The organism is Paraglaciecola mesophila KMM 241, assembly GCF_000315015.1.
In the GTDB taxonomy this organism is placed as follows: domain Bacteria; phylum Pseudomonadota; class Gammaproteobacteria; order Enterobacterales; family Alteromonadaceae; genus Paraglaciecola; species Paraglaciecola mesophila.
This window is the reverse complement of sequence record NZ_BAEP01000074.1, coordinates 1-57,671: the sequence shown is the minus strand read 5'-3', so window position 1 is coordinate 57,671 and position 57,671 is coordinate 1. Positions and strand designations below refer to the sequence as shown.

Here is a 57,671-nt window from a genome sequence, read left to right as displayed (position 1 = left end):
TAACCGCGGTCAATTTAGCATATTGTCAGACTAAAAAGCCAAGGATGCGCTGCTTTTTGTATAGGAGATTTGCAACATTTTACCCTGCCGCACACTCCTATTCTTTACTGGGTGAGCAGGCAATTTGGGTTAGCAGGAAAATTTGTGCATTTAAGCAACAACATTCAGCCAATAAAAAAGCGTGCTACCTAAACAAGAAAGTAACACGCCCACTCAGAAACTCGATGTGTGTTAGCTCAATACTCAGCCTTGCAGTAAACTTTGAATTGAACTTTACATTCGGCTTTAAACAGCCAAGTTTACCTTTGGTAAACTTGGGTAATGCAAGCCTGCCATATCTTGAACAACGCGTAGAACTTGGCAGCTGTAACCAAATTCATTGTCATACCACACGTATAGGGTGGCTCTATTACCGGCAACAATCGTTGCTTGAGAGTCAACCACAGACGCGGCACGAGAGCCGACCAAATCAGTCGACACTATCTCTTTCGAGCTGGTGTAGTCCACTTGGTTTTGTAGCGGTGAAAATAACGAAACATCGCGCAAAAATTCATTTATTTGCGCTTTGTCGGTTTCCTTCGATAAGTGCAAATTTAAAATCGCTAAGGATACATTTGGAGTCGGTACGCGTATCGAGCTCCCTGTGAGCTTACCTTCAAGCTGCGGATATGCTTTAGCAACGGCACTTGCAGCGCCCGTTTCGGTGATCACCATATTCAGCGCAGCACTGCGTCCACGGCGATCTGCTTTGTGAAAATTATCAATCAGGTTTTGATCATTAGTGAATGAATGCACTGTTTCAACATGACCACCGTTGATACCATATTCTTCATCTAACGCTTTTAAAACAGGCGTGATGGCGTTGGTAGTGCAGCTAGCGGCTGACAAAATGGTATCTTGAGATTGAATATCGTTTTGATTTACGCCGTAAACGATATTCTTAATGGTGCCTTTACCGGGTGCCGTTAACAGCACTTTTTTCACACCTTTTGAAGTTAAATGTTGGCCAAGACCTGCTTCATCACGCCACATACCTGTGTTGTCCACCACTATGGCGTTTTCAATACCGTACTGGCTGTAATCGACTTCACTTGGCGAGTTGGTATAGATCACTTGGATGTATGAGCCATTGGCTTTAATCGCATTACGCTCGGTATCCACGGTTATGCTGCCATTAAATGGTCCATGCACGGAATCTCTGCGCAATAAGCTTGCGCGCTTCTCCAAGTCGCCTTCTTTACCGCCACGCACCACAATTGCTCTTAAGCGTAGTTTATTGGTTTTGCCCTGGCGCTCTATGAGCAAACGGGCTAACAAACGACCTATACGGCCAAAGCCATACAACACCACATCTTGTGCAGCGTGACTGTCGTCCACATCTAGGATATCGGCCAGTTCTTCGCGCAAATATTGTTCAATGCTTTTCCCCTTGTGCTCATCTTTAAAATGAAACGCGTAGGCGAGTTTTCCAAGATCAATTTGTGCTGGGGCAAGAGGTAATTTGCTTAATTCCTCAAGTAAGGGCCAGCTTTCTCGTAGGCGTAACTTAGTGCCTTCTTTTAGGCGAACCGTGCGATGAGCCTTAATAATATCAATGGTAGAAGCGCCTAACATAGGGCGACCATAAATTGATATTTCAATGGCTTTGTTGCGATACAAATTTCCCAATAACGGCAACATACGCTCTGCGTACTCTTGACGTTCTTGCCAACTGCTCATTAATGCTTGTTCAGATTGTTGATTCATGATCTTTAAAAACTCTCAAAAAACGTAAGTTGGCCCATAAAAAGCGACGAGATTGCTTGGATAAAGCAAAATGGGCGGTTATTCTAATCAAAGGTTCTGTTTGCGCCAAATTGTTGAAAATTTACTAAATTCAGTAATTTGCTGTATAAAATGGCAATATATTGGTAATTTAACTACAAGGGAATTTATGCGGATCACTGGCATCCTACTGTCTATTTTTGCTCTTTCGGGATGCGATATGCTGTTTCCTATGACAGCCACAAAAATATGCGAAGAGCACTCTGAATTTTGTGACGACCTTAATCCTGACGGTTGGTGTTTGGCTGAGAAGAGTCGAATCATTAAGCATAGGTATGCGTACCAGCAGTCCCCTAGCGAACTACTTGACTATTATCTGCTTGAGGATTTTGAAAAGTACAAAGTGTGCATAAATAAAGCGGCACAAATTGAACATATAGTGCAAGTAGAAAAGCAAACTAAGCGCAGACAAGCAGCCGTCAGTGCAGAGCGTGAGTTAAATCGATTAATCCGCAAAACGCGAAATTCAAAAGAGCCACATTTATTACTTTATCACTGGTCTCGCTTTGGTAAGCAAGACGCATTAACCCACTTTTTAGCACTCGAAAAACAAGGTAAATTGAATACCGCGAGTCTGCAACTAGGCTTAGCCTCTTATTATGTGAAATTTGATTTGGAAAAGGCCAAAGGCGCATTATATAAGGCATTATCGCTTTATACCGAAGATCAAGATATTGATACCAATATCTTCGTGAGCCTGAGTACCATTAACCTGAAACAAGAAAATTATCCTGAGGCTTATATATGGGCGTACTTAGCCCATGAGTTTAAAGTGGAGAATATCAGCTTAACTGACATCAGAAATGCCCTACCTGCCTCAAGCGACATAACGTCACTCGAAGACAAAGCAGAGCAATATAAAGAAGAAATTGACGACCGTGTATTTTCACTTTGATCGTATCAAAGCCCTAAACTGTACAAAAAACAACCAACATCTGAAAAAAACTTTCACTAAAAAAATTACTTTTTTTTAGTTTTATCAATTTAGAGGGTGTTTTATTCAACATAACGAGCAAAAGTCGCTAGTTTTACGTTTTATTGAAGGCCAAAGACACAGAGTTTACACAAAACCGTTGCCCAGTTGGGGCGGGTCCATCGTTAAAGACATGCCCTAAATGCGCATCACAGTTTTTACACACGATCTCGATGCGCTGCATGCCATGGCTGTTGTCTTGTTGAAACTCGACATTTTCATCTGCACTTTGCGCCGAAAACGAAGGCCAACCGCAGCCCGCATCAAATTTGTCTTGGGCGTCAAATAACTTCTCACCGCAGCAACGACATACGTAATCACCGAGCGCAGTGTTATCTAACAGCTCACCAGTAAAAGGGCGTTCAGTGCCTTTTTGGCGCGTCACCCTGAACTCTTCATCACTGAGTTTTTCACGCCATTCTTGCTCAGATAATTTCATCGTTTTACCTCAATTCTCTGTTTATACGCTAGACACCAAAATGGGGATGACATTGTGGTTTTCCAATACTTACCTATTAAACCCTTTCTCTTTCAATGCCGAACGCTAAACCTTGTGCCATCTGTGATGCTAAATGGCGTTGAACAAACAAATGCTATTACTGGCTTGTTTATAGCAATTTTGCACCACGACTTCAGGTTGTTCACTCAACTGTGCATAACGCGTATCAAGTACCAACTTCCAACGTTGATTCACCTCGTAAGTGGGGCAGTTGAACTTAACGTCGTGATCACTGGCGTTAAATACGATTAACCAATGTTCTGTCGTTTCACCGGTAGCATATTCTTCCCCACGCAGCTCAACAGCAAAACATTGATTATCAGGGTCATGCCAATCATCTTCTAATTTTCGAGCCCCGTCTGGGCGATACCAGTAAATTTTTGCCACGTTGTGTGATAAGTCAAAATTGTCATCTTGGAGCTGCAAATGATGCAACAGCACACTTTGCTTGCGAATATCAATTACATGTTGGCAGAAAGATAAAAACTTTTGCTGGGTAGCGTCTAAGTCCCAATCAAGCCAGCTGATAGGGTTATCTTGGCAATAGGCGTTATTGTTGCCTTGTTGGGTGCGACTTAGTTCATCACCACCCAATATATGAGGTATACCTTGCGATAACAACAAGGTGGTGAACAAATTGCGTTTCTGCCTTTCGCGGATAGCAATGATTTCTAGATCAGTGGTTGAGCCTTCTACACCGTAATTAGCGGACAAATTATGCCCGTGTCCATCACGGTTTTGCTCGCCATTTGCTTCATTGTGGCGCTCTTGATAACTGACCAAGTCATGCAAGGTAAAACCATCATGGTAGCTCACGTTGTTTACTGAGGTTAAAATAGAACGACTTTCTTTGGGAAATACATCCCTTGAGCCAAGCAAGCGGGTGGCAAAATCACTGGTGGTACCTTTATCACCGCGCCAAAATGCACGCACGGTATCTCGGTATTTGTCATTGCATTCAAGCCAGTTAGACGGGAACTGCCCCAAACGATAACCACCATGCCCAATATCCCAAGGCTCAGCAATTAACTTGCAGCCAATTAACACAGGATCTTGACGTATCGTTCTAAAGAAACCTGACAAGGCTGAAAACTCGTAAGGATCGCGACCTAAGCTTGCAGCCAAATCAAAGCGGAAGCCATCCACTCCCATTTCCTGTACCCAGTAGCGTAATGCATCCATGACCATCTTAAGGACATATGGAAAAGCCGTGTTGACACTGTTGCCACAGCCAGAATTATTTACGAACTTGGTGTAATCAATAGCCCCGTATTCATTGCGCTCAAATAAATAGAAAGACGAGTTATCAAACCCTTTAAAAGACAAGACGAGTTATCAAACCCTTTAAAAGACAAGACGGGACCGTCTAAACCTCCTTCAGCTGTATGGTTAAACACCACGTCTAATATTATTTCGATGCCCGCTTCGTGGTAACTATCCACCATGGTTTTAAATTCACCGATAGCGTCATCTACTGCATATCTTGGTTCAGGACTGAAATAGTTTATCGGGTTGTAGCCCCAATAATTGGTTAGGCCTTTATTAGTGATGTAAGGCTCAGGCATAAAGGCCGCCACTGGCATTAATTGAACGGCACTGATCCCTAAGTCTTTTAAATGCTTAATGACGCTAGGCTGGCACATGCCTAAATACGTCCCTTTTAGCTCAGGCGGAATGTTCGGGTGCTGTGCTGTCATACCTTTTACATGGGCCTCATAAATCACAGTGTGATCTAGAGGAGTATTGGGTTTTGCTGGGCGGTCTTGCCATGCTGAATTTGCAACGACTACGCTTTTGGCAACCATTTTCTGACTGTCGCCAGAATATAGCTTTGCATCCCAAAACATCGGACGGCTCAACTTTTTGGCGTACGGATCGATTAACAGTTTTTCCGGCATAAAGCGAAAACCAGTAGCCTCTTTGTTGCCACCAGATGTTCTGTAGCCATACAACTGCCCCGCTTGGATCCCTTCAATATAGCAGTGCCACACTTTGCCCGTTTTAGCGGGAACGTCAATAACCGCAATTTCTACCTCATCTTCGCTGCTAAACAAACACAGTTGAACCAGATCAGCGTTGGGGCAATGCACGGCAAAATTACAACCATTTTCATCGAGTACGGCGCCTAAATAAGTAGCGCTCCCTGGCTGCACGTTTAAATCTGACACTGTCATTACTTACTGTCCCTTATACAAAATAAACACGGTTGCTAAAGGAGGTAACGAAACACTAATAGAATAGGCTTGGTTGTTCCAAGGCGTTTTATCCGCTTTGATGGTTTTATTTTGGCTATGCCCACTGCCCCAATATTGTTTATCATCTGTGTTGAGCAAAATGCTGTATTCACCTGGGGCCTTAACGCCTAGGCGAAAATTGGTGCGTGGCACGGGTGTAAAATTACTCACAGCATAAACTTGCTGCTTACCCTCTTTTGATTGTCGCAACATGGCTAAGGTGCTTTGCTCAGCGTTTTCATGGTCAATCCACTCAAAGCCCGCGGGATCATGATCTAATTCATGTAATGCAGGGTAATCAGCGTAAAGTTTATTCAAATCTCGATACAACGCTTGTATGCCACTGTGTTTATCAAACTCAAGAAGATGCCAGTTAATAGAACTGTCGTGGTTCCATTCTGCCGATTGCCCTATTTCATTCCCCATAAAATTAAGTTTCTTGCCTGGGTGGGCATACATGAAGGCGGCGTAACAACGTAGATTCGCCGCTTGCTGCCATTCATCACCTGGCATTTTACGCAATAGCGAGCCTTTACCATGCACTACCTCGTCGTGAGAAATAGGCAATACAAAGCTCTCGTCATACGCGTACACCATCGAAAAAGTCATTTCCCCGTGATGGTATCTACGATAAGAGGGATCTCTAGAAATATAGTGCAGCGAATCATGCATCCAGCCCATATTCCACTTAAAGCCAAATCCTAACCCGCCCTCAAATACCGGCCGCGACACCTTAGCGAATGAAGTAGACTCCTCCGCAATAGTCATCGCATTAGGGTAATGGGAATACACTTCTTTATTCATCCATTGCAATAGGCTAATGGCTTCGTAATTGTGGTTACCGCCGTCCACGTTAGGCACCCACTCGTCTGCTTCTCTGGAATAATCTAAATAAAGCATAGACGCCACCGCATCAACACGAAGTCCATCAATATGATATTTATCTAACCAGAATAATGCGTTAGCCACTAAAAATTGACGTACCGTGTCTTTGCCAAAATCATAGATACAGGAGTTCCAATCAGGGTGCCAGCCCTTACGTGGGTCTTCATATTCGTACACATGCGTGCCATCAAAGCGTGCCAAACCATGGCCGTCTTCAGGGAAGTGCGCAGGTACCCAATCGATGATGACGCCAATACCATTTTGGTGACATTGATCAACAAAATACTTAAAGTCATCTGGCCCACCAAAGCGACTGGTAGGTGCAAACAAGCCTACAGGCTGATACCCCCAGGAACCATCAAATGGAAACTCCGAAATAGGCAACAGTTCCAAATGGGTGTATCCCATGTCTTTAACATAAGGGATAAGCTCATCGACCAATTCATGGTAACTGAGATAAGTTTTGCCAGATTGGCTATCTGGGCGTTTCCATGAGCCTAAGTGCACCTCATAGATACTCATGGCCTGTGTGTATTTATCCCCTTTGACTTGTTGTTGCCATTTCGTGTCTTGCCACTGGTATTGCTCGTGATCAAATACCACCGAGGCATGGGACGGGTATTGTTCAGCATAAAAGCCAACTGGGTCAGCCTTGTGCGGCAGCTCATTACCGTGGGCATCTTTGATTTGATACTTGTATTTATCACCGGCTTTAACGCCTGGCACAACTAACACCCAATAACCGAAATCGGTTTTTTGCATAGGCAAACATGAGCCGTCCCAATAATTGAAATCTCCAATAACAGATACTGCACTGGCATTGGGCGCAAACACGGCAAATCGGGTGGCGGCGATAGGTGTTTTCAAACCGACCTCTAAATCGATTAATTGCGCTCCTAATTGCTGATATACGTTTTTTGGCAAATGATCAACGAAATGGACTGCATGAAAGGCTTGATCTTGAAATTGATAAGGGTCGATGATGCGATAACTGCCTTGAGCGTTTTCAACTTCAAATGCATACACTGCAGGGGGATTGCCCTTAGTAAACTCAGCCGTAAACAGATCACTCTGAGCTTGTCTCTTAAGGCTGCCTATCGCTTTGTCCGTCACTAAATCAATCACCTTAATACTAGTGGCGTTTGGAATCCAGGCTGTGATCGTAAAAGCGTTATTGGTTTTGAGAAGACCTAGATAAGAAAAAGGAAAGGTACATTGAGCGTGTTGTAGCTGTTTTTCTAATTGCATTGTGCCGCCTTGCAGTGTTGGCGGCCTGACATACAGGCCGCCTGAGTTATTTATTGCTTTGCTTGACGTCTTACCTCAGTCAAGCGATGAGCTAACGCTTGTAGCTCAGGGTTGCTAAAAATCTGTTGTAAACTTTGAGTCAGTTTACGTTGCCAATTCGGGTATTCATTAAATGTACCCGGAATATTAACGGGTTTATCCATTTCTAACCAATCTTCTAGCTGCAAACTGAGCAGAGAGCTCGAACCGCCAGCCATGTGCGTTTGCATACCAAAATTGAGTCCCTTGGTCATACCCACTTGATTCACATCCCGACTGATTTTATCAGAAATAGAATGATGACCATGCAAGGTATCTAAAATCGACTGTTTGTTATCATGTCTGCTCTCGTACAAGCTTGCAAGGATCTCTTGTGTTGGATACAAGCCTAGTTCCTTGCCTAACGCCAAATCGTCGCAATGCCAGAAGCCATTTAAGGTTGGCATATCATGCGTGGTTAACGTCGACATTGATTGCACCGGATAGTGACTAGGCGAATAAAACCCGCCATCTTTGGCTTGTTCGAAAAAGAACACGCGATAAGAATAAACGCCATTATCCGCCAGCTTTTCACGGATTTCCTCCGGCACTGTGCCCAAATCTTCTCCTATAACCATAGATTGATTGCGATGGCTCTCTAGTGCCAAGATCGCAAGTAAGTCATCCACAGGATAATAAACATAGCCTCCTTCCTTAGCGCTATCCCCTTTTGGTACCCACCACAAGCGCAACAGAGCCATCACGTGATCAATTCGCAAAGCGCCGGTGGCATGCATATTTGCACTGAATAAATCAATAATAGGTTGATACGCTTGCTCGTATAATTTGTGTGGGTCCATAGGTGGCAATCCCCATGTCTGCCCAAGCGGCCCTAAAATATCTGGTGGCGCTCCCACACTTGCCTCAGTGCAGTACAACGCTTTGTTTCCCCAAATCTCTGCGCTGCCTTCACTTACACCTACAGCCAAATCACGATATAGACCAATTTGCATTTTGTGGTCTTGAGCGACTTTATTGGCTTTTTCAAATTGCTGGGCAGCCTGCCATTGTAACCACAAGAAAAATTGCACACGTTTGGCGTTTGCTTTGGCAAATTTAGCCACTGCTGGCGCGTTGAAATCGGCGTACTCTGGGGGGAAGACCGGCCATCCCCATGAAGCTTTGCCTTTTAAGGCTAAATCCTCTTGCAATGCATCATATACTGCGATGGTCTGTAGGCTTTCACCGCCTTGCTCGACAAACGCTTTGAATGCACGGTTTTGGGTCGTGTTCTTGCTGAAATATTGCTGGCATTGCCAGTCAAACACAGCGCTTAATGCTTCAAGCTTTAATTTCGTAACCGCTGGATAATTTACTAACTCACTGCCACGTGCTAGCTGTATAGCCGCTTGGAACTCAGCAGCATTCACAATAGCCTTGGTGCTGTCTTGGTCATACCCCTCAACAGCAGCGACATCAATGTAAATGAAATTTAACCAACGTCTAGATGAAGGCCCGTAAGGGCTGCAAGCGTTAGGATTGGCAGGGTACAGAGAATGTATAGGATTTAAGCCGATAAAATCCGCGCCGGTTTTCGCAGCTTCAGCTGTCAAATAAGCTAGGTCGCTAAAATCCCCTACTCCCCAGTTATTATCGCTGCGCAGACAATACAGTTGCACACTCAAGCCCCACACTTTATTACCGTCTAATAGCGTTTGAGGTTGATAGCACGAATGAGGCGCGATAATGACGCGCATTTCACTTAGCGATTCGCCGTCTGCAACTAGTGATAAGTTGTGGTAACCCAAAGGCAAGTTGCATTCAATTGTGATGTAGTATTCGTGAAACTCTATCTCATCGATATGATTCACGTTAACCAGTTCGCCGTCGATTGGCTCGAAAGAATGGGCAATCACTTCGCCGCTTTCCAGTGTTAGCTGTGCGCTATATTCATCGGTCACCAACTCGATGGGTAAACGGACACAAAAGGAAAGCGCATCATTGCTGCGTTGCACATGAACGGGATTGAGTGGCGTTAACCAATCTTTGATCATTTCTTGCTTCACTTGCTCTTCTAGAGCAGATTGATCATCAACGTTATATCCCATAACGCCTAACAGCTTCTTTTTCACTGTTGATTCGATGGTGGCAGGTTTACCCCACGCATCGGTGTAATTTGACTCAATACCGCGATGCTCTACGAGCTGATCAATCAATGAAGCTGTCATTAATGTGTAATTCCTATAAATGGGGACTATGTTCAGCTTACTATTATCAATCAAAGCCAACGTCAGGCGAAGTTGAATACGTTTGCATTAAATAAAACTGTAACAAAATAACATTTTCGAGGGATTATTTTGCCTTATTTATCCATTTAGTCCATAATTTCGTAATTATATTTCACAATTTTGAATTTACGACTCGTCAGAGTTCGAACTTACGACCCGCTTAGAGGATGTATATATGACTATTAAAATTGGTATCAACGGTTTTGGCCGTATAGGTAGATTTGTTTTTCGCGCAGCATGTGAGCGCAGCGATATCGAAGTGGTCGGTATCAACGATTTGTTAGACGCAGATTACATGGCGTATATGTTGAAGTACGACTCAACACACGGCCAGTTTAAAGGCACTGTTGAAGTACAAGACGGACAACTGGTTGTTAACGGTAAAACTATTCGCGTAACGGCTGAACGCGACCCTGCTGCATTAGCATGGGGCGACGTTGACGCACAAGTCGTGGTTGAAGCGACAGGCTTATTCTTAACCGACGAAACCGCGCGTAAACATATCACTGCTGGCGCCAAAAAAGTGGTTCTTTCTGCTCCTTCTAAAGATGATACACCTATGTTCGTTATGGGCGTTAACCATGACACATACACTGGTCAAGAAGTAGTTTCAAACGCATCATGTACTACTAACTGTTTAGCACCGCTGGCTAAAGTATTAAACGATAACTTCGGTATTGTTGACGGCTTGATGACAACGGTACACGCTACGACAGCGACGCAAAAGACGGTTGATGGCCCTTCTCACAAAGATTGGCGCGGTGGACGCGGCGCGTCTCAAAACATTATCCCTTCATCTACTGGCGCAGCAAAAGCGGTAGGTAAAGTTATTCCTGAGCTTAACGGTAAGTTAACGGGTATGGCGTTCCGTGTGCCAACGGCTGACGTTTCAGTGGTAGATTTGACCGTTAACCTAGCTAAACCGGCAAGTTACGCGCAAATTTGCGAAGTAATGAAAGCGGCATCTGAAGGTGATCTGAAGGGCATTATGGGTTACACAGAAGACGCTGTTGTATCTCAAGATTTCATTGGTGATACACGTACGTCAATCTTTGATGCCACCGCAGGTATCGCACTAACTGACACCTTCGTTAAACTCGTATCTTGGTACGACAACGAAATCGGTTACTCGAATAAAGTATTGGACTTGGTTGCTCACATCAGCAAATAAGCTAACTTATCTTTATTGTGAAAAGGCAGTCATCTACACTAGGTGACTGCCTTTTTTTGATCTCAAGGACTCTTCTATGCACCTTTGCAACACCGCTTCTTTGCTTCCCCAAGACGACATCGAAATGCTCATTATTGATAATGAGCATGCTCATGCGACCATTTCATTGTTTGGTGCGCATATTCTCAGTTTCACTCCCAAGCACGATAAGGTGCAACGCCTATGGTTGAGTAAAAATGCATTGCTCGATGGTAAGCATCCTATACGTGGCGGGATCCCTATTTGTTGGCCTTGGTTTGGCGCTCATGCCACCAACGCTGAGTTAAGCTCCCATGGTTACGTGCGTAATCAGAACTGGCACATCGTTGACTGCCAAGACTCTGAACAATGCACCAAGATCAGCCTTAGACCTAGTATAACGACTGGCCTAGGCTTTGACGGCCAAGCACAATTAACTATGATCATTACCGTGGGCGCTGAACTTCGTATTCAGTTGGTCACCGAAAATACGGGTGATAGCGCATTTAATTATACCGGCGCGTTGCACACTTATTTTCATGTCGATGATATCAATGACTGTGAATTGACTGGGCTGACAGGTGAATACTTAGACAAACTACAAGACTTCAAGCGCTTTGATACCCCTAACCCTTATCGATTTAATCAGGAAACTGACAGAGTGCATTTAGCCACGCCGAAGGAATTAGCCATAACCTCAGGCAATCACCTGACGCATATCGAGTCTGCCGGTCACGATAGCATAGTGGTGTGGAACCCATGGTCTGAAAAGTCAGTGGGTATGCAAGACATGGAAGACGATGGCTTTCAAAAAATGCTCTGCGTTGAAACCGCCGTGACCCAGGGCCATCAAGTATTGCCAGGCCAGTCTCACACGTTAGAACAAGTCATTCGCTAACCGCTGGATAATCATCGGTGATCGAAGTTCATAGCACCAATTCAAAACATATCAGTAGACAATAAAAAAGGGAGCCGACGGCTCCCTTCTAAAATCTCGTTAGCGCAGTAGCTAGCTTACAGATACCTACCGCACTAAATTGCTAAACGATTACTCGTTGCCTTCAGCAGGTGCTGCTGGCTTTTCTAGCAATTCTTTGATGCTCAAACGAACACGGTTTTGACGGTCAATTTCCATCACTTTAACGTTGATGATTTGACCTTCGCTAAGATGGTCAGCCACTTTATTCACGCGCTCATGAGCGATTTGTGAAATGTGTACTAGACCTTCTTTACCCGGTAAGATTTCAACGAACGCACCGAAATCAACGATACGCGTCACTTTACCTTCGTAGGTTTTGCCTGCTTCAACATCAGCCGTCACTTGCTCAATTTTGCTGATAGCGATATCAGCTTTAGCACGCTCGGTAGCGAAGATTTTGATTGTGCCATCATCTTCGATTTCGATGTTAGTGTCAGATGCTTCAGTAATAGAACGGATCATTGCGCCGCCTTTACCGATAACGTCACGGATTTTATCTTGGTCGATTTTCAATGTGTAAATACGCGGAGCGAATTCAGACATTTCATCACGGTGACCAGAAATCGCTTGGTCCATCACACCTAAAATATGCAAACGCGCTTCTTTTGCTTGTTTCAAAGCAACTTGCATGATTTCTTGAGTGATACCTTCGATTTTGATATCCATCTGAAGCGCAGTAATACCTTCAGTGGTACCCGCTACTTTAAAGTCCATGTCACCAAGGTGATCTTCGTCACCCAAGATGTCAGAAAGAACAACGAAGTTTTCATCGTTTTTCACAAGACCCATAGCAATACCAGCTACTGATGCCTTAATTGGAACACCCGCATCCATCAATGCCAAAGACGTACCACAAACTGATGCCATTGAAGACGAACCGTTTGATTCAGTGATTTCAGACACTACACGTACTACGTACGGGAATTCTTTTTCAGACGGCATAACCGCTTGAATACCACGTTTTGCTAGACGACCGTGGCCGATTTCGCGACGCTTAGGTGAACCAACAAAACCTGTCTCGCCTACACAGTAAGGAGGGAAGTTGTAATGCAACATGAAGCGGCTATCCACTTTACCGTTTAGGCCGTCAATCATCTGTGCGTCACGCTCGGTCCCAAGGGTAGCGGCAACGATGGCTTGTGTTTCACCTCGAGTGAACAAAGCTGAACCGTGAGTACGTGGCAAAATACCTGTTGCTACGTCAAGTGCACGGATCATCGCTGGGTCGCGACCATCAATACGCGGTTGACCAGCAAGAATACGTGAACGTACTACGTCACTTTCAAGCTCATGTAGTAGCTCAGATACTTCTTTAGCGTCTTGCTCTGCATCCGCTTCAACAATCGCAGCAACGGTCTTATCCGTTAAGGCAACGATAGCGTCTTTACGCGCCATCTTGTCAGAGATTTGATACGCCTCTGTCATTTCAGCTTCAGCGAGTGCTTTAATTTTGTCTTTAAGTGTGACGTTAGCAGGCTCAGCAACCCAATCCCACTTAGGCGTGTTAACTTCAGCAGCAAATTCAGTCACTGCATTAACCACGGTTTGCATTTGCTCGTGACCGAACATAACGGCACCTAGCATCACGTCTTCAGACAATACTTCAGCTTCTGACTCAACCATCAATACTGCGCCTTTAGTACCGGCAACCACTAAGTCTAGTTGGCTAGTTTCAAGCTCAGAAGTACGTGTATTAAGTACATATTGGCCATCAGTGTAACCAACACGCGCAGCACCAACAGGACCATTGAAAGGCATACCTGAGATAGCAAGTGCGGCAGACGTACCGATTAGCGAGATGATGTCAGTTGGAATTTCAGGGTTAGCTGAAACAACCGTCACTATGATTTGTACTTCGTTCATGAACCCGTCAGGGAACAATGGACGAATTGGACGGTCAATCAAACGAGACGTGAGTGTTTCGTATTCAGAAGGGCGACCTTCACGCTTAAAGAAACCACCTGGGATTTTACCCGCAGCGTACGTTCTTTCTTGGTAGTTAACCGTCAACGGAAAGAAGTCTTGGCCTGGCTTGGTGTCTTTTTTACCAACAACAGAAACCAACACTGATGTGTCGTCCATGCTTGCCATAACAGCAGCGGTTGCTTGACGAGCGATTACGCCCGTTTCTAGCGTGACAGTATGCTGACCATACTGAAATGATTTAGTAATAGGAGTCATTATTTTCCTTTAAATTTTAACTAATGCTTTCTTTATCGCTTTTAAATGCGGCGCATAGTATAGCGGTAAGGCCGCCTTAAAAACAGCAACTGAGGGGAAATAACCCTGAAAAATAGGCATTTAATGTAACGCGATATGCGTTCTGGCCATTAAGTGACGTTCTGATGAAGTTTTGTGTATAAATTCAAGACAATAATGTTAAGCCAAGCAGTTAGCGCGCGATCCTTTAAGCACATTATCAGCAAAGAGTTAATTGCAACTGAACCAGAAATGGAGCCCAATTAAAAACACCATAGATCAATAGATAACCTATGGTGCATAATTCTAAAAGCATTCTAACGTTATGATGAAGCGCTAATCACCTTGATAGGCCAAGCTAATAGGGTAAAACCACCTGCTATTCACAAAATAATTCAGCCAAGTGGTAAATCTAATACCGCGAGCGCTTCGCTCGTCATAAAATGGATGAGGCACCTCGTCGGTGGCAAAATCATCTGTCATTATGGTGTGAATCGAGCCTTGACCAATGTAATACTGATAATTGCGAGTGGTATCTGCTAACTGCTCGAAAGAGGCGGTCATCCGTGCATTCCACTCGGCAAAGTACAGGTAATCGCTTGGCTGCAAAGCCCAAGTGAAAGGATTGGTATTGCCCTGATCGATTTGATCCATTACTTTGTTGAATAGCACTTGAACCCCATCAAATTCAGTCGTGTATTGAGCGAACCGATTACGCGGGTAGCGATATGACAAACGCTGAAACAAATCTACGTTTAAATCCGCCGCGGTATAAGTGCCAAGACCACTTCTAAAAATGCTAGGTAAGGTATTTTCGAAATTCCAGGGACTGCCAGAACGAAACACATCGTTAACAAAACCCTCAGAGACGATAGACGCCGAAGCATCAGCTAATAAGGATATTTTAACCCGAGGGAAAGCATCCTGCAGATAAGGGAAGTTCAGAGTCGCACCATAGCCACCTGCGCTAGAGCCCGTGACCAACATTTTGTCGATTGCCTTTCTATGTCTTCTTTTTTCTTTAAAATGGTTTTTCATCCACTCTTGCACCGCTAAAAAGTTATCAAATCCTTTATGTTTGACCGTTACTGGTGCTCCAGGAAAGCCGGTGATACTGCCGTCCACATCGGTATAAGCTACTTCACTGGAACCAGCATGCAAATCACCGGTACAGTATGGAATAAAAACCTTACTCCAATCTTTAAATGGGTTTCGTCTGTTGTCATCGTCAAACACGCCACCAGCATCCACCGGAGAATTTTCTTGCAACACTGAAGGATTATACGTTGGGCGATCATCTGGCACGTTAGCCAATGCCAAAGACGCTACACAGGTTGCATCATTCCAGCAGGAGCCGCCGCCATTAAAAAAGACCAACACGTTTTTGCTCTTACCTTCTTTAAAATAAAACCGGAAAGAATTGTCCAGAGGAGTACCATCGAGTGGATTTGGCACTGTATCAAATGCACAGGAAGGAGTGATAGTTTTTGGCTGCCCATTCCCATCGACAATTTCCATTTCGAAAGCAACCGGTATGGTTTGCCACTCGCTATTTTCTTGTTGATGATGATGCTTCGCCATTACAGACACAGGGCTCATTAATAACACTGCACTGATTAAATACTTGCTTTTCATATGTTTCACTCCATGAGGTAAAAAAACTTCGAACTAAAAAAACACCTATACAACTCGCAAGTATTCAAACCTATCTGCCGCACGAGCACGCTCCTGTTAATTAAGCTGACTGGCAACATATCAACGGATAACTAAATTCGCACAGCGAGATAATTTAATTTACCACTACTAGGTAAAAAAATTATAAACAGATTTGCCTTTGGGATATACAAGAAATTGACGCTCATTTGAGACATTAAAATTAATGAGTGTAAAAAATACTAACTAGCCCATGTTCAGATCAACAAACCGAATATAAACATGACCATGTGATGGCTGAATGTTAAAATCGGCACGGTGTCTCAATTGTCATGGGCTGGTTTGACTGGGGATGCAAAAATTCAATCCTGGACGCATGAAGTAAAAGGCGTTTAGCAAGTTGCTCGCTCTCGCCATCCGCATATAGGTCACACCCTAAAATGGGATGTCCCATCGCAAAACTATGTACCCGCAACTGATGAGTACGCCCCGTTTCAGGTGTGAACTCAACGCGAGTTCGCAGCGGGTTGTCAAAGTACTCAATGACACGATAATGACTTATCGCTTCTTTGCCCGTGTCATAGCATATTTTTTGTCGTGGGAAGTTAGGCGGATCTTTCGCGATAGGCACAGACACCCTGCCCTCAGTCTGCTCAATCTTTCCTAGTAACACAGCCATATAGCGCTTTTTCACAGTTCGTGCCTGAAATTGCTTAGTTAATTGAGCATTACTACTTTTATCAAGGGCCAGCAGCAGTACACCTGACGTACCAAAGTCCAGACGATGTGCCATCAAAGCAGTAGGAAATTCCTGTACTATACGGTAATGCACTGAATCTTTATTCAGCGGGTTTTTACCCGACAAACTCAGCAAGCCACTGGGTTTATTTACCGCCAACAGGTATTCATCTTGATACAAAACCGTGACCGCCTCATTGCAAGGCGGCGCGATAAAAGTATCTATTATGGCTGTCATGATAATTTTTCATCATTTTGCCGAGGCGCCTCATTGAGCAAGTTATCAGTGTCTTCGGGGTGATCGTTATCAGGCAGTTCAATGTCATCCTCCTGCAATAAGCGCGCATCAAGTTTCTTATTCGATTGCACTCCTAAGGCTTTAAATTGCTCTGCTTGGCGGATTAAGTTGCCTTTACCAGTAGTCAGCTTATTCATTGCGGCGTCATAATTACGCTGAGTAGCTTCCATCGATTTGCCCACTTTTTCCATGTCACTGACGAATCCATGAAACTTGTCATACAATTTTCCTGCGTTAGCAGCAATTTTCTGGGCGTTTTGATTTTGATATTCGTACTGCCAAATATTGTTGATAGTGCGCAGCGCCACCAGCAAATTCGTTGGGCTGACTAACATAATATTATTATCAAAGGCGAGTTTAACCAGCTCAGGAGCATGTTCAGCAGCGAGCAAAAATGCGGGCTCAATAGGAATAAACATCAACACATAATCCAGTGTTCTCAAACCTTTTAAGTCTTGATAATCCTTATTACCTAACTCTTTAATGTGATTACGCAAAGATGCAACATGTTGATTTAAATAAACCTGGCGTGATTCTTCATGTTCTTCGTTGAAATAGCGCTCATAAGCGGCAAGAGACACTTTTGAGTCAATCACCACGTCTTTGTCGTTTGGCAAGTGCACTACTACATCGGGCTGATAACTTTTACCACTGTCATTTTTAAGGGCGACTTGGGTATCAAATTCGTGCCCTTCTCGTAGGCCGGATTCTTTTAATACCCGCTCAAGTACTACTTCCCCCCAATTGCCTTGCTGCTTATTATCACCTTTAAGAGCTTTAGTCAGTGCCGCCGCATCTTGGGTGATTTGTTGATTCAGCTCTTTTAAGCCCATGATTTCCGTTTTAAGAGAGGCTCTTTCTTGCCCCTCTTTCACGTACTGGTCGCTAACCTGCTTCTTAAAGCCTTCAATTTGGTCTTTCAGCGGACTCAGCAAGGCGTCGAGTCCTGCCTTGCTTGACTGCTGGAATGAATTATTTTTTTGCTCGAAAATTTTATTTGCTAAGTTCTCAAACTGCTGTTGTAAACGTTGCTCTGATGATTCAAGTAATGCGAGCTTTTCGTCACTGGCTAGTTTTTCTTGTTCAAAACGGGCCGTTTTTTCCGCTAGTTCTTCACGCAAGTCTGATGCGTGTTGTTGAATTTGCTGATAATGCCCCTGCCAACGCTTGCTATCTTGCTCAAGCACAGGAATACGTGCGACTTGCTGCGTTAACTGCCCTAGTTCATTTTGTTGACTTAACTGCACCTGACGTAACTGCGTATTCTCGCTATTCGACGTATGCAGTGCCTCTTTTAAATCTAAAATTTGTTGCTGAACATAACCCTGCGTTTGTTGGTAATGTTGCTCTAACTGGCTTTTTATTTCTGCATGCTTACGACGTGATAACAGTGTATTTATCCACCAGCCGCTAACGATACCCAGGGCGGCGATCGCGCCAAGTAACATTAATAAATTGGGATCATCAAAGGAGAATTGTGCAAGAAAATTCATAGGGTAAAAGCGGTCCTGTAACTAAAATATATAATGGAGAAACCAAAGCGTATTGGCGCAGAATGTAGCATAAAAAAAGGCGCCATTAATACGGCGCCTATGCTAAGTCAGCCTACTAAATCAAGCTTCGGCTTTGGCGTTTGCTTCTTGAATCTTCACCTTCCAAATTGCCGGTCCAGTTTCATGGGCATTGGCACCTGTGCTATCTACTGCAACAGTAACCGGCATGTCTTTCACTTCAAATTCATAGATGGCTTCCATCCCTAAATCTTCAAATGCCACCACACGTGACTTCTTAATCGCTTTAGACACCAGGTAAGCAGCACCGCCAACAGCCATCAAATAGACGGCTTTGTGCTTGGCAATACTGCTAACTGTAGCTGGGCCACGTTCGGCTTTACCAATCATGCCGATAAGGCCAGTTTGTTCAAGCATCAAATCGGTGAATTTGTCCATACGGGTGGCCGTTGTTGGGCCTGCAGGTCCCACAACTTCGTCACCTACCGCATCAACTGGGCCCACGTAGTAAATAAAGCGGTCAGTCAAATCCACACCGTCTGGCAAGCCTTCGCCATTATCGAGCATGGTTTGAATACGTTTGTGAGCGGCATCACGTCCGGTCAACATCTTGCCAGAAAGCAATACCGTTTCGCCTACTTTCCATTCTTGAATGTCTTCTTTTTTGACGTCGTCTAAATTAACACGGCGGGTGTCTTTACTCACTTCCCACGTCACTTCAGGCCAATCGTTTAAATCAGGTGGGGTAAATTCTGCTGCGCCAGTACCATCAAGATGGAAATGCGCATGGCGGGTTGCCGCGCAGTTGGGGATCATAGTCACAGGCAATGAAGCGGCATGGGTAGGCAATGATTTAATTTTAATATCAACTACGGTTGTTAGACCGCCTAATCCTTGCGCGCCGATACCTAAATCATTCACTTTTTTGAAGATTTCAAGACGCAGTTTTTCTTCGGTCGTTTGTGCGCCTCTGTCCATTAGTTCTTGGATATCTACCGGATCCATCAAGCTTTCTTTGGCTAGAACGGCTGATTTTTCAGCGGTACCACCTATGCCTATTCCCAGCATGCCCGGTGGACACCACCCTGCCCCCATAGTCGGCAACGTTTTCACTACCCAATCTGCAATGCTGTCATTGGGGTTTAGCATCACCATTTTAGATTTATTTTCTGAACCGCCACCTTTGGCCGCGATCATCACTTCAATACCTTCGCCCGGTACGGTATCGATATGCACAACCGCTGGCGTATTGTCTTTGGTATTTTTACGCGCACCCGCTGGGTCTGAAACGATGGAAGCACGCAACGGATTTTCTTTGTTGTTATAAGCGCGACGCGTTCCCTCATCAACCATTTGCTGCACCGTCAGGTCAGTTTTATCCCACTGAACACCCATACCTATTTTTACGAAACAGGTCACTATGCCCGTATCTTGACATAACGGACGCTTACCTTCGGCTGACATACGTGAATTGATCAGTATTTGCGCCATAGCGTCTTTTGCGGCTTGGCTTTCTTCCTTGTTATAGGCTTTTTCAACGGCCTTGATATAATCTAACGGGTGATAATAGGAAATAAACTGCAATGAATCTTCAATGCTATCGATAAAGTCCTGTTGACGGATAACAGCCATAGTTGCCTCTTGTTTGATGTGTCACAAAGTTTCGACAAAGTCATGTCAAAGAGCTCGACAATTGTCGTTCGTAGGTCGCGCATATGATAACCTGTGATGATAGATTGCTCCATGATAAATCGCCCTATAGCGCTCGCAATGACTGTTTTTGGCCAATATCATCACACTAAATACGCTCGACTAAACGGAAATCCAGCTTTGCCGACCATGACCATCACCGAATTAAACGCCCCTAAAAATCACAGTATGAGCCGTTTATTTCAGCACTTCGCCGACCAAGAATGGGCCATATTGTTGGACTCTTCCGACAGTGTCCACATTGATGGTCGCTATGATGTCATGGTAGCAAACCCACTTGCCACGCTCATCACAAAAGGTGAAAGCACACACATTTGCTATAAAGACTCGCCTCACAAGAGTCGTACGAGTCAAGACGACCCCATGACCTTAGTGCAAACCGTGCTCGAAGCGTGCTTACACCCGCAGTCGATTTCTCCTAGCACCTCTGCACTGCCTTTTAAAGCCGGCGCAATGGGCTACTTTGGTTATGATTTAGGACGGCGATTCGAGGACTTACCCCAACAGGCAGAAAATCCATATTCTGCTCCCGATATGGCAATAGGGATTTATCACTGGGCGGTTATTAAAGACAACCAGACTGGGCAGTTTTTCCTGTGTCATTTTCCCACTGACCACAATGACAATGCGCCTGATGCAGCGCAGATAAATGCCCTGTTGAACCATGTTGGCTCCGCATACCTCACTGATGATGCTCACAAATTCACCTTAAGTGGACAATGGCAGTCGAATATGGACAAAAATCAATACGTGGATAAAATCGCGCAAGTTAACGCCTACCTAAGAAGCGGCGATTGTTATCAAGTAAACCTTGCTCAACGATTTGACGCACCCTATTCAGGTGATGAGTATCAGGCGTATTTACGCCTACGAGGCGCCAACAAAGCACCGTTTTCAGCCTTTATTCGTATTCCTGAAGCGGTGATCATTAGTATTTCCCCTGAACGTTTTTTATCGGTCGACAGTCAAGGAAAAGTGCAAACCAAACCAATTAAAGGCACCCGGCCACGCTCGCCGGATAATGCGATAGATCAGCAAAATATTCAGGCACTTAGAGGTTCAAGTAAAGACCAGGCAGAGAACTTGATGATTGTGGATTTACTGCGTAATGATTTGAGCAAGTCTTGCCAGCCACACTCAGTGAGTGTGCCAGCGCTATTTGAAATAGAGAGCTTTGCTGCAGTGCATCATTTAGTCAGCACGGTGACAGGCCAACTAGCTGAACAACAAACCGCCCTGTCTTTATTGCGCGGTGCGTTTCCTGGTGGCTCTATTACTGGTGCACCTAAAATTCGTGCTATGGAAATCATTGAAGAGTTAGAGCCCCAAAGACGCAATATTTATTGTGGCAGCATTGGATACCTAGGTATTGATGGGGATATGGACACCAGCATATGCATTCGTACATTATTGCTAGAAAATTCTCACCTTTACTGCTGGGCAGGCGGCGGAATTGTGCTAGATTCCACCGCACTAGACGAATATCAAGAAAGTTTAGATAAAGTGTGTAAAATACTGCCCGTATTATTGCAAGGGAACGCCTAAGCACATGAATAAAAATGAATTTCTCTCTCGTTTTCATCATGCCCGTACTATCCAGCCAGAATTGGATTATCCATTGCGTGCGGCCGGTAAGCCTGCCGCAGTATTAATGCCCATGCTTGAAAGACAAGGGCAACTTAGCATGTTATTTACCTTACGCTCCAGGCACTTAAAGCACCACGCTGGTCAGGTAAGTTTCCCCGGCGGAAAGCAAGAGCCGAGTGACAACAACCTTTTAAGCACGGCTTTAAGAGAGACTCACGAAGAAATCGGTATTCATCCGCAATGCATAGAAGTGATAGGCAGCCTGCCTCGTTATCGTACCGTAAGTCGCTTTGAAGTCGTCCCCTATGTGGGATTTGTGCGCATGCCATTGGAAATGACACTCGATACCAACGAAGTGGAATCAGTATTTGAAGTCCCCCTGTCGTTCTTACTCGACAAAAATAATCACTTTATTCATTGGGTGAAGCGTAAAAACGCCGCCCAGCACCCTATCTATTTTATAAAATGGCACGAGCAAGTCATTTGGGGAGCCACCGCCGCGTTTGTTCGTGTGTTATCAAACCATGTTGCTCAGGACTTTTCGGTAGAGCAATAAAAGTCAAAAGTAAATCTAGGTGGTGCACTCGGGTCGCAACAATATCTTTACATTGCCTAAAGGCAATATATCTCTAGGCTGAGTTGTTCATGCCTGCACAAACCTGCACAATTAGCGTCTTAATATTTCAATAGGTTTTGCGTTTTTATGATCAGTGTTTTTGATATGTTCAGTGTGGGTATCGGCCCTTCTAGCTCTCACACAGTGGGGCCCATGCGAGCGGCAAAAGAGTTTAGCCAGCAATTAAAAACACAAAACTTGTTTGATAAAACTGACGAAGTGCGCGCTGAGCTATTCGGCAGCTTAGGGCAGACGGGCAAAGGACATGGTACAGGTAAAGCAGTGATCTTAGGCTTGTTAGGCCACGCACCTGAAACCATCGATGCGACTGCTGTTGATGAAATGCTAGCGGAAGTCGAAAAAACCAGAAAGTTAACGCTGGATCAATTACATCCAGTACGCTTTGCTGCCAAAGATGCCATCGTCTTTCATCGTCGTAAAACACTCCCCCATCACGCCAATGGCATGACAATTCACGCCCTGCATAAAGGTGAAATCATTGCTTCGCAGTCTTATTATTCCATCGGCGGCGGTTTTATTATTCGCGCCGAGGACTTTTTAGCGCAAAAAACAGCCGCTCTCACCTTGGTGGAAAAGCCCGTCCCTTTTGCCTTTTCGAGCGCGGAAGAATTAGTTCGCTTGTGTAAAGAAAATGGTTTCTCTATTAGCTCGTTAATGTACCGCAACGAGCAAGTATTTCAGGCGAAAAGCGATATTACCGCCAAGCTCTGGCATATTTGGCAGGTTATGCACGAATGTATTCAAACCGGTATTAAAACCGAAGGAATTTTACCCGGCGGGTTAAAAGTGACGCGCAGAGCCCCAGGGCTACATCGCCGCCTCCAAAGTGAAAAAAACGCCGACCCCATGGTCGCTATGGATTGGGTGAACTTGTTTGCTTTGGCGGTCAATGAAGAAAACGCTGCTGGCGGGCGCGTTGTGACCGCTCCTACTAATGGCGCAGCCGGTATTTTGCCTGCTGTTCTGTGTTATTTTGATAAATTCGTGCGCCCTGTCGATGAAGATATTGTCAGTCGTTATTTACTGACTGCGGCGGCGATCGGCATTTTGTATAAGAAAAATGCCTCAATTTCTGGGGCTGAAGTGGGCTGCCAAGGAGAAGTTGGCGTTGCTTGCTCAATGGCTGCAGGGGCGTTAACTGAAATTATCGGTGGCTCGGTGGATGCGGTTGAAAATGCAGCAGAAATAGGCATGGAACATAATCTTGGCTTAACCTGTGACCCTGTAGGTGGCCTAGTGCAAGTTCCGTGTATAGAGCGCAATGCTATGGGGGCGATAAAAGCGATTAATGCATCACGCCTCGCTCTGCGTGGTAGCGGCCAGCATAAAGTATCCCTCGATAAAGTCATTAAAACCATGTGGGACACAGGAAACGACATGAAATCAAAGTACAAGGAAACCGCACGGGGCGGGTTAGCGGTTAACATCATCGAGTGTTAAGGGTTTTTATTTTAAAACGTGAGTATTAGGCACAAAAAAAGAGGCAATACATTGCCTCTTTTGTTCGATATGGGGTGAACAATACCCTATTCATCCCTCATTAGTGCAGTGCTACGCCTTTACTTAACAGGTAACGTTAGGCCTTTAAACATGCGCTCCACTTCATCGTTATTTTTCTGCATCATGGCTTTTTCAACCACACTTTTAGTTAAATGCGGTGCAAAACGCTCAATGAAGTCATACATGTAACTACGTAAAAACGACCCTTTACGGAATCCAATTTTAGTTGTGCTGTATTCAAACAAATGGCTAGCATCTATTTTAACCAAATCGCTATCCAGCTTTTCATCCACTGCCATTGATGCAATAACACCAATACCTACTCCTAAACGCACATACGTTTTAATGACGTCTGCATCAGTTGCTGTAAATACAATTTTTGGCTCTAGTCCCGCACGGCTAAAGGCTTGATCTAACTCTGAACGACCCGTGAAACCAAATACATAGGTAACCAATGAGTACTGGGCAATGTCCTCAATAGTAATAGAGGTAGTTTGCGCCAGCGGATGGTCGCGATTCACTATGATACTGCGGTTCCAGTGGTAGCACGGCAGCATCACGAGATCGTTGTACAAGTGCAAAGCTTCGGTAGCGATAGCGAAATCAGCTTCACCTTTTGCGGCCAAATCACTGATTTGCGAAGGCGTTCCCTGATGCATATGTAGCGATACCCGAGGGTATTTATTCATAAACCCTTTGATAACGTCAGGCAAAGCATAGCGTGCCTGCGTATGAGTGGTTGCAATATTCAGTTTACCTTGGTCTGGTAAAGTATGCTCTCTGGAAACCGCTTTGATACTTTCAACTTTGGCCAATATTTCTCGTGAAATATTAATCACGTCTTGGCCCGCGTCGGTTACATGGGTTAAATGTTTTCCGCTACGGCCAAAAATTTGCACCCCTAGCTCGTCCTCTAACATACGTACTTGCTTGCTGATCCCCGGTTGAGAGGTGTACAAGCTTTCGGCCGTTGCCGACACATTTAAATTATTGTTAAGCACCTCAACGATGTAACGAAGCTGTTGTAGTTTCATGGCAATGCCTTGATAGTTATATTCAGAGTTCTATATATATTAATTTCTTATATACCTAGCGGGCCATTAATTCCATAAGATTTTAATAAAAATTAGAATTTTTTTGCTTAAGGCCTGTCACTAACGCATTGTAAATTAAAGGATACTCTATTTTTATGCTAGTGTATTCTAGTCATTTATCAGCTCACGGTGAAGTATGAACAACGACAACGGACAAATAGATTTTGCCACAGTATTGGCCTCAGCGGTGCACGACATGAAAAATTCTTTGTCTTTGCTGATCCAATCCATTGAAAACCTTGGGCTGACGCTTAAAGATCAAGATAACGAGGTTGGTGAGCACTTCGCTTCTGCCCATTACGAAGCATCTCGCTTAAATACTGGGTTAGTGCAATTATTATCGTTGTACCGAGCAGGCATGGATAATATGCCTCTGAATATTGACGAGCACTACGTTGAAGATGTTGTCGATGAAATCCTTGCCGCCAATGAAAGTTATATAAATCACAAAAAAATTAACCTAAACGTTGAGCAAGAGCCCGACTTAGTGGGATACTTCGACGCTGATTTAATTTGCTTGTTACTCAATGACATGCTGATTAATTCAATGCGTTACAGTAACCAGCATATATTGCTCAAAGTATTCAGCGACGATAAGCACCTTATATTTGAAGTACAGGACGATGGTCCCGGGTACCCGCAAAGCATGTTAGAAGCCAATACAGTGACCATGCAAAATTATGATATAAGCCAAGGTCGCACAGGGCTTGGCTTATTTTTTGCTAGATTAATAGCAGAGGCGCATAAAGCGCAACACAGTACCGGCTCCATTTCGCTCGCCAATGGCGGCACATTGGGCGGTAGCGTATTTACCTTAAAAATTCCCGTTTAGCATAATTGTTATATGCATACTCAGGTCAGTGGCGAAAAATAGAGTATTAAATGATTTTCCCTATAATAATTGTTCTCATCGTATCTCTCATTGTCATGGCGATTATTGTCAATGCCGTGCAGCAGCACCGAAACAAAGTGGAGAGTGAGAAGCGCGTAGAGGTAGCAAAACAAAAGAATGTTGTTGATGAAACAGAAGAAATTTTACTCGCCACTGAGCACATCACCGTTAGTCAGCAACTAAAATTTATTTTTCAGCAACGTATTGTCAATGCCCTTAAAATTATCGCTCAGGTGAATCCTGGCGTCATGGACATCAATAGCCGTATTGAAAGTGCCAGTAATAAACTTAAAGAGCTGTCCGCAAATCAAGAGCCTATTTCGGCGGATAGCTTCAGCCTACCCAATAGCGATAAACAAGTGGTCGCTTACATTAAATGCGTTAAAAAAATGCGTGGGTTGCTTCGCTCTGAGTACACCAAGGGCCGCGTAGATAGCAGTGCATTTATGGTAGAAGACAAATATTTGGAACGCTTACAGCTAAGAGCGAACGTAGAAACGCTAATGCGCCGCGGCGAATCATCTATGCAAGCCCAGCAACTTGGCTCTGCTCGACAATGTATTGAAAAGGCGATTACGGCGTTAGACAGCCAATCTCAGCCAGACGATTATATTATTCAGCGTAAGCAAGAGCTCGAATTACAACTTAAGCAGATTCAAGACAGTTTGCGCAGCGCAAATACCGAAGATGTGCGTAAGCGAAAAGAGTCTGAGCGTAACGAGCTTGACGAACTGTTTTCCGAAAAGAAAAAGTGGTAATTGTTCTGAACATTCCCGTTTAACCTATTGATACCTAAACTGTGCATAGCAGCCTTCACTCTGCTAATGGATGCTTTATCACCCAGTCCCACAAGGCTTGCGCCGAAACAGACATATTGCCTTGCACCTTTCTAATCATCCCAACCCGCTTACCCAATCTATCTCCTTCGATAGGTAAGCACCTCAATCCAAGTCGCTGCATCTGTTGCTGACATAGCCCTGGCACAATAGACACCCCCAAACCATGCTCTACAAATTGCCCCAGTGTCGCTAGTTGGGATGCCTCAGCCACCATATTTACCTTAAGTTCCAGCGCTTCGTAATGGTTATCGACCCATCTGCGAATGGCCGACCCTCTATTCATGGCAATAAAAGGAGATTGCGCTAACGCATTCCACGTGACGCTGCTTTGCTGACTCAACGGGTGTAACTTTGGCAGCACGGCAATAAACTCATCGGTGAACATGGGATAAAACAGTAGGCCATCTAATTGCTCGGTTTCAAAGGTAAACCCCAGCGCCACCCGCTCTTCAGCAACGGCATTGATTACTTGCTCCATTACAATATCCGCCACACTGACTTTGACGTTAGGAAACTGAGATTGGAACGCCCCTAAGATCGCCGGTAAATGCCCTACCGCAAACGAGGGCATCGCGGCAATCGACAGCTTCCCTCTTCCCATTGAAAACACTTGTTGTAAGTCGCCAAATGCATCTTGCCAATCATTCATCAATCGTATCGCAACAGGTAAGAAATCCTGACCTTCAGGGCTTAGTTGCACCTTACGCGTAGTGCGTGAGAACAGAGGCCCACCCACTTGCTCTTCCATTTTTTTGATGGCACTAGACAACGCAGGCTGAGAAAGAAACATCTTTTGCGCAGCCTCAGCAAACGTCGCCGATTGCGCCACTTGTATAAACGCTTGTAGCTGGCGATACGAAACATTCATGAGGGAGTTACTCAAACTTATTAATAAATTTAATTTATTAATAAGCATATTAATTCAACTTTACTATCAAAAGATAGTCTTTATATTAATGTTAAATAAACGTAAACGAGGAACTAACATGGCAGGTTTTGATAAAGTTGTAACCAGCTACGCAGAAGCGATGGCAGGCTTAGAGGACGACATGACCGTCATCGCTGGCGGGTTCGGCTTGTGTGGGATCCCGGAAGGCCTAATTGGACAAGTGAAAAAATGGGTACCAAAGGCCTTACCATAGTGTCGAATAACTGTGGCGTTGATGGCTTTGGCTTAGGCCTTTTGTTAGAAGACAAACAAGTCAAAAAGATGATTTCATCCTACGTGGGAGAAAACGCCTTATTTGAACGCCAGTTGTTAGACGGCGAGCTTGAAGTAGAGCTCACTCCCCAAGGCACACTGGCAGAGAAAATGCGCGCTGGCGGTGCCGGCATTCCTGCTTTTTATACGGCTACCGGATACGGTACGCCAGTAGGCGAAGGTAAAGAAGTCAAAGAATTCAATGGCCGACCTTACATCATGGAAGAGTCTATTGTAGGTGACTTCGCCATCGTTAAAGCCTGGAAAGCAGACCGGTATGGCAATTGTATCTACCGCCACACCGCACAAAACTTCAACCCTATGGCAGCCACTGCGGGCAAAATTACCGTATTAGAAGTGGAAGAATTAGTTGAGCCTGGCGAACTTGAACCTAGTCAAATTCAAACTCCGGGCATATATATTGATCGCGTTATCGTCGGGCAATTTGAGAAGCGCATTGAGCGTAAAGTTTTGGCGAAAACCAACAAAGAACAAGGGCAATAGGAGATCATCATGGCACTATCAAGAGACCAAATCGCCATGCGTGTGGCACAAGAATTCCACGACGGTGATTACATTAATTTAGGGATCGGTATTCCTACCCTTGCCGCTAACTTCGTACCAGATGGTATGCAAGTGATGTTGCAATCAGAAAACGGCTTGCTCGGCATGGGGCCTTATCCCACTGAAGAAAATGTGGATGCTGACATGATCAACGCCGGTAAAGAAACGGTTACCGCTGGCGTAGGCGCATCCATTTTTAGTTCGGCTGAAAGCTTTGCCATGATCCGCGGCGGCCACGTTGATGTTACCGTACTGGGCGCATTTGAAGTTGACGTAAGCGGTAGCATTGCCTCGTGGATGATCCCAGGTAAGCTGATTAAAGGTATGGGCGGTGCTATGGACTTAGTGGCCGGTGCAAAGAATATTATTGTGACCATGACCCATGCAGATAAACATGGTAATTCGAAACTCCTTGAAGCGTGCACCCTGCCCTTAACTGGCGTGAACTGCATAAACCGTATCATTACCGATTTAGCGGTGATTGAAGTGAAAGACGGCGCGTTTCATTTACTAGAGCGCGCACCGGGTGTTAGCGTTGAAGAAATTAAAAATAAAACCGCTGGTCAATTGATTGCCGGTGATAACGTGCCACAAATGCGCGTGTAATAACGCTTAAAGTGCTAAAACAGAAAATAAAGCTCCATAAAATGTGCGGCAATTGTATAATGCGCACAATCCCTTTTTAGAGTATTTATTTTTTGCAATTTAGCGATTTACCATTAGACCACCGCTTAGGTAAGGCCTTAGAGATAAAAGGCTTTACCGAAGCAACTGAAATTCAAGCGCAAGCCATTCCTTATGCCCTAATGGGTAAAGATTTGATTGCTTCGTCAAAAACAGGCTCAGGCAAGACCTTGGCTTTCCTGTTACCGGCTGTGCAAAGAGTGTTGACCAAACAACCTCTTAGCCGTAAAGATCCTCGTGTACTTATCCTTGCACCCACGCGGGAACTGGCAAAACAGGTCTTTTTTCAGCTTAAGTGGTTGATTGCTAAACATCAGTTAAAAGCGGCGCTCATTCTTGGCGGTGAAAACTTTAACGATCAGGTGAAAGCGTTACGTCATTACCCGCAATTTGTAGTGGGTACCGCCGGCCGTATTGCCGATCATTTAGCGGGTAAATCTCTGTATTTAAATGGGCTTGAAATGCTCATAATGGATGAAGCCGATCGGATGCTTGATTTAGGCTTTACTGAGCAATTAAAGCAAATCAATGCGGCTGCAGATCACCGCAAACGTCAGTCAATGATGTTCTCCGCCACATTAGACAACGCCGCGCTGCATTATCTGACTCAATCTATGCTCAAAGCCCCCCACCGTATCAGCATTGGTATTTCCAGCGCTGAGCATAAAGATATACAGCAACGGTTTTTCTTAGCCGACAATGTGACCCATAAAGAACGCTTACTTGCGCATATGATCAACGAAAAAGATCATCGTCAAGTGATCGTATTTACTGCAACCCGAGCCGATACCGAACGCTTGTCGAGTCTGTTAAAAGAGCAAGGTTTATACAGCATCGCCCTAAGTGGCGATTTAAGCCAAGGCCAACGTAATAACATCATGAGTGAATTTGGCCGCGGCCAACAACACATATTGGTGACCACAGACATCGCCTCTCGTGGGCTAGATTTGCTTAATGTTTCGTTAGTCGTGAACTTCGATTTACCCAAACTCGCAGATGAATATGTGCATCGCGTGGGTCGTACAGGGCGCGCAGGTAATAAAGGCGAAGCTGTATCATTTGTTGGGCCAAAAGATTGGGCGAGCTACCTTTCTATCAAAAGCTTCTTACAACAAGAGGTCAGCTTTAATGAAATTGAAGGGCTAGAGGCGAAATTTAAAGGATTACGCCCGCCTAAGAAAGCCAAAGCGCCTGTTAAAAAAGCGCCGGGTAAAGCTGCGAATAACAGTAAAGCGGGCTCTGGAGCGAATAATCAAGGGCCTGACAGAGTTAAACCCATGCAAGGCACGGAAGTGGGCGACCGCCCAATGAAGCGTAAACCGCGCCAAGTTATTCAAGATGACGATAACGAAGAATAAGTAAGTCGTGATAACGCGGCTCTAGTCGATAGCTCATCGCCCAGAGCCGTATTTTTCAGTTAATTATATTTCCGCTTTAGTTCTCGCAGTTATTATCACTTTAGTCTTTCTCTATTTCCATGCTTCAAAGAAGTCTGCCACATCACGCTTTGGTTTAGGTGAGGCATCCGTTACCGGCGTACCTAAGTATAAAAAGCCGACAATTTCGTCTTTTTCAGCGCACCCAAGCGCCTGCTTAACATTTTCATCTTGCGCATAACTGCCTGTACGCCAAATACCATTGAACCCTTGCGCGACCGCTGCCATTTGCATGGCGTGCACAGCACACGAGGCAGAAGCAACCTGCTCAACCCAAGGCACTTTGGGATGTTCCACATATTTTGCAATCGCAACAATCACCATAGGCGCACGCTTAGGTAACTGTGGCGCTCGCTCTATCTCTTTCTCGGTCATATCAGCATCAATTGCTGCTTGTTCAAAAATATCACCCAACTTTGCTAGGCCTGATTTTTCACACACAATAAACCGCCATGGGGCTAAACACGCATGATCAGGCGCGCGAAGTGCGGCTTGCATAATATTGGTTAATGCTTCACCTGCCGGTGCAGGGGCTTGTAATCTAGGGTGAGAGCTACGATTAAGCAGCAGGTTTAAGGCGTCCATAGAATAAAAATACCTCAAGGAAAAACAGAATATAGGCAGTTAGTATGGCGATTATCACAACAAGGAGCAATAAAAAAAGGCGCACAATGCGCCCTTGATTTTTATAGTAATTGTGCCCTATTGAGGCATAAATTTTTTGCGTAGAAAGTAATCTACACTGGTGAATTTTCCGCCACCAGTGAAAAACAACGACAGCAGCATAAAGAAGTATGTCATGGCAAACTCAATGCCGTTGTTTAGGATCACAAACTTACCACTTGATGTCAGCCAGTTATAATTCCCATGCTCTTGTAACAAGCTTTTAGCTGCAGCTAACTTATCCGGTGCGCTCATAACATTTTCATTCAGCATGATCGTACCATCTGATAACCAACTAGAGGCATCAGCAATCGCTGGCCAGCCGTTTGGCCAATGCACAGAAAATGCAGCCACAAGCATAGTAAACATTAAGGGAATAGACGCCCAGCGAGTGGCAAGTCCTATTAAAATGAAAATACCGCCAAGCAGTTCAGCTGCTATCGCCAATGAGGCCAACAACGCAGGTGCCGGCAACCCTAGGCCATAATCTGGGCTGGCGAACCAATCAACGGTATTGTCAAAACTACCCAGTTTTGTCCATCCAGCTTGGATCATGACTGGCGCTAAATACAAGCGAAGTAGCAAGGGCGCAATGCCCTCAAAAACGGAGGTTTTTTCAAGTGTGCGCTGTGCACCGGTGACTAAATTCAATACGCTCATACAGGTTCCAATAAATAATTTGTTACTCAATAGATAGCAGATATTCAAAAAAACTTTCAATCAATACCAACAATAATTAGTCTTACTTCAGCCGTATCCTTCAGACTGCAGCATTTATATCAATGCAGCTCCCACCTTTATGAGTAAGACAATGAGTGCAACTTATTTATTCGATTGGGGAGACACCCTTATGGTGGATTTCCCTAACGCTCTAGGCAAAATGCATCTTTGGCCCACCGTCAAATGCATTGATGGTGCAACTACTGTGTTAAGTCAACTAGCGAAAGATAGTGCAATTTATATCGCGACTAATGCAGCAGACTCTGACGAACATGAAATCAGAAAAGCGTTTGAGCGGGTCGAATTAGCGCAGTACATTTCAGGCTATTTTTGTTTCGCCAACACAGGCTTGAACAAAAGCACACCTGCGTTTTATTTGGAAATAACAAAGAATCTAGGAGTCGCCCACGAAGATGTAATTATGGTGGGTGATACCTTTGAAAAAGATATCCGCCCTGCTCTGGCAGCCGGTCTTAGCGCTATTTGGTACAATCCATCAATCATCGGCGCAACGACAACAGACGCAAACATCCCTTTGAAAGAAAGGCAATCTTTTCACGAAATACACCACTTAGATGAATTGCTCACACAGTTAGAGGTATTCAGATGATAGCGACTGTCAGCATTATCGAGTGGGCACGCCGCTGTGAAATTTAAAATCACTATCAGGTTGCACAATGAGATCCGCTTCCACCTCCCCAAAAAATGCAATGCGCTGTGATATATCCTTGCCCGCAATGTCAGTCGCTAATGTTAGATAATCTTGATAATGGCGCGCTTCAGAGCGTAACAGCGAAATATAAAAATCGCCTAAGGACTTGTCTAAAAATGGCGCTATTTTGGCAAAACGCTCACAAGAGCGCGCTTCAATGTAAGCACCGCAAATCAGCTTATCGATGAGGGCATCAGGTTCGTGGGTTTTAACATGCCGTAAAAGCCCTTTTGCATAACGACTCGATTCAATTTTGTCATACTCGATATCGTATTTATGCATCATCTCGAGGACTTGATAAAAATGATGCAGCTCTTCGCGAATAAGCATTACCATTTTATCCACTAAATCTTGGCCGTAGGGACTACCCGATTTAACCAACATAGACTTATCTAATTTTAACTTTTCAAGCTCTCGCCAGTCGCCAATTTGACGATAGGCAAAATCCTCATAGGGCTTTAACCAATTCAATAAGGCTTTTGCACTGTCGGCATCTACCGCATAACGACGAATTAAAAACATCGCACTTTGCGCTGCCTTTAATTCACAGATCAGGTGATCCGTTAGCAATACCGCTAGGTTTTCTTTTTTGACAGCAGCGGAGACCCACTCGTCTGGTGTGTCGCATTTTAAAAACGCTTTGATGGGGGCTAATAGGTTTTCCAAGCAGCAAACAACCTTACATAATTTTTGTGAATAAATACCGCAGCATATACAACTGACACGCTCGGGAAATTGGCGGGCGGTACTATACCATAAGCTGTGTGATGATTAGCTGCGCAGCTTGGAATTTATCAATTATCCGCTCTATCAGTAAGGTGAGGCTATTGATTACTGTTCATTTCTGTTACTTACTAACACTAATAGAACGCCTGAATAACAGAATGCTCGCGATAAAAAATGCAGATCCCAGACCGAGGATTTTTAGCATTTCAGGCAATACGATCGTAATGTTTGCCCCTCTAAATACCACCGCTTGAGCAAATGCCATGTAATGGCGGGAAGGCAGTAACCAGGTCACTGGCTGGATCACCTCAGGTTGACTCTCGATGGGCGTTAACCCGCCGGACAACATCATGATGGGTATAATGACCATCAGCAGTAACAAGGCGAACTGTGCCATAGTGCGCGCAATTGTCCCTAGAAAAATCCCTATCGCCGCAGCTGCCAGTAAGTACAATGCCGTGCCACCAAACAGTAATAATCGAGAGCCGGCAATGGGCACATCTAAAATCCATTCCACTACAAAAAAAGTAGACAGCATAAACGAGACCAAAATGATAAGTCCGTTTGCCCAGACTTTTGACATCACGATTTGAAAAGAGGTCAGTGGCATCACCAGTAAATGTTCAATTGTGCCGTGCTCTCTTTCGCGCAGCAACGCCGCCCCAGTTAAGATAATAGTCAGCATAGATATCTGATTAAGCAGCGCATTAATCGCCCCAAACCACATCCCTGTGCCGTTAGGATTAAACGCTCTGCGTTGCACCAATTCAACAGGATATTCAGTGTCTTCATCAGAGCGAGTGATATAGTGATTTACCTCATCGGTAATAATATTTTGAATATAGGTATTGCCTAAACTAGCTTGAGTGACTGCCGTGGCATCGATATTGATTTGCACACTGGGTCGTTCGCCTTTTCTTACATCGCGTTCAAAATTGGGCGGAATGCTAACGACAAACATATATGTATCGCTGTCCATTGCATCATCAATTTCGGATGGTGAAATCAGGATTGGCACTTTAAAATAAGGTGGATATAACGCATTTGCAATGGTGCGAGACAACGCAGAGTGGTCTTCATCCACGATTGCCACAGAAGCATTATTCACAGATTCGCTTGTGGCTGTTGATTGTGCGTAAATTGCCAAACTAAATGAGTAAATAATGAGTAAAAGCATAACGAAATCACTCAATACGCTGCGCAATTCCTTTAGCCCTAACCAGTAAATATTTATCCATGCTCTCATCAACTAGGCCTCCTGCTTTTTAAGAAACAACGCAGTCACCACCACAAAAACGGGCCCAAAAATAGCGAGAACATATATATCATTCATTAACTGCCACACACTTAATCCCTTGGTAAATGCAGCAACACTCAGGTGCATGTAATAGGTGGCTGGCCATAACGTACCAATAATATATCCTCCCCCCTCCAGAGTAGAAGTAGGTTGGATCATGCCGGAAAACATCACGGTAGGCATTAGGGTTAAAATGGCCGTAGCAAACACCGCAGCCACTTGCGTATTGGTGATTGAAGAAACCAGTAAACCAAAACCCGTTGCTGCAAAGACGTAAAAGAACGCGCCGAGCATCAAACCGGTCACACTTCCAGTTAGTGGCACTTTGAGCAGATAGACCACCAGCAAGGTTAACGTCACAAAATTGATCATACCGATAGCGATATAAGGCAGCTGCTTACCCAATAAAAACTCAAAACGCGTGGTCGGCGTAACAAAGAAATTGGTTATAGTGCCAATCTCCTTTTCCCGCGCCATACTGACAGCCATCAATATGGCAGGAAACAATAACAACAACATGGCTGGGGTTTTAGGCCCCATAGAAAAAATCGTTTCAAAGGTCGGGTTATAACGGTACCTAGGTTGAAGGTCTACATTCGCATAATCGTCTATATCATAACCTTGCTCAGCAAAGAGTTGCGTTAAATAAGCAACATGTACACCCGACACATAACCTTCAATTGTGCCCGCCCGCGTGGTATTCGCGCCGTCGATCCAAGCCGAAACAGAGGGGGTTTCACCTCGGATCAGGGTGCGACCAAAGCCAGCAGGAATTTCCAGCGCTAGGGTAATTTCATTTGACTGCATACGCCTTTCAAGATCATCTTCACTTTGAATACTCGGCTTCTTAATAAAATACCTTGAGCCCTCAAAATGGCTAAGGTACTCGCGACTTTGAGGGGTACGGTCATTGTCGTAGGCCGCGTAGGTCAAATCCTCTACATCAAGAGAGATGCCATAAGAAACGACGAGCAACAGCAATGCACTGCCGATAAAAGCAAATGTTAAGCGCACTGGGTCGCGCATCACTTCCATGATTTCACGGTAGCTAAAAGCGAGCATACGTTTCAAGCTAAAAACATTATCTGTTGTGGTACTTTTCGTACTTACGGACCCATTTGACGCCACCTCTAGCGGCTCCATTAGCGACGTCGAGGGTTCAGAGGGAATACTTGCCAAGGCGGCGCTCGGTTCTTCGTTCTCAGGTGCTTCTTTTCCCCCTATGGCTTCTTCTAAATAGCCAATAAAGGCTTCTTCTAATGTAGATGCCTGTTTAGCAGCAACAAGGTGCTTAGGCTCGTCATACACTAATACCTTTCCGGCATGCATAAGCGATATGCGATCGCACCTCAGGGCCTCATTCATAAAATGAGTGGATATAAAAATGGTGACTTTATCTCTGCGTGATAACTCCACTAATAAACGCCAAAAGACATCCCGAGCAACAGGATCAACGCCAGAGGTGGGCTCATCTAGAATGAGCATTTCAGGCTCATGAATAACAGCAACAGCAAGTGAAAGGCGTTGACGGATCCCAAGTGGCAATGACTGGGCTTTAGTATGCAGCTGCGATTGTAAATCAAAGCGTTTTACCAGCGCACGAATTCTTTGAGCTGTTTTTTCGGTGGATAAATGAAACAAACGAGCGTGTAATAATAAGTTTTCATGCACTGTCAGCTCGGTGTACAAAGAAAACGCTTGGGACATAAATCCCACCCTCATGCGGGTTTTCATATCACTCGCGTCAACTTCTTTACCAAATAGAAACGCTTCCCCAGAGGATATCGGCAATAAACCGGTAAGCATTTTCATGGTCGTGGTTTTACCACATCCGTTGGAGCCTAAAAAACCGAAAATCTCACCGGCTTTTATTTCAAAACTGACGTCATCCACGGCCACAAAGTCATCAAATTTTCGGGTGATCCCTCTCGCGATAATCGCGGGCTTTTCGGTTGTTACTTCAAGTGGAGGAATAACGAGCTTTTCTGTATTTCCTCGTTTTTCCAATGGGAGTAACGCCACAAAGGCACTTTCTAGATCATCGGTGCCAGTAGTGTTTTTTAGCTCTTGTGGTTTACCTGAAGCAAGGACTTTGCCCGCATCCATAGCAACAAGCCAATCGAAGCCTTCCGCTTCATCCATATATGCGGTGGAAACAACAACACTCATTTGATGTCTTTGTGAACGAATCTGCGCAATAAGTTGCCAAAACTGACGCCTGGATAAGGGGTCGACCCCAGTCGTTGGTTCATCAAGGATCAGCAAGTCTGGATCGTGAATGAGAGAGCAGCACAACCCTAGTTTTTGCTTCATACCACCGGATAATTTACCTGCTGGACGATGCAGGAATGATTCAAGTCCAGTGGCTTTAGTCAGCTGCGTGATGCGTAAAGCTCGCTCTTGCGATTTTTGACCAAACAACTTAGCAAAAAAATCTAAGTTTTCCTCTACGCTCAAGTCAGCGTATAGGTTTTTCCCAAGACCTTGGGGCAAATACGCGATCTTAGGGCCGGCCTTTTTACGATGAGCTGATGAGCGCATGTCTCCATTTAACACCTGCAATTGGCCGTCTTGTAATTTTCGAGCCCCGGAAATAAGCCCTAATAATGTCGACTTTCCGACGCCGTCGGGTCCGAGAAGGCCCACCATCATGCCGGCAGGAATATCTAACGTGATGTCATTTAGCGCCTGTACATCGCCATACGTATGATTTATTCCCTGCAAGCTTGCAAGCAAAGGCGCAGAATCAGACATTGCCATTAGCGAGCGCTGTTATCGTTAGATGGGGTTTCTTCAGGTAATTTTTGTAGAAATTCTGGCCAGTCAGCTAACGGCTCTCCGTCCAGCGTATTAAGTCGAATGTAAGCCACTCCCCTTACCCCAGTTTTTACCTTTTCGATATGCTTCAGCACAAGCGCTTGTGGGATGCGAACTTTGATCCGAAACATGAGCTTTTCACGCTCAGTCGCCGTTTCCACTTGCTTAGGGGTGAACTGTGACTCTGGCGATACATAGCTCACGGTTGCAGGAATGGCGATTTCAAGTACGTCTAATTTGACACGCGCCTCGGCCCCCATTTCCACGCGATGGGCTTGCGCTGTAGGTAAAAATATCTCCATATATACATCGGAAAGGTTGATCAAGGTTATCACAGTGCCACCGCTGCCAAGTACTTCGCCAGGCTCAGCTAACCGATAGAGTACACGCCCAATGGTAGGGGAAATAAGGGTGGCATCGTCAATTTGTGTTTGTATTTCTTCGACTACCGCTTTGGCTGCATCAACGCTGCGCATTCGCGACACTTTTAACGCTTCAGCGGCTTCAACGTTAGCAATAGCCACCGCCACGTTACTTTCTCGGGTATCTAGGGTTTCCTTACTGATATTATTTTGCTTAATAAGCTGCTTGGCTCTGGCTAGCTCTTGTTCAGCAAGTAGCTTTTCTGCCTTGGCTTGAGCAATTCCAGCATTGGCCGAGGCCACTTGGCTTTGCGCAGCGGCTACGTCGGCTTGATAACGTAAAAGCTGAGCGTGTAACTGCTTGGTATCAATTTTTGCAATCGTTTGCCCCTGTTGCACTAAGTCGCCTTCCTGAGCATAAATTGCCTCTACTCGCCCGGCAATTTTGGTAGATACATCAACTTGAACGGCTTCGACACGTCCATTTCCTGAAGCAAATCCAACGGTTGCATCAGAAGAATTAAAGTAATTCCAAGCGAAATAGCCAGCTGCAATAACGGCTAATAGTAAAATAAGTGAGAGTAACTTTTTCAAGGTGCTATCCAATGTTGATGTTTAAAACATTTCGCAAATCGTAAGCTACATATTACGCCAATGTGGTCGCAAAAAAATGACACGAATCAACTTGGAGATAGATTTTTAAAGGTAATACCAAACCCGATGAAAAAAGCGGAGGATACAAATCTTCAGGCTTGCTAAGAATCCACGCCAAGTTATATCTAGTCTAAATAAACCGCTAATACTAAGGTAGAAAACGAAAACTGTTGACGAATTGACCAACCTACAACAGAATGAACGTTAATTAGTTGTAAATTCATTGTTAACAACAAAAGAGCGAGTAACTATATGATTTTGAATCACCTGTGGGGGTTGTATGCCCACCCTAAAGAAGAATGGCACAGCATTGATGATCGCCACGAAACCTATTTTTACAGTCTAAGTCACATCGCCCTGATATCCCTTATTCCAGCTCTAATGACCTACTATTCTACCGCATATTTGGGTTGGAGCATTGGTGTAGGTGACACAATAAAACTCACTAAAGAAAGCGCTGCTATTATGAGCGTTGGTACCTATTTGGGCTTAGTGGTCGGCGTTCTGGCGTTAACAGTGCTTATTCACGAGCTGGCGAAAGCGTTCGATTCGACTCCCACTTATACCCAATCCCTTGAACTGGCAGCTTATACGGCAACACCTTTGTTTATGGTAGGTTTTGCGGCTTTCTACCCTGTATTATGGTTTGTCATGATGATCGGTTTAGTGGGCCTCACCTACTCGGTGTATTTGCTTTACACTGGCACCCCTATTCTTATGCATATCCCTGAAGATAAAGGCTTTATTTATGCGAGCTCTGTGGTGACCTGTGGCTTGGTACTGTTAACTATTTTAATGGCCGCTTCCGTTATTTTGTGGAGCATGGGCATGGGGCCAGTGTTTACAGGGTAAGTGTTTGCAGGCTAAGACTCTATAGAATGAGTATTGACCGCATAACTGCCTGTCCGCAAAAGAATATGCGAACTGCAGATACAAAAAAGCGCTGAATAACAGCGCTTTTTTATGTTTTAAAAACACACTTTGCCGTTTAGTCTTCTTGCATATTGTGCATTTCAAGGTTGCTTAGCTCGGTTTGAATGCCAGCGTTTTTGGCCCCTTCATTACGCAAAGTATCAATACGCTCCAAGTAATGTTGATCCACATCACCTGTAATATAGTTTCCGTCAAACACCGATGTTTCAAAGCGTTCAATAGCTGGATTAAGCTCAGTAACCGCTTCAACTAAATCGCTGATATCTTGGAATATTAAACCATCGGCTCGTATCAGGTCGCTAATTTCCTCAATCTCACGGCCATATGCAATCAATTCGTTCACCGAAGGCATGTCGATTCCGTACACATTAGGAAAACGAATTTCTGGTGCCGCCGATGCAAAATATACCTTCTTAGCGCCAGACTCACGGGCCATATCGATGATTTGCTCTGAGGTAGTACCCCGCACAATCGAGTCGTCCACCAGCAATACATTTTTACCGGCAAACTCAGAGGGGATGGCATTTAATTTACGACGTACCGATTTACGACGCATGGTTTGGCCAGGCATGATAAAGGTGCGGCCGATATAACGATTTTTCACAAAACCTTGGCGGTATGGCAGGTTCAACTCAAGTGAGATTTGTAGGGCAACATCGGTTGATGTTTCTGGAATAGGAATGACAACGTCTATATCCAAATCTGCCCACTCTCGAGCGATTTTCTGACCCAGCTTACGACCCATATTAACGCGAGACGCATAAACCGAAATACCATCGATAAAAGAATCTGGGCGGGCAAAATAAACGAATTCGAAGATACAAGGGGCATTAATTGCCCCGTGTGCGCATTGCTGGGTGTGCAATTCGCCGCTTTCAGTCACATAAATAGCTTCACCCGGCGCCACATCACGAATAAACGTAAAACCCACGGCATCCAACGCAACACTTTCAGAGGCTACCATGTATTCATCGCCAAATTCAGTTTTACGTTTTCCCAGAGCCAAAGGACGAATGCCAAATGGGTCTCTGAAAGCCAGCATACCGTTGCCTATTATTGCAGCAACCACAGCGTATGCACCACGCACCTTTTTATGAACCGTTGTCACTGCTTTAAAGACTTCTTCTGGGGTTAGGCTTAACCCTTCGCAGTTGTGAAGTTCATGCGCAATAATGTTGAGCAATAACTCAGAGTCAGACGTGGTGTTAATATGGCGTTTAGCTATGCGAAAGACATCGTCTTTTAGCTCATGTGCATTGGTTAGATTACCATTGTGAGCAAAGGCAATACCAAAAGGTGAGTTAACGTAGAAAGGTTGCGCCTCTGCAGAGCTAGAACTCCCCGCTGTAGGATAACGTACGTGACCAATACCGAATTGACCTGTGAGTCGCTTCATATGACGCGTGTGGAAAACATCGCGCACCAACCCATTGTCTTTACGCAGATGAAATACCCCCTCGTCTATGGTGACGATCCCTGCTGCATCTTGCCCCCGATGTTGCAATACAGTCAGCCCGTCATATAAAGACTGGTTTACTGGACTTTTACCTACGATTCCGACAATACCACACATGTGAGTTACCTTTTTAAACGGGTTTGTTAAACGGGTTTGATGAAGCTTGAGTTACCTTGCAAATATTGAAAGAACCACTCTATAACTAAGCTGAATTCAGGAATAAGCAATGATGTTTTCCATCCATCAGCATCAGCCAATGGGGTAAACGTATCGAGAAAAAAGAGTAAAGCGCTGACGATCAATATGCCTCTGAGCACACCAAATACCACGCCAAGGACACGATCAGTGCCCGACAGGCCTGTGTAGTGCACCAGCTGAGAAATCAAATAATTGAGTAGTCCGCCAAGGATCAAAGTCACCACAAACAGAATAGCAATCGCCACACCGTTGCGAATAGTTTGATCATCAATGCTAGTTAGGTAGGTCGCCAAGTCCGCATAAAAACGACTGGCAATAAAGAAGGCGCAAAACCAGACAGCGAGTGAGATTGCTTCTTTAACAAACCCACGTACTAAACTGATAACGGTGGAGAGCAGAATGACGCCGATGATGGCGTAGTCTATCCAGTTCATAAAAATTGATAAATCCGCTGGTGATGAATAACGTGGATTAAAAAACTAATCTTCACGCCATAACACTAAATTCGCGCGCATATTACCAAAACTCATGACTAAAATCTTGCTAATTTTAGTATTAATAGCAATCCATATTACTGAACAGTGAATGGGGAAATTCGCCCTTTTAATTTTGTTAACTCGGTCAGTTCACCGAGGGATTTTTCTAAGCGAGCCTTTTGCAAATCAGGTCCCACAAACACTTTAGTTAACGTGCCACTATTGGTTTGAACCGGTCGGGTAAAAGCGCGATAGCCGGCTTTTTCTAACTTATCAAGCAATTCCTGCACATTCTTTTTGTGCCTAAAAGTACCCAACTGAACAACCCAGCCGGCGCCCTCGAGTAAGGCCTTATCGTAAGCTTGCGTGCTCGATGCTGTAACGGGTTTTGTCTGTGGCTCTGGATTTAGCACAGGTGCTGTATTGGCTAATTGAGCCGCCACATCAGCGTCCTCCTGCCCTTTGATGTCACTTTCTTGTACGGCTGCACTGGCAGGCGTGTTGTCGTCAATTGCATTGTCTTCGACTATTTCAATGTCTCTAGAGGTGAGATTGGCAACGTCTTCAGTAGAAAAACTGCCTGGACGTTGCACGGTTTTCACCGCTGGGCGCTCTGGTAATTCTACAAACAGTTCTTTTTCGCTTTGAGTTTTACCACCCAATAAATCCGGCAAAAAAATAACAGCAATCGCCACAATAATCACCGTACCAATTAATCGATTTTTTAGCGCAGATGTCACTCGTTATTTCCTTTATTTGATAGCTTAAGAATGTCTGATACGGTAAAAAAGGAACCGAATACAACAATCAAGTCTTGCTCATGCGCTAAAGCCTTCGCTTTCTCAAACGCCTGACAAACCGTGGAAAATTCTAGCACTTTTTGCTGCTCGCCTAACACTGTTTTAATATCCGCTGCGGTAGCGCCTCTTGGCACATCTAAGCCGCCCAACATCCAATGCCCATTTAAGTTTGAAAAATCCGCTAGACTCGAGCGAATATCTTTGTCTTTCAACATACCTACAACTAAGTAAAGCCTGTCGTAATCAAGCTTACGTATTTGCGAAAGTAAATAACCCGTGGCATGAGGATTATGGGCTACATCCACCATAATGGCAGGAGAATCTCCAATATATTGACATCGACCAGGTAGTCTTGTGTCAGTGATCACCTTAGCCAAATCCGCTTCATTTAAGTCCAGCTTAAGAAGTTGGATAACCTGCAAGCCAGTAGACACGTTTTGTGCAGGAATATGCGGAATGGGCAATTGCGCGTAGCTTAGCTGATGATTACTCCACACCATATAATCGTCTGCTAGTTGATAATCAAAATCCACACGCTGCCAAAATGCCAGTGCACTGTGCTTAGAAACAGCATCAAGCAAAGCTTGGTATTTCACTGGCTCACCCAACACCACGGGAATGTTGTCACGCATAATGCCTGCTTTTTCCGCTGCCACTAGTTCTTTGGTATCACCTAGCCAATCTTGATGATCCAAATCGATACTGGTGATCACTGCAATGTTAGGCGACACCACGTTCACGGCATCCAAACGCCCACCTAAGCCCACTTCAAGCAGCGCGATATCCACATTGGCATCCTGAACAAGTTTAAGCCCTGCTAGGGTACCAAACTCAAAATACGTCAGAGGAATATCTCCCCTAGCACGCTCGACGGCTTGAAACGCTCGGCAATGGGCTTGCTCGCTCCCATCGATGCCGTTAATGCGCACACGCTCAGTGTACTGAATCAGATGAGGTGAGCTATAAACTCCTACCTTTTTACCTGCTGCTAAGCAGGCTTGTTCAAGAAATGCGCAGGTGGTGCCTTTGCCGTTAGTACCAGCAACAGTAACCACGGTTTGTTTTGAAAAAGAGATATTGAGTTGCTTAAAGACTGTAGCAACTCGCTCAAGGCCCATTTCTATGTTTTTAGGATGTAATGCGCTGAGATGGTCAAGCCACTCATTTAAAGACCAGGCCTCATATTCAGAGGCCTGTATAGAAGATAAATTTGTCATTGATGTACTGGAGTTTTATGCCTGTTGATGATGCAACTTAGATAACATGCTGTGCAAACGATCGCGCATTTCACGTCTATCGATTATGACATCAATAGCCCCTTTCTCTAATAGGAACTCACTACGCTGAAAGCCTTCAGGTAATGTTTCACGCACGGTTTGCTCGATAACTCTTGGCCCAGCAAAACCGATCAACGCTTTAGGCTCTGCTACGTTAACATCACCTAGCATGGCTAAACTGGCTGATACACCCCCCATAGTAGGGTCCGTCATAACCGATATGTAAGGCAGACCTTTCTCGCTCATTTTCGCCAATGCAGCACTGGTTTTTGCCATTTGCATTAATGAAAGCAACGCTTCTTGCATACGCGCTCCACCACTGGTAGAAAAACAGATAAGTGGCATGTCGTGTTCTAAACAGGCTTCAACCGCTTTCACAAAACGCGCCCCAACCACTGACGCCATAGACCCACCCATAAAGGCGAATTCGAATGCAGCTACCACTACCGGCATGCCTTTTAATTTACCTTGCATGACCACTAAAGCATCTTTTTCATTTGTGGCTTTTTGGGCAGCAACTAAACGATCTTTGTATTTTTTGGAATCTTTGAATTTCAGTAAATCTTTCGGTTCAAGTTCGCTACCTAGCTCGGTACGCTCACCCTGATCTAAAAATTGATTCAACCGAGCACGCGCAGAGACACGCATATGATGATTACACTTAGGACACACGCCTAATTGCTTTTCTAGCTCAGTCTTGTATAGAACCGCATCACACTGTCCACACTTAGTCCATATACCTTCAGGTACATTACTTTTAGTGGGTGATTTTGTACGCGGTAATATCTTTTCAATCCAACTCATTAATTTAAACCTTCTTTGGCAATCATATCGTTGTTTTTATTGAGGATATGCAACGACAGATGCAACAATTAATTTTCTAGGCACATTCAAACCGTATTAAAACACAGTTATCCGAAGTTACGAAAATAAAACTGGTCTTAGAAGTCATCTTCGAGAAATAAAGGCCCCATTTTTAATTTTGGCAGCGCAAACGTTTCTGGGTAAGTAACGTGCACTAAATACAAACCGTTTGGCAGCGCGGTAATGCCGGCTTTCGTTCTGTCTTTGACCTCTAATAATTCGTCTACCCACTCCACTGGCTTTTCTTTGTGACCAATGGCCACCAAAGTACCAGTAATGTTACGCACCATATGATGTAAAAAAGCATTGGCTTGTACATCAATCACAATATAGTCGCCCATACGCTTAACGCGAATATGGGACATGGTGCGGGTCGCTGTTTTCGCTTGACAGTTCACTGCTCTAAAAGAGCTAAAGTCATGTTTACCCACTAATTTTTGCGCGGCTTCGTTCATCAATTCATGATCAAGATCGCCGTAGATATGCGTCACGCCATTAGCCAAAATACCACTGCGCAACGTGTTGTTGTAGATGATATAGCGATAACGCCTGGCGGTTGCAGAAAAACGAGCATGAAAATCCTCAGGCACGGCTTTTACCCAGCGCACAGATATTGTATCTGGCAAGTACGTGTTGATACCCAGTGTCCATGCCCTATCAGGGCGCTGGCTAGTCGTCTCGAAATGCACCACCTGCCCTGTCGCATGTACACCCGCATCAGTGCGTCCTGCACACACAACGCGGATAGGTTCGTTAGCAATACGCGTCAAGGCTTCCTCTAAGTGCTGCTGTACACTTATGACTTCATTTTGCCTTTGCCAGCCGTGAAAGCGGGCACCATCGTATTCAACTCCTAACGCTATTCGCATTTAACTACTTACCTCTTTGAAAAATTGCCGTGTATTCTAAAACAGAAAACGGGAATGTGTTGCACTAACTTTGCGCAATCCCCTCTCTTTTACTAAAAATAAAACCACATTCCCTAAAAACAAAAAACGCGAATAACATTATTCGCGTTTTTGGGGTAACCCATCACTTATTTGATTTAATTAGCCATTAGTCATGCTTAAAATCAGTAGAGTGCAAATCATGTTTCTTCATCAACTTATGTAAATCCGTGCGATTACGACCGGCAATTTCAGCAGCACGAGTGACGTTTCCGTCAGTCATTTTAAGCAGTTTTAGCAGGTAACTCTGTTCGAAGGCATCCCGCGCTTCGGTGAGGGTTGGCCATTTTTGCTCAGACGTCGACAGCGCTTGCTCAACAAGGTGCACTGCAATCACAGAGGTTTGCGTTAAAGCAACGCACTGCTCGACCACATTGACTAACTGGCGCACATTGCCTGGCCACAATTCAGTGGTCAACAATTGCATGGCATCATCAGAAAAACGGCTTACACGCACTTCATGGCGCTCGGCACTTTTCTTAAGTAGATAACGAGCCAGCAATGGAATATCTTCTGAGCGTTCACGCAGCGTTGGCAGCGTTAAATTCACCACGTTTAAGCGATAATACAGATCTTCACGGAAATTCCCTTCACTCATTTCTGTGGCAAGATTTTTGTGAGTTGCCGAAATAATGCGAACATCAACCGGAATTTGTTTACTGCTACCCACAGGACGAATAACCTGCTCTTGCAATGCGCGAAGTAATTTAACTTGCAACGGCGTTGGCATGTCACCAATTTCATCTAAAAACAAAGTGCCGCCATCTGCTTCGCGAAACAAGCCTTGGTGTTCATTCACAGCGCCTGTAAAGGCCCCTTTGGCATGCCCGAAAAGTTCTGACTCAAGCAGGTTTTCAGGCAAAGCACCACAGTTGATCGCCACAAACGGTTTATTTGCCCTTTTACTGGCTTTGTGGATAGCATTGGCCAATAACTCTTTACCCGTTCCACTTGCCCCGCTGACCAAAACACTGACATCGCGCTGCGCTACGCGATGGGCTTGGTCTAATAACTGCTCCATTTGCATGGAGCGCGTGATGATTTGTTCACGCCAAGCACCTGTTTGCGAACCTTGGCTTTGACTCACCGCTTTGGCCAATAGGTCACGCAACTCGGTATGATCAATCGGCTTGGTAAGAAAGCCAAATACACCTCTTTGTGTCGCCTCAACAGCATCTTGGATTGTGCCGTGGGCTGTCATCAAAATCACCGGCAGGTCTTTACCCAAAGACATAATTTCTTCAAATAAACTTAAGCCATCTAACCCTGGCATTCTAAGGTCGCTTAATACCGCATCAAAATTTTGGGTATTCATCAAGCGCAGCGCTTCTTTTCCGCCTTCTGCACTTTGCACACTATAACCTTCACCTTCTAAGCGTATGGCCATTAAACGTAGTAAACTTTCGTCATCATCTACAAGTAATATTTGTGGCTTTAACGACGCTTCAACTTTACTCACTTAGGATCTCCTTTAGCGTTATCCATAATTGACGCTTCGATTTTTAATAGCTGTTCAATTTGATTTCGCTGTTGTTCAATTTGCAGTCTTTGTTGATCAACCAACTCTTGCTGCTCTTCAATTCGAGTGGACTGGCCACCGTTAATCTTACTTAGTGTCACCACTGCTGATTCTGATTCAAGCAACACCTGACTTGGGCGGTAAATCATGACGCTGAGCATGTCTTGCATGCCCCCATCGAATTCCTTTATCAGATTTAGCGCCCAAGACTGTGACCTCAACTTATCTTGGTAAGGAGTATCTTTGCCCTGACAAAGTAATATTTTACGTAGTTGGTCTTGGGGACTATCAGACAACAGGGCAATTTCTGCTTTACGTTGTGCCCATGTCATCTCATCGCCATCAAGCCAATAATTAAGCCAATATTTAATGTCGCAGTTTTTTTCTACGGATGCGTCAGGCGCTTGATATAAACAATAGTTTCTTTCGTGCAGTACTTCTTGACGTTCAACAATCACATCATTTTCTGGTACCAATTTACAACCAGCCAAACTCAAAACGAGCAAGCTTATCCCTGCTTTTATTATTTTCGTTTTCATTACTTTTTCTCAGTTAAGGGGATTGAAACGCGAAAGCACACATCCGCATAATCCACGTCGACAATTTCAACTTTCCCTCGCATCATACGCGCACAATCGGCAACGATCGACAACCCTAGCCCAGAACCAATAATACGGTCGTTACGTTTTCCTTCACCGCGATTAAATGGCTCGAATAAAATGGCCCTTTGTTCAGGTGATATTTTTTGCCCTCGGTTTGAAACGTCTAACACCTGAACGTGTTTTTCTTGGTACAGCTTAATATTGATTGGCCGTCCCTTGCTGCCATGGGCAATGGCATTTGACAGCAAATTATCTAGAATACGCCTAAATAAGTGGGCGTCTGCGTACACTTGCGGCAATTCTATTTTCGTTTCCAGCTCATGCTTGTTCTGTTGCAGCGCTAGGCGGTTATCTGTGATGAAGTCTTCCATCAAAGCTGAGGTTTTTAACCATTGAAAATCCGGCTTTGCCTGCTGGAGTAGTAAATTGTAATCAAGCAACTGCATAATCAAGGTATTAAGGCGGTCTGTACTACTGTTAAGCAAAGACATCACTTCCATTTGCCGATCGTTAAGCTCCCCTACCACTTGCTCAGTTAACAGCGAGCAACCTTCTTTGATGCTCGCCAGTGGTGTTTTCAACTCATGAGATGCATGACGTAACAACGCATGGCGCAAGTGTTCTAGCTGAGTTAACCTGTCTGAAAGGCGATGGAGTTTGCGTTCAACTAGAATAAGCTCCTTAGGCCCCGAGTTGGAAATTTCTGGCAATTCGTCTTCTTGCAGCGAAATTGCCTGAATAACATGCTCCAATTTTCGTACAGGGCGCAAAATTAACTGGCTGCCAAAAATAATCAGTATCAAACTAATACTCACCAGCAAAGCCGTCAACCATGCTTGCGTCTGCTGAACTGAACTTACATACGCTTGACGTTGTTTAATTCGGTCGTCGAGCAAAGAGTCCACGCTTGCTCCCAATTCAGTCAACGCTCGGCGAAATTCAGCTAACTGCGCATCAAGTAGCAATTGGTCGCTTAACCTATCGTAACTTCTAAACCACGTAAGGCGGTCGCTCAGCACATTGCATTCTTGGGAGTTTTCAAGCTTCACACATAAGCTACCAAGGGATTCAGTAAAGCGCTGAACATATTTATCTGAGAGTTCTTTTAACTCGGGTTTGTCTAACACATGGTACTGGCGGATGAGTCGCTCAATGTCCACCGAAAAGCTTTCCAAGTTGTTAACCCGCCTAACCATAGCCACTGAAAATTCGGCTTCGTTGGTGGCGATTTCTCCCATTCTTCCTAATGTAATTTGGCTATGCCATAACAGCACAACCAAAGGGACTAATACTAGCGCAAAGCTAACTAGCGTGAGCTGGCGTAACGATCCAAGTTGCATCGGCAATCCTAACAATCTATTCCTTCCTAATTCGCCAGCATAATAACAAAAGGTGGTGACACTAGGCAGTAAATATCATGGGTTTAACTGCCAACGCATGGTCAATCGGTATGCTTAGTTCAATCCACCGCCATGGGAACGCCTTACATGTACACTTGTGAGCTCATGACGGCTGATAAGTCCGTCACCGTTGATATCGATTCGGCTAAAAGACTCTAGAATAATTGGATCTGCCACCGCTTCTTTGATGGAAATCTCTCCATCGGCGTTTTTATCTAAACGTTGTAAAATATCATCACCTGACTGGTGTGGAATAGCCAAAGCAAAGCTACTCGAAAGAAGAAGGGAAAAGCAAACAGAATGAGAAAACGTAAGAGCAAGTTTCATAACTTTAATATCCGCAGCACCAAGGCACTAATTGGGTTCGTTGAAAATACAAGTGGCATCCGTGCCCAGCAATTAGCGCAGCTCGCAAGCTTAACTAAGAATAATAAGAGCCATTAGTTGCAAACGCCATCGCAGCCAATAACAGTATCTGTATTGACCATTACTATTCTCACCGTGCCCACTATCCTTGCAAAAAATACCCGAGGAACCAGTCGGGAAAAGCACGATTACACCTTTGGTATAACAATAATTGAGCCACAAATTAATAATCCATACTAATCAATTAGTTAGCCAAGCTTTCATGCCTCACAATAGAACGGGAAATATAATAATGTCGCAAATTTAAGACATGGATAGTGAAAGTTTTCGCAGCCTAAATACACTGCTGTAAATTCGAACAACGTGGAGGGTTTATACGCGCTTAAAGGTGTCTATTATCAGCAACACCCAGCGCTATACGTTTATAATTCACCTGAAGCGGCAAGCTTACTTTTAATAAATTGGCTATGGGGAATGTAAAGCAAATCAGCCACTCGCCTGATCATGTGCTCTTCTTCAGGGTCAATCACGTCATCTGAATAGGCTATTTTCCATAAACCATCAATGATGCCACGCTTTTGCGCCACCGAGTTGGTCGCGTTGATCACCCGTGTAAACTGTGAGAAGTCGGTTGCTTGTGATGCCTTTTCTTTAGTCAATGCAAGCAGCTCGTTCAGCTGACTATCATCAAGGGAGAAATGAGAGCGTAATATTTGCTCGTAAGCGTGTTGCTCTTCAGCGCTAAAATCACCGTCAGCCCGCATCAACTCATATAATAAAACGGCTGTGGCAACTTCTTGCGAGCCTCCCTGGCCTGACTCCTCATTTTGACGAGTCTTCTCTTCAAACCAATTCACTAATTTTGTAATCATAAACACTTCTCATATGCTAAACCTTAACTGTATATCTATTGATTATTAGGCAGAAAACAAGGGGACATACAGCAAGTCTCGATAAACAGTACGCTTTAGGCGTTGAACACCACCAGATGTTTTAAATCTAAGCGAATGCCAATATGCTCACCTAACGCGTGGTCGTGGTGACTAGGCGCTAAACACAACACTTTAGCGCTTGGGTCATCATTCAACGCAAGCTCATAAAGTATATGCGCGCCCTTAAATGCCCGCGACAACACCATGGCCACATTAGGACTACTGTCGTCATGAATTATATCATCAGGCCTGACGAGCACGTCTAGGGTATGCGACTCAGAAAATAAGCGCGTCTGTTCATCCGTTAAAGCAAAAACGCCTAACTTTGTTGAGATATGGCGGCCGTCAACGACCTTTGCATGCAGTAAGGTGCCCTGCCCAATAAATGATGCAACAAACTTGTCCACTGGACGATGATAAAGTTGATAGGCTGTCGCCCACTGTAGTAATTGTCCATCTTGCATGACACCTATGGTGTCCGCCATGGCGAACGCTTCATGCTGGTCGTGGGTGACCAACAACGCACTGGTCCCTTCATGTTTAAGTATGCGCCTGATATCTTGCGCCAAGTCTTCGCGCAACTCAGCATCGAGGCTAGAAAATGGCTCATCAAGCAACAATAAATCAGGCTTAACCGCCAGCGCACGAGCCAGAGCGACTCGCTGCTGCTGGCCGCCAGATAAAGAGTGAGTATATCGCGCGCTGATATCAGGCAATCCTACTAAGGTGAGCAACTCATCAACCCGCCGGACTCTTTCTTGGGATGTACTGTTAAGCAAGCCAAAGCCAATGTTCTGAGCCACATTCAGGTGAGGGAATAGTGCAAAATCTTGAAATACTACCGCCACCTTACGTTTATCCGGGGCGATATGAATCTGCTCACTGGCAACTTCAGCACCTCTTAACTGAATGTTGCCTTGAGTAACAGGCTCAAAGCCTGCGATGGCGCGTAAAATCGAAGTTTTCCCACAGCCTGAGGGGCCCAATAAACAGCCGATTTCTCCAGCGGATATCGAAAATGACACGCCATTGACCACCGTTTTGGTGTCATAAGCGACATTGATATTATGTAAACTAAGCATGCGAACTCGACTTGTGTTTTGTTGACTCCAGCGCCCGTGTTAACAATATGACGGGAAGTAGCCCAACCATAACAATAGTGATGGCAGGCACAGCTGCATCTTGAAGTCGCTCTTCGGAGGCTAATTCAAATGTACGAACGGCAAGTGTATTAAAATTAAAGGGGCGCAGTATAAGCGTTGCTGGCAATTCTTTTAGCACATCAACAAATACTAACAATAAAGCGCTTAGCACACTGGCCCTTAGTAAAGGAACATGCACCTTTTTGAGTACCGAAAAAGAAGACAGCCCCATAGAGCGAGCCGCGTCATCCATACTGGGTTTAATTCGCTGCAAGCCCGCTTCGACATTATGCATAGCCACAGCCAAAAAGCGCACAGAATAGGCGAGCAAGAGCGCAACCAATGTGCCAGAAAAAATTAACCCTACACTGGTATCAAACAAGGCCTCCGTCAGCGCATTCACCGCGTCATCTGCCGCGCTTAACATGAGCATAGCGCCGATAGCAATCACGGTGCCGGGTATGGCATACCCTAAACTCGCCAGCTGTACTTGGCTATTGAGTAGCCAGTGACTGCGTAAACGCTTAGCATAAGAAAATAGCAATGCCAAGCCAACGGCGATAAGCGCCGCGCTCACCGCCAAATAAAAGCTGTTCCATATTAAGACCATAAACTGAGCGTCAACCTGTGAGGAAGCGCGCTCGACCGCCCAAATGATGAGCTGAACACACGGGATAATGAACCCCAATGCAACAGGAATTAGACACGCTACCACAGCCCAAAAACTCTTGATGGGAGACAAACTCAAGCGCTTCACACTGTGCTGTTTTTGCCCCTGATGAAAATAGCGTAACCGACGTCTAGAGTGCTTTTCTATCAGAAGCAGTACTAACACAAAACTTGTCAGCACAGCTGCCAATTGCGCAGCGCCTATAGCATTTCCCAAGCCATTCCACGTGCGAAATATCCCCGTAGTAAACGTGCTTATGCCAAAGTATTGCACGGTACCGTAATCAGCAAACGCTTCCATCATGGCAAGCGCCGTTCCGGTTAAAATAGCAGGTCGCGCTAACGGAAAAGCGACTTTACGAAAATAAGCAAAGCCGCTTACGCCCATACTGCGGCTTGCTTCATAAAAGCTGGCCGATTGCTCACTAAAAGCGGTGCGTCCAAGCATATAAACATAGGGATATAATACCAGTGATAACATCAATATAGCGCCGCCCACTGAGCGCACATCAGGGAACCAGTAATCGTGATAAGTCCAGTTGAAAAACGCGCGCAAGTGCGTTTGTAGTGGCCCAGCTACATCCAACATACCTGTGTAGGTGTATGCCAAAATATAGGCAGGCATTGCCATGGGCAAAAGGATCAACCATTGCAATGACCCTCGCCCAGAAAACTCATATCTTGCGACCAACCACGCTAAGCTGGTCCCCACCAGTAATGTGAGGGCGCCAACACTGAAAGCAATTAAAAGTGAGTGATAAACGTAGTCACTGAGTACGGTGTCAATTAGGTGTTGCCATAAGGCTTTTTGCGGGATGAAAATGCTGCTAAAAATCAAAAGAACCGGTACTGCCAAAAGTAAACTAAAGACAGTAACGGTCCATAACCAAGGCTCGCGCCAAAGACGGTTTTTCAAATCAAGGGTTCTAATGCTAAGGAGGCTAGCGGATTATTTCCAGCCAGCTTTATCCATCAGGACAACCGCCTGGCGATTTAACTCCCCAACCTGTGATAAATCGATATCTTCAGCTTTGAAATCGCCAAAAGTGGTTAACACCACACTTTGCTCTACACCGCTGCGAAGAGGATATTCATGATTAGTCTTTGCGTACCACTCTTGTGATTCTTCTTGGAGCATAAAACTTACTAGTTTTTGCGCTGACGCTGCATTTGGCGCGTATTTGGTAATCGCCGCACCAGAAATGTTAACGTGAGTACCACGGTCTTGTTGATTTGGCCAAACCACTTTTACTTTACTGGCGGTGTCTCGTGTCGCCTCGTCACCATCACTAGCCATGCCAGCTAGATAATAGGTATTGGCAATGGCTACATCACATTGGCCTGCTACCACTGCTTTAATTTGATCTCGATCACCACCTTTTGGTGTGCGTGCAAAATTCTTCACAAAAGCGTTTAACCATGCCTGAGTTTGTTCTTCGCCAAGCTGTGCAATCATAGCCGCAACCAATGATTGATTATAAATATTACTTGAAGAACGCACGCAAATTCTACCTCGCCACTGCTCATCGGCTAAATCTTCCATACGTGTTAACTGAGTAATATCAACACGCTCTGGAGCCACCATCATCGGGCGAGCCCTTAGGGTAAAGCCTATCCAATTGCTATCAGGGTCAATATAATTTGGTGAGATTAAATCTTTGAACTCATCAGTTTGAATAGCTTGGGTTAAACCTTGTTCTTTTGCGCGGTGAAGTCTGCCTACATCCGTCGTGATGAGAATATCCGCAGGGCTGTATTTACCTTCACTTTTTAAGCGCGTAATAAGGGCATCTGCTTTACCGGTCACTAAATTTACTGAGATACCAGAGCTGGCACTGAATTTATCCAAGAGTGGTTTGATTAACGCCTCTTTTCGGGCTGAGTACACATTGAGCTCTTGCGCTTCGGCCAACGCACTCATCGAAATACAACTCACTAATCCAACCAGTTTAAGAAATCGTTTCAAACTCATATCCTGCATAAATAATATTTTAAGATTAGCCAACAGCCTAACCCAAGTGAGAATAATTATCAATTAGCCGAAGGTTATTTCCCTTCGAACATAAGATAATGACTTTCGCCCATTGCTAATGCTTCATATGTGCGCTGGGCCACGCGGTTTTCGCGCTCCACATACAAGCGATAGCCACAAACGTTACCGGCCTTCTCGCCAAAAGATTTGACTTGATTATATAGAGCGCTATACAAACCTTTTCGGCGAAACTGAGGCACAATGTACACACTTTGTATCCACCAAAACTCGCTATTTCGCCAATCACTCCATTCTGTTGTCACCATTAAACTACCAACTACCAGCTCTTCTATTTCTGCAACCAAATAAAAACCTTTGCTAGCGTCATTTATTAGGTTGCTGACCCCTAAGGTAAGAATATCGCTATCGAGTTGTTTATCTTCAGTTTCTTTGGCCATCAATTGATTAAAATTGACGAGCGACTGGATATCACTGACCTGCGCTTTCCTGATGATGGTTTGTAGCTGTGCTTGCATTTTCTACCTCATACGTTAATTGTCACTTCAACCGCATTTCCAGATTCAAAATATCGTACTGAATCTGACAATTCATTGACTAACTGAATGCCTCGTCCAAAGCAATTCTCTAAATCCACTTGCTTAGAATATTGCTGGTAATCAAAACCAGCTCCGGAGTCGCGCACTACGATAATCAAGCGCCTCTGTGTTGGCTCGTACGTTAGCGTAATGGTAATCTGCGCCTGGTTCAATTGCGCCAAGCGCTGCATACGCAAGTCAAAATATGCTTCAAAACCTTCGGGGGAGTGCTTTAGATTTGAATCTAACTGCAATATTCCGTGGTCAAGGGCGTTATTATACAATTCACTTATCAGGGTAAATAAGCGAGCATGTAAACCATACATACCGATTTGGCTACAAACCATATTGATTACACTTTTAACCGGGTCTGTTTCAATTATCGTTTCAGCATCAAGAGTAAGGTTTAAATTAAAGGGTACATGTGTAACCTGCTGACGCCGTGCGAGCGCAGACAGTGACTGACATGTATAAGATACGCAGGTGAGATCGTCTAGCGGGTCTGTATTATGGCTAAAATTTGTTATATGTTCGAATAATTCAGAAACTGAAATATCAGCTTTTTGGGCAACCCAATCCGTTATAGGCTCCTCACCTAGCATATTTTGCTCGTCGTCCGTTATCTCTATTACACCATCTGAAAATGCCAGTAAACGCTCACCCACTAAGCCTTGATGCCACTGAACATCCTTGCCCATTTCATGGGGTTCTAATATGCCCAGCGCCATGTGTTGAGACCCAAAGCGCTTAATGACTTGACCATATAAATCAAAGAGCAGAAGATCCGGCATGCCACTATTCCATATCTCAAAGCGCGTACCACTGCTGCTAACATGCACAATCGCCGCGGCAAAAAACATATCCCCAGGTAATAGTTTGAGTAGGGTTTCATTTAAGGTTTGCGCCATTTCAAAGACTGACAATCCTTTACTCGCCATAGTATGAAAGGCTTGAGAGACAGGCAATGCACCGATAGCCGCGGCTAAACCATGACCAGTAAAATCCCCGATTAAGTAATACAACCCACCGTTAGGGCTCGCGCTAAACAACAATAAATCGCCGTTAAAATCTGTCGCTGGCATGAGCGTGAAATCTAGATACGGCAACAATTTTTTGTCGTTAGTTACTGCATTCGAAAAGATGTGCTCAACAATTTTGTGCTCTCGCTCGACCGCACTGCGATAAAAAACCAGTTGTTGATTTTGCTCATAGGACTTTTTGCTTAATTCGCGCGTGCGTGCATGAGCACTGATTTTGGCCGCTAAAATGGTTTTATTAAATGGCTTAGCAACGAAGTCATCACCGCCTACTTCTAAGCAGCGAACTAAACTTTCTTCATCATCCAGTGCCGTGATAAAGATAATCGGTAAATAGATATCTCCGGCTTGACCTTTGAGTATTGGTGCGACTTCATACCCGCTCATATCGTCCATCATGACATCAAGTAAGACCAATTCTGGATTGATCCGCTTAGCCAATGACACTGCCTCGTGGCCACTTTCAGCCTCATAACAATCTACATAACCCTTTTGTTCGAGCATATGCAAAAGTAAAAATCGATTAAGGGAGTCATCATCGACTATAAGTATACGCATAAATACGATCCGGTCGGTTAATCGTGTCAGTGGCTAAGTGATCTCGAACTTTTTATCGAAGCGTGCAATCTGTAAAATTTTAAGCACTTGAGGACGGGTATTAATAATCTTGAAGCTCGTCACCTTACCAGATAACAACTTTTGCATATTAAGCAACATTCCCAGCGCTGAGCTATCCATGTAAGCGGTTTTATGCAAATCGATGATCACCGCTTCAACATCTTCAATATCAGTGGAAAAGGCCACACGAAAATCTTGCACTTTTCCAAAATCAAACACTTCATCAGCCACGACCGTTAATTGTTTTTTATCAGCTGAAAATCTGCGTTCCAAACTCATACTCACTCCCTAACACTGCACTTCATTACCGGTATATTAAATAGCAGTTTGCTCATTTTTCCTATAAAGATCAGCGCTTTTTTAATAGAATCACGTTTTTAACCTTATCATTCAAGTCAAAGCGATAGTGAAAATGAGCCAAGATAACCTTGTATACAGTACAGATGGTGGCAGAGTTGAGACTAAAAAAGTCCAGCCTGCTCGCCCTAAAACTGATGGAATTATTAGGATCCGTCGAGAAACCAAAGGTCGCAAAGGTAAAGGCGTTACCACCCTATCAGGCATGGATATGGACGCAACACAGATTAAAACCTTGTGCTCTGAGCTAAAAAAAATGTGCGGAACCGGTGGTGCAGTAAAAGATGCCATTATTGAAATCCAAGGCGATAATAGAGATAAAATTAAGCTTGCGCTGGAAAAGCGCGGCTACACTGTAAAACTCGCCGGCGGATAATTCGTCACACTAGCGCTATAAAAAGGTTTACCATGCAAAAAATTTTGTTAGCTGACTTAAGCATTATTTTAGTCGAGCCATCCGATACCCAAAGAAAAATCATCAGTACGCTGTTACACAAAGAAAATGTCGAAAATGTTAACGCCGTTGGCACTGTAGCAGAGGCTATAGACGCCATTCACAAGCAAGGCGCAGATCTTGTTGTCAGCTCTATGTACTTAGAAGATGGCACTGGCTTAGACATCTTGAAAGCGATAAAAAACTCGCCTGAACTGTGTGCAATTCCCTTTATGCTGGTGTCATCAGAAAACAGACCTGAAAAGCTAGAAGAGTTTAAGCAGGCCGGTGTTGCCGCAATGCTGCCCAAACCGTTCAGCACAGAAAATTTATCCCGAGCATTAAAAGCCTCCCTAGACCTGATTAATACGGAAGAATTAGATCTCGAGTTATTCGATGTACGTCAAGTGCGGGTTTTGTTGGTAGATGACAGCAAATTAGCCCGC

General features: G+C 44.6%; 48 protein-coding genes and 2 pseudogenes. 15 read left to right on the top strand and 35 right to left on the bottom strand.

Features of this window, described 5'->3' with window-relative positions:
- Positions 1-285 precede the first annotated feature (285 nt).
- The gene (locus GMES_RS17590; protein WP_006994113.1) at positions 286-1,746 is read right to left on the bottom strand and encodes a glyceraldehyde-3-phosphate dehydrogenase; all 1,461 of its coding nucleotides are present in this window, start codon (positions 1,744-1,746) and stop codon (positions 286-288) included.
- 187 nt (positions 1,747-1,933) lie between these two features.
- Between GMES_RS17590 and GMES_RS17585 the strand changes: the two genes are divergently transcribed.
- Positions 1,934-2,719, top strand: a complete 786-nt coding sequence (locus tag GMES_RS17585) for a DUF2989 domain-containing protein (RefSeq protein WP_226990330.1) — start codon at positions 1,934-1,936, stop codon at positions 2,717-2,719.
- A 133-nt stretch (positions 2,720-2,852) separates the two neighbouring features.
- On the opposite strand, the gene msrB is transcribed toward GMES_RS17585, so the two are convergent.
- The 4 genes and pseudogenes from msrB to malQ all read right to left on the bottom strand — a co-directional run bounded on the left by msrB (position 2,853) and on the right by malQ (position 9,909).
- A complete protein-coding gene (gene msrB / locus GMES_RS17580; protein ID WP_006994111.1) occupies positions 2,853-3,236 on the bottom strand; it encodes a peptide-methionine (R)-S-oxide reductase MsrB in 384 nt (127 codons plus the stop codon).
- 129 nt (positions 3,237-3,365) lie between these two features.
- A pseudogene (gene glgX, locus GMES_RS22990) lies at positions 3,366-5,470 on the bottom strand (glycogen debranching protein GlgX).
- A 3-nt stretch (positions 5,471-5,473) separates the two neighbouring features.
- The gene (glgB, locus tag GMES_RS17570; RefSeq protein ID WP_006994110.1) at positions 5,474-7,663 is read right to left on the bottom strand and encodes a 1,4-alpha-glucan branching protein GlgB; all 2,190 of its coding nucleotides are present in this window, start codon (positions 7,661-7,663) and stop codon (positions 5,474-5,476) included.
- Between the two features lie 50 nt (positions 7,664-7,713).
- Positions 7,714-9,909 carry a 4-alpha-glucanotransferase gene (gene malQ / locus GMES_RS17565; protein WP_006994109.1) on the bottom strand — a complete coding sequence of 732 codons (2,196 nt, stop codon included), beginning with the start codon at positions 9,907-9,909 and terminating at the stop codon, positions 7,714-7,716.
- A 235-nt stretch (positions 9,910-10,144) separates the two neighbouring features.
- Here malQ and gap point away from each other — a divergent pair, with 235 nt between their 5' ends.
- Positions 10,145-11,140, top strand: coding sequence for a type I glyceraldehyde-3-phosphate dehydrogenase (gene gap / locus GMES_RS17560; RefSeq protein ID WP_006994108.1), 996 nt, complete (start codon positions 10,145-10,147; stop codon positions 11,138-11,140).
- Between the two features lie 76 nt (positions 11,141-11,216).
- Positions 11,217-12,056, top strand: a complete 840-nt coding sequence (locus GMES_RS17555) for a D-hexose-6-phosphate mutarotase (RefSeq protein WP_006994107.1) — start codon at positions 11,217-11,219, stop codon at positions 12,054-12,056.
- 150 nt (positions 12,057-12,206) lie between these two features.
- Here GMES_RS17555 and pnp read toward each other — a convergent pair whose 3' ends face one another.
- The 5 genes from pnp to GMES_RS17530 all read right to left on the bottom strand — a co-directional run bounded on the left by pnp (position 12,207) and on the right by GMES_RS17530 (position 20,168).
- On the bottom strand, positions 12,207-14,318 hold the full coding sequence (gene pnp / locus GMES_RS17550) for a polyribonucleotide nucleotidyltransferase (RefSeq protein ID WP_006994106.1): 2,112 nt from the start codon (positions 14,316-14,318) through the stop codon (positions 12,207-12,209).
- Between the two features lie 354 nt (positions 14,319-14,672).
- Positions 14,673-15,971, bottom strand: a complete 1,299-nt coding sequence (locus GMES_RS17545; protein ID WP_006994104.1) for a pectin acetylesterase-family hydrolase — start codon at positions 15,969-15,971, stop codon at positions 14,673-14,675.
- A gap of 322 nt (positions 15,972-16,293) precedes the next feature.
- Positions 16,294-16,965 (bottom strand): RluA family pseudouridine synthase, encoded by a 672-nt coding sequence (locus GMES_RS17540; protein WP_006994103.1) that lies wholly within the window; start codon positions 16,963-16,965, stop codon positions 16,294-16,296.
- The gene (gene rmuC, locus GMES_RS17535) at positions 16,962-18,518 is read right to left on the bottom strand and encodes a DNA recombination protein RmuC (RefSeq protein ID WP_006994102.1); all 1,557 of its coding nucleotides are present in this window, start codon (positions 18,516-18,518) and stop codon (positions 16,962-16,964) included. The genes GMES_RS17540 and rmuC overlap by 4 nt, the downstream gene beginning before the upstream one ends.
- A 120-nt stretch (positions 18,519-18,638) precedes the next feature.
- A complete protein-coding gene (locus GMES_RS17530) occupies positions 18,639-20,168 on the bottom strand; it encodes a fumarate hydratase (RefSeq protein WP_006994101.1) in 1,530 nt (509 codons plus the stop codon).
- 138 nt (positions 20,169-20,306) lie between these two features.
- On the opposite strand from GMES_RS17530, the gene pabB reads away from it, so the two are divergent.
- The 3 genes from pabB to GMES_RS17515 all read left to right on the top strand — a co-directional run bounded on the left by pabB (position 20,307) and on the right by GMES_RS17515 (position 23,910).
- Complete coding sequence (gene pabB / locus GMES_RS17525) at positions 20,307-21,791, top strand: aminodeoxychorismate synthase component I (protein WP_033187599.1); 1,485 nt, start codon at positions 20,307-20,309, stop codon at positions 21,789-21,791.
- Between the two features lie 4 nt (positions 21,792-21,795).
- Positions 21,796-22,389, top strand: coding sequence for a CoA pyrophosphatase (locus GMES_RS17520; protein ID WP_006994099.1), 594 nt, complete (start codon positions 21,796-21,798; stop codon positions 22,387-22,389).
- 147 nt (positions 22,390-22,536) lie between these two features.
- Positions 22,537-23,910 (top strand): L-serine ammonia-lyase, encoded by a 1,374-nt coding sequence (locus GMES_RS17515; RefSeq protein ID WP_006994098.1) that lies wholly within the window; start codon positions 22,537-22,539, stop codon positions 23,908-23,910.
- Between the two features lie 119 nt (positions 23,911-24,029).
- On the opposite strand, the gene cysB is transcribed toward GMES_RS17515, so the two are convergent.
- Positions 24,030-25,004, bottom strand: coding sequence for an HTH-type transcriptional regulator CysB (cysB, locus tag GMES_RS17510; RefSeq protein WP_006994097.1), 975 nt, complete (start codon positions 25,002-25,004; stop codon positions 24,030-24,032).
- Positions 25,005-25,200: 196 nt separating this feature from the next.
- Between cysB and GMES_RS17505 the strand changes: the two genes are divergently transcribed.
- Both GMES_RS17505 and GMES_RS17500 read left to right on the top strand, forming a co-directional pair.
- Complete coding sequence (locus tag GMES_RS17505; RefSeq protein ID WP_006994096.1) at positions 25,201-25,896, top strand: sensor histidine kinase; 696 nt, start codon at positions 25,201-25,203, stop codon at positions 25,894-25,896.
- 95 nt (positions 25,897-25,991) lie between these two features.
- A complete protein-coding gene (locus GMES_RS17500) occupies positions 25,992-26,714 on the top strand; it encodes a hypothetical protein (protein ID WP_006994095.1) in 723 nt (240 codons plus the stop codon).
- 55 nt (positions 26,715-26,769) lie between these two features.
- Here the strand turns inward: GMES_RS17500 and GMES_RS17495 are convergent, their stop codons facing one another.
- Entirely contained in the window at positions 26,770-27,663 is an 894-nt protein-coding gene (locus tag GMES_RS17495; protein WP_006994094.1) for a LysR family transcriptional regulator, read from the bottom strand.
- Positions 27,664-27,781: 118 nt separating this feature from the next.
- On the opposite strand from GMES_RS17495, the pseudogene GMES_RS17490 reads away from it, so the two are divergent.
- From GMES_RS17490 to GMES_RS17480, 3 genes and pseudogenes are all read left to right on the top strand, one after another.
- Positions 27,782-28,500 (top strand): annotated as a pseudogene (locus tag GMES_RS17490) (CoA transferase subunit A).
- A 9-nt stretch (positions 28,501-28,509) separates the two neighbouring features.
- Positions 28,510-29,166, top strand: coding sequence for a 3-oxoacid CoA-transferase subunit B (locus tag GMES_RS17485; RefSeq protein WP_006994093.1), 657 nt, complete (start codon positions 28,510-28,512; stop codon positions 29,164-29,166).
- Between the two features lie 92 nt (positions 29,167-29,258).
- Positions 29,259-30,602, top strand: coding sequence for a DEAD/DEAH box helicase (locus GMES_RS17480; protein WP_006994092.1), 1,344 nt, complete (start codon positions 29,259-29,261; stop codon positions 30,600-30,602).
- A 111-nt stretch (positions 30,603-30,713) separates the two neighbouring features.
- Here the strand turns inward: GMES_RS17480 and GMES_RS17475 are convergent, their stop codons facing one another.
- Both GMES_RS17475 and GMES_RS17470 read right to left on the bottom strand, forming a co-directional pair.
- Complete coding sequence (locus GMES_RS17475; protein WP_006994091.1) at positions 30,714-31,265, bottom strand: NAD(P)H nitroreductase; 552 nt, start codon at positions 31,263-31,265, stop codon at positions 30,714-30,716.
- Between the two features lie 117 nt (positions 31,266-31,382).
- Positions 31,383-32,003: an HvfX family Cu-binding RiPP maturation protein gene (locus GMES_RS17470; protein WP_006994090.1), complete on the bottom strand. Its 621-nt coding sequence runs from the start codon at positions 32,001-32,003 to the stop codon at positions 31,383-31,385.
- A 151-nt stretch (positions 32,004-32,154) separates the two neighbouring features.
- Here GMES_RS17470 and GMES_RS17465 point away from each other — a divergent pair, with 151 nt between their 5' ends.
- Positions 32,155-32,673, top strand: coding sequence for an HAD family hydrolase (locus GMES_RS17465; RefSeq protein ID WP_006994089.1), 519 nt, complete (start codon positions 32,155-32,157; stop codon positions 32,671-32,673).
- Between the two features lie 15 nt (positions 32,674-32,688).
- On the opposite strand, the gene miaE is transcribed toward GMES_RS17465, so the two are convergent.
- The 4 genes from miaE to GMES_RS17445 form a co-directional block, all read right to left on the bottom strand.
- Positions 32,689-33,441 carry a tRNA isopentenyl-2-thiomethyl-A-37 hydroxylase MiaE gene (gene miaE / locus GMES_RS17460; protein WP_006994088.1) on the bottom strand — a complete coding sequence of 251 codons (753 nt, stop codon included), beginning with the start codon at positions 33,439-33,441 and terminating at the stop codon, positions 32,689-32,691.
- A gap of 181 nt (positions 33,442-33,622) precedes the next feature.
- Complete coding sequence (locus GMES_RS17455) at positions 33,623-34,747, bottom strand: ABC transporter permease (protein ID WP_006994087.1); 1,125 nt, start codon at positions 34,745-34,747, stop codon at positions 33,623-33,625.
- 3 nt (positions 34,748-34,750) lie between these two features.
- Entirely contained in the window at positions 34,751-37,558 is a 2,808-nt protein-coding gene (gene rbbA / locus GMES_RS17450; RefSeq protein WP_006994086.1) for a ribosome-associated ATPase/putative transporter RbbA, read from the bottom strand.
- Positions 37,558-38,571: an HlyD family secretion protein gene (locus GMES_RS17445; protein ID WP_006994085.1), complete on the bottom strand. Its 1,014-nt coding sequence runs from the start codon at positions 38,569-38,571 to the stop codon at positions 37,558-37,560. The genes rbbA and GMES_RS17445 overlap by 1 nt, the downstream gene beginning before the upstream one ends.
- A 312-nt stretch (positions 38,572-38,883) precedes the next feature.
- Here GMES_RS17445 and GMES_RS17440 point away from each other — a divergent pair, with 312 nt between their 5' ends.
- A complete protein-coding gene (locus GMES_RS17440) occupies positions 38,884-39,483 on the top strand; it encodes a Yip1 family protein (protein WP_006994084.1) in 600 nt (199 codons plus the stop codon).
- A gap of 136 nt (positions 39,484-39,619) precedes the next feature.
- Here the strand turns inward: GMES_RS17440 and purF are convergent, their stop codons facing one another.
- The 17 genes from purF to GMES_RS17355 all read right to left on the bottom strand — a co-directional run bounded on the left by purF (position 39,620) and on the right by GMES_RS17355 (position 56,714).
- Positions 39,620-41,137, bottom strand: a complete 1,518-nt coding sequence (gene purF, locus GMES_RS17435) for an amidophosphoribosyltransferase (protein ID WP_006994083.1) — start codon at positions 41,135-41,137, stop codon at positions 39,620-39,622.
- Positions 41,138-41,163: 26 nt separating this feature from the next.
- Complete coding sequence (locus GMES_RS17430; protein ID WP_006994082.1) at positions 41,164-41,652, bottom strand: CvpA family protein; 489 nt, start codon at positions 41,650-41,652, stop codon at positions 41,164-41,166.
- 137 nt (positions 41,653-41,789) lie between these two features.
- Entirely contained in the window at positions 41,790-42,434 is a 645-nt protein-coding gene (locus GMES_RS17425) for an SPOR domain-containing protein (RefSeq protein ID WP_006994081.1), read from the bottom strand.
- Positions 42,431-43,711 (bottom strand): bifunctional tetrahydrofolate synthase/dihydrofolate synthase, encoded by a 1,281-nt coding sequence (gene folC / locus GMES_RS17420; RefSeq protein ID WP_006994080.1) that lies wholly within the window; start codon positions 43,709-43,711, stop codon positions 42,431-42,433. The genes GMES_RS17425 and folC overlap by 4 nt, the downstream gene beginning before the upstream one ends.
- 15 nt (positions 43,712-43,726) lie before the next feature.
- Positions 43,727-44,575 carry an acetyl-CoA carboxylase, carboxyltransferase subunit beta gene (gene accD, locus GMES_RS17415; RefSeq protein ID WP_006994079.1) on the bottom strand — a complete coding sequence of 283 codons (849 nt, stop codon included), beginning with the start codon at positions 44,573-44,575 and terminating at the stop codon, positions 43,727-43,729.
- A 137-nt stretch (positions 44,576-44,712) separates the two neighbouring features.
- Entirely contained in the window at positions 44,713-45,504 is a 792-nt protein-coding gene (gene truA, locus GMES_RS17410) for a tRNA pseudouridine(38-40) synthase TruA (protein WP_006994078.1), read from the bottom strand.
- A gap of 187 nt (positions 45,505-45,691) precedes the next feature.
- Entirely contained in the window at positions 45,692-47,041 is a 1,350-nt protein-coding gene (locus GMES_RS17405) for a sigma 54-interacting transcriptional regulator (protein ID WP_006994077.1), read from the bottom strand.
- Positions 47,038-47,640 carry a hypothetical protein gene (locus tag GMES_RS17400; protein WP_006994076.1) on the bottom strand — a complete coding sequence of 201 codons (603 nt, stop codon included), beginning with the start codon at positions 47,638-47,640 and terminating at the stop codon, positions 47,038-47,040. Before GMES_RS17400 ends, GMES_RS17405 begins: the two co-directional genes overlap by 4 nt.
- Positions 47,640-49,043, bottom strand: coding sequence for a sensor histidine kinase (locus GMES_RS17395; RefSeq protein ID WP_006994075.1), 1,404 nt, complete (start codon positions 49,041-49,043; stop codon positions 47,640-47,642). Before GMES_RS17395 ends, GMES_RS17400 begins: the two co-directional genes overlap by 1 nt.
- A 114-nt stretch (positions 49,044-49,157) precedes the next feature.
- The gene (locus GMES_RS17390) at positions 49,158-49,364 is read right to left on the bottom strand and encodes an EF-hand domain-containing protein (RefSeq protein ID WP_226990327.1); all 207 of its coding nucleotides are present in this window, start codon (positions 49,362-49,364) and stop codon (positions 49,158-49,160) included.
- 527 nt (positions 49,365-49,891) lie between these two features.
- Positions 49,892-50,341: a tellurite resistance TerB family protein gene (locus GMES_RS17385; protein WP_006994071.1), complete on the bottom strand. Its 450-nt coding sequence runs from the start codon at positions 50,339-50,341 to the stop codon at positions 49,892-49,894.
- Between the two features lie 95 nt (positions 50,342-50,436).
- The gene (locus GMES_RS17380; RefSeq protein ID WP_006994070.1) at positions 50,437-51,483 is read right to left on the bottom strand and encodes an ABC transporter ATP-binding protein; all 1,047 of its coding nucleotides are present in this window, start codon (positions 51,481-51,483) and stop codon (positions 50,437-50,439) included.
- Positions 51,476-53,128 (bottom strand): ABC transporter permease, encoded by a 1,653-nt coding sequence (locus GMES_RS17375; RefSeq protein ID WP_006994069.1) that lies wholly within the window; start codon positions 53,126-53,128, stop codon positions 51,476-51,478. The genes GMES_RS17380 and GMES_RS17375 overlap by 8 nt, the downstream gene beginning before the upstream one ends.
- A 33-nt stretch (positions 53,129-53,161) precedes the next feature.
- Positions 53,162-54,178 carry a Fe(3+) ABC transporter substrate-binding protein gene (locus GMES_RS17370; RefSeq protein WP_039987744.1) on the bottom strand — a complete coding sequence of 339 codons (1,017 nt, stop codon included), beginning with the start codon at positions 54,176-54,178 and terminating at the stop codon, positions 53,162-53,164.
- An 80-nt stretch (positions 54,179-54,258) separates the two neighbouring features.
- On the bottom strand, positions 54,259-54,720 hold the full coding sequence (locus GMES_RS17365) for a GNAT family N-acetyltransferase (RefSeq protein WP_006994067.1): 462 nt from the start codon (positions 54,718-54,720) through the stop codon (positions 54,259-54,261).
- 8 nt (positions 54,721-54,728) lie between these two features.
- On the bottom strand, positions 54,729-56,375 hold the full coding sequence (locus tag GMES_RS17360; protein WP_006994066.1) for a fused response regulator/phosphatase: 1,647 nt from the start codon (positions 56,373-56,375) through the stop codon (positions 54,729-54,731).
- A 33-nt stretch (positions 56,376-56,408) separates the two neighbouring features.
- On the bottom strand, positions 56,409-56,714 hold the full coding sequence (locus GMES_RS17355) for an STAS domain-containing protein (RefSeq protein WP_006994065.1): 306 nt from the start codon (positions 56,712-56,714) through the stop codon (positions 56,409-56,411).
- 133 nt (positions 56,715-56,847) lie between these two features.
- Here GMES_RS17355 and yciH point away from each other — a divergent pair, with 133 nt between their 5' ends.
- Complete coding sequence (gene yciH / locus GMES_RS17350; protein ID WP_006994064.1) at positions 56,848-57,168, top strand: stress response translation initiation inhibitor YciH; 321 nt, start codon at positions 56,848-56,850, stop codon at positions 57,166-57,168.
- A 32-nt stretch (positions 57,169-57,200) separates the two neighbouring features.
- Positions 57,201-57,671, top strand: a 471-nt coding sequence (locus GMES_RS17345; RefSeq protein ID WP_039987732.1) for a response regulator, incomplete at its 3' end; no start/stop codon positions are given.

Excerpts from the sequence above, each read along its gene's own strand:
- GMES_RS17465 (WP_006994089.1), top strand. The coding sequence starts at position 32,155 with ATGAGTGCAACTTATTTATTCGATTGGGGAGACACCCTTATGGTGGAT.
- folC (WP_006994080.1), bottom strand. The coding sequence starts at position 43,711 with ATGACAAATTTATCTTCTATACAGGCCTCTGAATATGAGGCCTGGTCT.
- GMES_RS17475 (WP_006994091.1), bottom strand. The coding sequence starts at position 31,265 with ATGGACGCCTTAAACCTGCTGCTTAATCGTAGCTCTCACCCTAGATTA.
- GMES_RS17555 (WP_006994107.1), top strand. The coding sequence starts at position 11,217 with ATGCACCTTTGCAACACCGCTTCTTTGCTTCCCCAAGACGACATCGAA.
- GMES_RS17500 (WP_006994095.1), top strand. The coding sequence starts at position 25,992 with ATGGCGATTATTGTCAATGCCGTGCAGCAGCACCGAAACAAAGTGGAG.
- GMES_RS17470 (WP_006994090.1), bottom strand. The coding sequence starts at position 32,003 with ATGAGCGTATTGAATTTAGTCACCGGTGCACAGCGCACACTTGAAAAA.
- msrB (WP_006994111.1), bottom strand. The coding sequence starts at position 3,236 with ATGAAATTATCTGAGCAAGAATGGCGTGAAAAACTCAGTGATGAAGAG.
- cysB (WP_006994097.1), bottom strand. The coding sequence starts at position 25,004 with ATGAAACTACAACAGCTTCGTTACATCGTTGAGGTGCTTAACAATAAT.
- malQ (WP_006994109.1), bottom strand. The coding sequence starts at position 9,909 with ATGACAGCTTCATTGATTGATCAGCTCGTAGAGCATCGCGGTATTGAG.
- glgB (WP_006994110.1), bottom strand. The coding sequence starts at position 7,663 with ATGCAATTAGAAAAACAGCTACAACACGCTCAATGTACCTTTCCTTTT.
- GMES_RS17440 (WP_006994084.1), top strand. The coding sequence starts at position 38,884 with ATGATTTTGAATCACCTGTGGGGGTTGTATGCCCACCCTAAAGAAGAA.
- purF (WP_006994083.1), bottom strand. The coding sequence starts at position 41,137 with ATGTGTGGTATTGTCGGAATCGTAGGTAAAAGTCCAGTAAACCAGTCT.
- rmuC (WP_006994102.1), bottom strand. The coding sequence starts at position 18,518 with ATGAATTTTCTTGCACAATTCTCCTTTGATGATCCCAATTTATTAATG.
- GMES_RS17355 (WP_006994065.1), bottom strand. The coding sequence starts at position 56,714 with ATGAGTTTGGAACGCAGATTTTCAGCTGATAAAAAACAATTAACGGTC.
- rbbA (WP_006994086.1), bottom strand. The coding sequence starts at position 37,558 with ATGGCAATGTCTGATTCTGCGCCTTTGCTTGCAAGCTTGCAGGGAATA.
- GMES_RS17530 (WP_006994101.1), bottom strand. The coding sequence starts at position 20,168 with ATGGCTGTTATCCGTCAACAGGACTTTATCGATAGCATTGAAGATTCA.
- GMES_RS17540 (WP_006994103.1), bottom strand. The coding sequence starts at position 16,965 with ATGACAGCCATAATAGATACTTTTATCGCGCCGCCTTGCAATGAGGCG.
- GMES_RS17515 (WP_006994098.1), top strand. The coding sequence starts at position 22,537 with ATGATCAGTGTTTTTGATATGTTCAGTGTGGGTATCGGCCCTTCTAGC.
- GMES_RS17430 (WP_006994082.1), bottom strand. The coding sequence starts at position 41,652 with ATGAACTGGATAGACTACGCCATCATCGGCGTCATTCTGCTCTCCACC.
- GMES_RS17590 (WP_006994113.1), bottom strand. The coding sequence starts at position 1,746 with ATGAATCAACAATCTGAACAAGCATTAATGAGCAGTTGGCAAGAACGT.
- pnp (WP_006994106.1), bottom strand. The coding sequence starts at position 14,318 with ATGACTCCTATTACTAAATCATTTCAGTATGGTCAGCATACTGTCACG.
- truA (WP_006994078.1), bottom strand. The coding sequence starts at position 45,504 with ATGCGAATAGCGTTAGGAGTTGAATACGATGGTGCCCGCTTTCACGGC.
- GMES_RS17395 (WP_006994075.1), bottom strand. The coding sequence starts at position 49,043 with ATGCAACTTGGATCGTTACGCCAGCTCACGCTAGTTAGCTTTGCGCTA.
- GMES_RS17385 (WP_006994071.1), bottom strand. The coding sequence starts at position 50,341 with ATGATTACAAAATTAGTGAATTGGTTTGAAGAGAAGACTCGTCAAAAT.
- GMES_RS17585 (WP_226990330.1), top strand. The coding sequence starts at position 1,934 with ATGCGGATCACTGGCATCCTACTGTCTATTTTTGCTCTTTCGGGATGC.
- GMES_RS17545 (WP_006994104.1), bottom strand. The coding sequence starts at position 15,971 with ATGAAAAGCAAGTATTTAATCAGTGCAGTGTTATTAATGAGCCCTGTG.
- GMES_RS17380 (WP_006994070.1), bottom strand. The coding sequence starts at position 51,483 with ATGCTTAGTTTACATAATATCAATGTCGCTTATGACACCAAAACGGTG.
- GMES_RS17360 (WP_006994066.1), bottom strand. The coding sequence starts at position 56,375 with ATGCGTATACTTATAGTCGATGATGACTCCCTTAATCGATTTTTACTT.
- pabB (WP_033187599.1), top strand. The coding sequence starts at position 20,307 with ATGACTGTTTTTGGCCAATATCATCACACTAAATACGCTCGACTAAAC.
- gap (WP_006994108.1), top strand. The coding sequence starts at position 10,145 with ATGACTATTAAAATTGGTATCAACGGTTTTGGCCGTATAGGTAGATTT.
- yciH (WP_006994064.1), top strand. The coding sequence starts at position 56,848 with ATGAGCCAAGATAACCTTGTATACAGTACAGATGGTGGCAGAGTTGAG.
- GMES_RS17520 (WP_006994099.1), top strand. The coding sequence starts at position 21,796 with ATGAATAAAAATGAATTTCTCTCTCGTTTTCATCATGCCCGTACTATC.
- GMES_RS17455 (WP_006994087.1), bottom strand. The coding sequence starts at position 34,747 with ATGAGAGCATGGATAAATATTTACTGGTTAGGGCTAAAGGAATTGCGC.
- GMES_RS17365 (WP_006994067.1), bottom strand. The coding sequence starts at position 54,720 with ATGCAAGCACAGCTACAAACCATCATCAGGAAAGCGCAGGTCAGTGAT.
- accD (WP_006994079.1), bottom strand. The coding sequence starts at position 44,575 with ATGAGTTGGATTGAAAAGATATTACCGCGTACAAAATCACCCACTAAA.
- GMES_RS17400 (WP_006994076.1), bottom strand. The coding sequence starts at position 47,640 with ATGAAAACGAAAATAATAAAAGCAGGGATAAGCTTGCTCGTTTTGAGT.
- GMES_RS17485 (WP_006994093.1), top strand. The coding sequence starts at position 28,510 with ATGGCACTATCAAGAGACCAAATCGCCATGCGTGTGGCACAAGAATTC.
- GMES_RS17495 (WP_006994094.1), bottom strand. The coding sequence starts at position 27,663 with ATGAATGTTTCGTATCGCCAGCTACAAGCGTTTATACAAGTGGCGCAA.
- GMES_RS17505 (WP_006994096.1), top strand. The coding sequence starts at position 25,201 with ATGAACAACGACAACGGACAAATAGATTTTGCCACAGTATTGGCCTCA.